At 73.8% G+C, this 56,497-nt stretch carries 50 protein-coding genes, 1 tRNA gene, 1 other RNA gene and 2 riboswitches (2 of these 54 only partly in view); of the genes, 33 read left to right on the forward strand and 19 right to left on the reverse strand.

Annotated elements, in window-relative coordinates:
• The 10 genes from NR072_RS04255 to ssrA form a co-directional block, all read left to right on the forward strand.
• Positions 1–388, forward strand: partial view of a hypothetical protein gene (locus NR072_RS04255; protein WP_036313982.1) — the 3' portion only. Its footprint begins 41 nt before the window's first position; 388 of the gene's 429 nt are visible here — the last part of the coding sequence; its start codon lies off the left edge, out of view; the stop codon is at positions 386–388.
• On the forward strand, positions 388–846 hold the full coding sequence (locus tag NR072_RS04260; RefSeq protein WP_036381775.1) for a Tad domain-containing protein: 459 nt from the start codon (positions 388–390) through the stop codon (positions 844–846). The genes NR072_RS04255 and NR072_RS04260 overlap by 1 nt, the downstream gene beginning before the upstream one ends.
• Positions 843–1,577, forward strand: coding sequence for an alpha/beta fold hydrolase (locus tag NR072_RS04265; RefSeq protein WP_095353822.1), 735 nt, complete (start codon positions 843–845; stop codon positions 1,575–1,577). Before NR072_RS04260 ends, NR072_RS04265 begins: the two co-directional genes overlap by 4 nt.
• Before the next feature lie 12 nt (positions 1,578–1,589).
• Positions 1,590–2,711 (forward strand): peptide chain release factor 2, encoded by a 1,122-nt coding sequence (gene prfB / locus NR072_RS04270; RefSeq protein WP_256836281.1) that lies wholly within the window; start codon positions 1,590–1,592, stop codon positions 2,709–2,711.
• A 217-nt stretch (positions 2,712–2,928) separates the two neighbouring features.
• A complete protein-coding gene (locus tag NR072_RS04275; RefSeq protein ID WP_041104337.1) occupies positions 2,929–3,996 on the forward strand; it encodes a 2,3-butanediol dehydrogenase in 1,068 nt (355 codons plus the stop codon).
• A 190-nt stretch (positions 3,997–4,186) separates the two neighbouring features.
• Positions 4,187–5,395 (forward strand): acetyl-CoA C-acetyltransferase, encoded by a 1,209-nt coding sequence (locus tag NR072_RS04280; RefSeq protein WP_041104293.1) that lies wholly within the window; start codon positions 4,187–4,189, stop codon positions 5,393–5,395.
• Between the two features lie 31 nt (positions 5,396–5,426).
• On the forward strand, positions 5,427–6,236 hold the full coding sequence (locus NR072_RS04285; RefSeq protein WP_041104295.1) for a CoA transferase subunit A: 810 nt from the start codon (positions 5,427–5,429) through the stop codon (positions 6,234–6,236).
• Complete coding sequence (locus tag NR072_RS04290; RefSeq protein WP_044659239.1) at positions 6,233–6,898, forward strand: CoA transferase subunit B; 666 nt, start codon at positions 6,233–6,235, stop codon at positions 6,896–6,898. The genes NR072_RS04285 and NR072_RS04290 overlap by 4 nt, the downstream gene beginning before the upstream one ends.
• A gap of 129 nt (positions 6,899–7,027) precedes the next feature.
• Positions 7,028–7,543 (forward strand): SsrA-binding protein SmpB, encoded by a 516-nt coding sequence (gene smpB, locus NR072_RS04295; RefSeq protein ID WP_044659238.1) that lies wholly within the window; start codon positions 7,028–7,030, stop codon positions 7,541–7,543.
• Positions 7,544–7,678: 135 nt separating this feature from the next.
• Positions 7,679–8,050: a transfer-messenger RNA gene (gene ssrA, locus NR072_RS04300) on the forward strand.
• A 79-nt stretch (positions 8,051–8,129) separates the two neighbouring features.
• On the opposite strand, the gene NR072_RS04305 is transcribed toward ssrA, so the two are convergent.
• The 5 genes from NR072_RS04305 to aroA all read right to left on the reverse strand — a co-directional run bounded on the left by NR072_RS04305 (position 8,130) and on the right by aroA (position 12,535).
• Complete coding sequence (locus NR072_RS04305) at positions 8,130–8,576, reverse strand: CrcB family protein (RefSeq protein WP_041104299.1); 447 nt, start codon at positions 8,574–8,576, stop codon at positions 8,130–8,132.
• Positions 8,573–9,058, reverse strand: coding sequence for a CrcB family protein (locus tag NR072_RS04310; RefSeq protein WP_041104301.1), 486 nt, complete (start codon positions 9,056–9,058; stop codon positions 8,573–8,575). Before NR072_RS04310 ends, NR072_RS04305 begins: the two co-directional genes overlap by 4 nt.
• Before the next feature lie 77 nt (positions 9,059–9,135).
• A complete protein-coding gene (hisN, locus tag NR072_RS04315) occupies positions 9,136–9,975 on the reverse strand; it encodes a histidinol-phosphatase (protein ID WP_101967150.1) in 840 nt (279 codons plus the stop codon).
• Positions 9,976–10,004: 29 nt separating this feature from the next.
• Positions 10,005–11,105: a ribosome small subunit-dependent GTPase A gene (gene rsgA, locus NR072_RS04320; protein WP_044659234.1), complete on the reverse strand. Its 1,101-nt coding sequence runs from the start codon at positions 11,103–11,105 to the stop codon at positions 10,005–10,007.
• Entirely contained in the window at positions 11,105–12,535 is a 1,431-nt protein-coding gene (aroA, locus tag NR072_RS04325; protein ID WP_095353824.1) for a 3-phosphoshikimate 1-carboxyvinyltransferase, read from the reverse strand. The genes rsgA and aroA overlap by 1 nt, the downstream gene beginning before the upstream one ends.
• Positions 12,536–12,735: 200 nt before the next feature.
• On the opposite strand from aroA, the gene NR072_RS04330 reads away from it, so the two are divergent.
• Both NR072_RS04330 and rsrA read left to right on the forward strand, forming a co-directional pair.
• Complete coding sequence (locus NR072_RS04330; protein ID WP_036314006.1) at positions 12,736–13,452, forward strand: sigma-70 family RNA polymerase sigma factor; 717 nt, start codon at positions 12,736–12,738, stop codon at positions 13,450–13,452.
• A complete protein-coding gene (gene rsrA, locus NR072_RS04335; protein WP_073115764.1) occupies positions 13,449–13,727 on the forward strand; it encodes a mycothiol system anti-sigma-R factor in 279 nt (92 codons plus the stop codon). Before NR072_RS04330 ends, rsrA begins: the two co-directional genes overlap by 4 nt.
• A gap of 136 nt (positions 13,728–13,863) precedes the next feature.
• On the opposite strand, the gene NR072_RS11540 is transcribed toward rsrA, so the two are convergent.
• From NR072_RS11540 to NR072_RS04345, 3 genes are all read right to left on the reverse strand, one after another.
• Complete coding sequence (locus NR072_RS11540; protein WP_095346645.1) at positions 13,864–13,938, reverse strand: 50S ribosomal protein bL37; 75 nt, start codon at positions 13,936–13,938, stop codon at positions 13,864–13,866.
• Between the two features lie 44 nt (positions 13,939–13,982).
• The gene (locus tag NR072_RS04340) at positions 13,983–14,588 is read right to left on the reverse strand and encodes a GDSL-type esterase/lipase family protein (protein WP_041104309.1); all 606 of its coding nucleotides are present in this window, start codon (positions 14,586–14,588) and stop codon (positions 13,983–13,985) included.
• 76 nt (positions 14,589–14,664) lie between these two features.
• Positions 14,665–18,396 (reverse strand): multifunctional oxoglutarate decarboxylase/oxoglutarate dehydrogenase thiamine pyrophosphate-binding subunit/dihydrolipoyllysine-residue succinyltransferase subunit, encoded by a 3,732-nt coding sequence (locus tag NR072_RS04345; protein WP_256836298.1) that lies wholly within the window; start codon positions 18,394–18,396, stop codon positions 14,665–14,667.
• 201 nt (positions 18,397–18,597) lie between these two features.
• On the opposite strand from NR072_RS04345, the gene NR072_RS04350 reads away from it, so the two are divergent.
• The 6 genes from NR072_RS04350 (at position 18,598) to NR072_RS04375 (ending at position 25,435) form a co-directional block, all read left to right on the forward strand.
• The gene (locus NR072_RS04350; protein ID WP_256836299.1) at positions 18,598–20,079 is read left to right on the forward strand and encodes a GuaB1 family IMP dehydrogenase-related protein; all 1,482 of its coding nucleotides are present in this window, start codon (positions 18,598–18,600) and stop codon (positions 20,077–20,079) included.
• A 184-nt stretch (positions 20,080–20,263) separates the two neighbouring features.
• Complete coding sequence (locus NR072_RS04355) at positions 20,264–21,580, forward strand: hemolysin family protein (protein WP_041104315.1); 1,317 nt, start codon at positions 20,264–20,266, stop codon at positions 21,578–21,580.
• Positions 21,577–22,635: a hemolysin family protein gene (locus tag NR072_RS04360; protein ID WP_041104317.1), complete on the forward strand. Its 1,059-nt coding sequence runs from the start codon at positions 21,577–21,579 to the stop codon at positions 22,633–22,635. Before NR072_RS04355 ends, NR072_RS04360 begins: the two co-directional genes overlap by 4 nt.
• 75 nt (positions 22,636–22,710) lie before the next feature.
• Positions 22,711–23,718, forward strand: coding sequence for a metal ABC transporter substrate-binding protein (locus tag NR072_RS04365; RefSeq protein ID WP_041104319.1), 1,008 nt, complete (start codon positions 22,711–22,713; stop codon positions 23,716–23,718).
• A gap of 2 nt (positions 23,719–23,720) precedes the next feature.
• Positions 23,721–24,620, forward strand: coding sequence for a metal ABC transporter permease (locus NR072_RS04370; protein WP_041104321.1), 900 nt, complete (start codon positions 23,721–23,723; stop codon positions 24,618–24,620).
• Positions 24,617–25,435, forward strand: coding sequence for a metal ABC transporter ATP-binding protein (locus NR072_RS04375; RefSeq protein ID WP_217564673.1), 819 nt, complete (start codon positions 24,617–24,619; stop codon positions 25,433–25,435). The genes NR072_RS04370 and NR072_RS04375 overlap by 4 nt, the downstream gene beginning before the upstream one ends.
• Positions 25,436–25,459: 24 nt before the next feature.
• On the opposite strand, the gene NR072_RS04380 is transcribed toward NR072_RS04375, so the two are convergent.
• Complete coding sequence (locus tag NR072_RS04380; RefSeq protein WP_041104325.1) at positions 25,460–25,906, reverse strand: Fur family transcriptional regulator; 447 nt, start codon at positions 25,904–25,906, stop codon at positions 25,460–25,462.
• A 111-nt stretch (positions 25,907–26,017) separates the two neighbouring features.
• On the opposite strand from NR072_RS04380, the gene NR072_RS04385 reads away from it, so the two are divergent.
• Positions 26,018–27,145 (forward strand): sulfurtransferase, encoded by a 1,128-nt coding sequence (locus tag NR072_RS04385; protein ID WP_256836301.1) that lies wholly within the window; start codon positions 26,018–26,020, stop codon positions 27,143–27,145.
• 44 nt (positions 27,146–27,189) lie between these two features.
• Complete coding sequence (locus NR072_RS04390; protein WP_256836303.1) at positions 27,190–27,618, forward strand: HIT family protein; 429 nt, start codon at positions 27,190–27,192, stop codon at positions 27,616–27,618.
• Positions 27,619–27,642: 24 nt separating this feature from the next.
• Here NR072_RS04390 and hrpA read toward each other — a convergent pair whose 3' ends face one another.
• A complete protein-coding gene (gene hrpA, locus NR072_RS04395; RefSeq protein ID WP_256836305.1) occupies positions 27,643–31,746 on the reverse strand; it encodes an ATP-dependent RNA helicase HrpA in 4,104 nt (1,367 codons plus the stop codon).
• A gap of 108 nt (positions 31,747–31,854) precedes the next feature.
• Here hrpA and putP point away from each other — a divergent pair, with 108 nt between their 5' ends.
• Both putP and NR072_RS04405 read left to right on the forward strand, forming a co-directional pair.
• Complete coding sequence (gene putP, locus NR072_RS04400; RefSeq protein WP_020625160.1) at positions 31,855–33,489, forward strand: sodium/proline symporter PutP; 1,635 nt, start codon at positions 31,855–31,857, stop codon at positions 33,487–33,489.
• A gap of 32 nt (positions 33,490–33,521) precedes the next feature.
• Positions 33,522–34,079 carry a 2'-5' RNA ligase family protein gene (locus NR072_RS04405; protein WP_233490693.1) on the forward strand — a complete coding sequence of 186 codons (558 nt, stop codon included), beginning with the start codon at positions 33,522–33,524 and terminating at the stop codon, positions 34,077–34,079.
• Positions 34,080–34,133: 54 nt separating this feature from the next.
• Here the strand turns inward: NR072_RS04405 and NR072_RS04410 are convergent, their stop codons facing one another.
• The 7 genes from NR072_RS04410 to NR072_RS04440 form a co-directional block, all read right to left on the reverse strand.
• Complete coding sequence (locus NR072_RS04410) at positions 34,134–35,549, reverse strand: NAD-dependent succinate-semialdehyde dehydrogenase (protein ID WP_101965575.1); 1,416 nt, start codon at positions 35,547–35,549, stop codon at positions 34,134–34,136.
• Positions 35,550–35,612: 63 nt separating this feature from the next.
• Positions 35,613–36,362 carry a DNA-3-methyladenine glycosylase I gene (locus NR072_RS04415; RefSeq protein WP_020624982.1) on the reverse strand — a complete coding sequence of 250 codons (750 nt, stop codon included), beginning with the start codon at positions 36,360–36,362 and terminating at the stop codon, positions 35,613–35,615.
• Positions 36,363–36,467: 105 nt separating this feature from the next.
• On the reverse strand, positions 36,468–37,139 hold the full coding sequence (locus NR072_RS04420) for an ABC transporter ATP-binding protein (RefSeq protein WP_101965573.1): 672 nt from the start codon (positions 37,137–37,139) through the stop codon (positions 36,468–36,470).
• Positions 37,139–38,275 carry a hypothetical protein gene (locus tag NR072_RS04425; RefSeq protein WP_233490692.1) on the reverse strand — a complete coding sequence of 379 codons (1,137 nt, stop codon included), beginning with the start codon at positions 38,273–38,275 and terminating at the stop codon, positions 37,139–37,141. The genes NR072_RS04420 and NR072_RS04425 overlap by 1 nt, the downstream gene beginning before the upstream one ends.
• Positions 38,272–39,192 (reverse strand): hypothetical protein, encoded by a 921-nt coding sequence (locus tag NR072_RS04430; protein ID WP_049147226.1) that lies wholly within the window; start codon positions 39,190–39,192, stop codon positions 38,272–38,274. The genes NR072_RS04425 and NR072_RS04430 overlap by 4 nt, the downstream gene beginning before the upstream one ends.
• A 370-nt stretch (positions 39,193–39,562) precedes the next feature.
• A complete protein-coding gene (gene thiC / locus NR072_RS04435) occupies positions 39,563–41,368 on the reverse strand; it encodes a phosphomethylpyrimidine synthase ThiC (RefSeq protein ID WP_036341386.1) in 1,806 nt (601 codons plus the stop codon).
• Positions 41,365–41,479, reverse strand: a riboswitch (TPP riboswitch). (Overlaps the previous gene by 4 nt.)
• A gap of 61 nt (positions 41,480–41,540) precedes the next feature.
• Positions 41,541–42,698: a hypothetical protein gene (locus NR072_RS04440; protein WP_119217416.1), complete on the reverse strand. Its 1,158-nt coding sequence runs from the start codon at positions 42,696–42,698 to the stop codon at positions 41,541–41,543.
• A 73-nt stretch (positions 42,699–42,771) separates the two neighbouring features.
• On the opposite strand from NR072_RS04440, the gene thiD reads away from it, so the two are divergent.
• Positions 42,772–43,626: a bifunctional hydroxymethylpyrimidine kinase/phosphomethylpyrimidine kinase gene (gene thiD, locus NR072_RS04445; RefSeq protein WP_256836310.1), complete on the forward strand. Its 855-nt coding sequence runs from the start codon at positions 42,772–42,774 to the stop codon at positions 43,624–43,626.
• A 196-nt stretch (positions 43,627–43,822) separates the two neighbouring features.
• Here the strand turns inward: thiD and NR072_RS04450 are convergent.
• Positions 43,823–43,895, reverse strand: a tRNA-Arg gene (locus NR072_RS04450).
• An 86-nt stretch (positions 43,896–43,981) separates the two neighbouring features.
• Entirely contained in the window at positions 43,982–44,725 is a 744-nt protein-coding gene (gene thiE / locus NR072_RS04455; protein WP_036316591.1) for a thiamine phosphate synthase, read from the reverse strand.
• Positions 44,726–44,746: 21 nt separating this feature from the next.
• A riboswitch (TPP riboswitch) is annotated at positions 44,747–44,877 on the forward strand.
• On the opposite strand from thiE, the gene NR072_RS04460 reads away from it, so the two are divergent.
• The 10 genes from NR072_RS04460 to rho all read left to right on the forward strand — a co-directional run.
• Entirely contained in the window at positions 44,871–46,040 is a 1,170-nt protein-coding gene (locus NR072_RS04460; protein WP_036316589.1) for an FAD-dependent oxidoreductase, read from the forward strand. (Overlaps the previous riboswitch by 7 nt.)
• Positions 46,037–46,279 (forward strand): sulfur carrier protein ThiS, encoded by a 243-nt coding sequence (thiS, locus tag NR072_RS04465; RefSeq protein WP_041105270.1) that lies wholly within the window; start codon positions 46,037–46,039, stop codon positions 46,277–46,279. Before NR072_RS04460 ends, thiS begins: the two co-directional genes overlap by 4 nt.
• A 3-nt stretch (positions 46,280–46,282) precedes the next feature.
• On the forward strand, positions 46,283–47,101 hold the full coding sequence (locus NR072_RS04470) for a thiazole synthase (RefSeq protein WP_036316581.1): 819 nt from the start codon (positions 46,283–46,285) through the stop codon (positions 47,099–47,101).
• Positions 47,098–48,279, forward strand: a complete 1,182-nt coding sequence (gene moeB / locus NR072_RS04475; protein WP_134416582.1) for a molybdopterin-synthase adenylyltransferase MoeB — start codon at positions 47,098–47,100, stop codon at positions 48,277–48,279. The genes NR072_RS04470 and moeB overlap by 4 nt, the downstream gene beginning before the upstream one ends.
• Positions 48,280–48,393: 114 nt before the next feature.
• On the forward strand, positions 48,394–50,064 hold the full coding sequence (argS, locus tag NR072_RS04480) for an arginine--tRNA ligase (protein ID WP_134416585.1): 1,671 nt from the start codon (positions 48,394–48,396) through the stop codon (positions 50,062–50,064).
• Between the two features lie 8 nt (positions 50,065–50,072).
• On the forward strand, positions 50,073–51,545 hold the full coding sequence (lysA, locus tag NR072_RS04485) for a diaminopimelate decarboxylase (RefSeq protein ID WP_134416587.1): 1,473 nt from the start codon (positions 50,073–50,075) through the stop codon (positions 51,543–51,545).
• A 170-nt stretch (positions 51,546–51,715) separates the two neighbouring features.
• Complete coding sequence (locus NR072_RS04490) at positions 51,716–53,038, forward strand: homoserine dehydrogenase (protein WP_049147165.1); 1,323 nt, start codon at positions 51,716–51,718, stop codon at positions 53,036–53,038.
• Positions 53,039–53,041: 3 nt separating this feature from the next.
• On the forward strand, positions 53,042–54,154 hold the full coding sequence (gene thrC, locus NR072_RS04495) for a threonine synthase (RefSeq protein ID WP_036313078.1): 1,113 nt from the start codon (positions 53,042–53,044) through the stop codon (positions 54,152–54,154).
• A gap of 3 nt (positions 54,155–54,157) precedes the next feature.
• Entirely contained in the window at positions 54,158–55,111 is a 954-nt protein-coding gene (thrB, locus tag NR072_RS04500; protein ID WP_041103240.1) for a homoserine kinase, read from the forward strand.
• A gap of 320 nt (positions 55,112–55,431) precedes the next feature.
• A protein-coding gene (gene rho, locus NR072_RS04505) for a transcription termination factor Rho (protein WP_206481347.1) crosses the window boundary here: on the forward strand, positions 55,432–56,497 show its 5' portion. 1,016 nt of this gene lie beyond the right edge of the window; only the first 1,066 of its 2,082 coding nucleotides appear in the window; it begins with the start codon at positions 55,432–55,434; its stop codon lies beyond the right edge, outside the window.

Below are 56,497 nucleotides of genomic sequence, written 5' to 3' on the forward strand. Positions count from 1 at the left end.
CACGGTCGAATTCCTGGGCCTCACCCTCGTCCTGTTGATCCCCGTGGTGTACCTGATGATCTACGTCTCCCAGGTCCAGGCCGCGGCGTTCGCCTCGGTCGCCGCCGCTGACCAGGCCGTCAAGGCCGTGGTCGCCGAGGCTGATCACCCCAGCGCAGGCGCCGCCCACGCCACCGTCGAGCTCACGCTGGCCGACTACGGCGTGGGCGCCGGCCAGTACGACCTGACCGTCGGCTGCGATCAGGGCGGCTGTGGCACGCTCGAACCGGGCGAGGTCGTCGCCGTGCGGGTGGACGTGGGGGTGCCCGTCCCTCTCACGCCGGCAGCGTGGTCGCTGACCCCCGTGACGGTGGGTTCCGACGCCCGGCAGACTGTGCCGAGGTTCTGATGCGCCGCCGCCTCACCGCTCGCCTGGGTCACGACGACGGGCAGACCACCGTCCTCACCGTCGGCCTGTGCGCCGTGCTCGTGGCCCTCATGCTGGTCATGCTCGCGGTCACCACCGTGCAGTTGCAGCACCGCCGCCTGCAGTCGCTCGCGGACTCGGCCGCCATCGCCGGGGCAGAGGAGCTCGGCTTCCGGCTGGGGGAGGACCCGGGCGTCGTGCTCTCCGACGACGACGTCGCCGCCTCCGCCAGCGCACACCTCGCGGCCGTCGGTGCCCAGGAGGCCGTGCCCGGGCTCGGCGGGATGAACGCCCGCGTGGCCGACGACGGCACCACCGTCGTCGTCACCCTCGACGCCCGGGCCGATCTGTTCGCCATGACCGGCCCGTTCGCGGGGACACTGCCCCTGTCGGTCCCCCTCGAGGCGACGGGCAGCAGTCGCACTAGCCTGGCCCGGTGATCCGCTTCCTCCACGGCATCGGTGGCCGGCCCGCCCACTTCGAGCCCCTTACTGACGCCCTCGGCGCCGTGGCCGACCTCGCCGCCTCGCCCGCCCTGCCCGGCCACCCGGGCACGGACGCCGGCGGTCAGGGCCGCCCCCGGGCCGCACGGCCGGCGATCGAGGCGGACCCCGTCCTCGACGCCGCCCGCACCTGGGCGGCGCAGGCCGGCCCCGTGCCGGGGCTGCTGATCGGCCACAGCACGGGCGGGGTCATCGCGCTGCGCGCCGTCGCCGACGGGCTGGTGCGGCCCCGCGCCCTCGTGGTCATCGACTCGAACGTCCCGGTGACGGACACCGCCCTGGCCGCCCGGGCGGCCAAGGCCCGCCTCGCCGCCCGCCCGGACTGGCGGAGCGTGCTCCGCGCCTCGCTCGCGCGGGACCTCCTCGTCCCGGAGCCGTGGCGCGAGCGGATCCTGACCGACCTGGACGCCACGCCGGACCATCCGATGCGCGAGCTCTGGGCCGCCGTCCTCGCCGCGGACACCCGTGCCCTCTGGGCCGGCATCACCGTCCCGACGCTATACGTGCGCAGCACCCGGGACGTCCACCAACGGGACCTGGACGCGGTCACGCAGCACGCCACCGTCGTCGATGTCAGCACGGGCCACTGGCCGCACGTCACGGAGCCCGAGGCCGTCGCGGCGGCGATCCGCCGCTGGCACACGACCGGCGTCCACCCCACGCGGTAGGCTGGCCGAATCATGGCTGACACTGACTTCTCCGCGGAGATCGACTCCCTGCGCCACACCCTGGCCTCCATCGAGCAGGTCTCGGACCTCGACCGCATCAAGGCGGACATCGCCGAACTGGAGCAGCAGGCCTCCGCACCGGACCTCTGGGACGACCCGGAGGAGGCCCAGAAGGTCACCTCCAAGCTCTCCCACCGTCAGACGGACCTCAAGCGCATCACCTCCCTGGAGAGCCGCATCGAGGACCTGGAGACCATGGTCGAGCTCGCCGCGGAGGAGGACGAGCCCTCCCTCCTCGACGACGCGAACCAGGAGCTGACCTCCATCCGCAAGGCCCTGGAGGAACTCGAGGCCGTCACGCTGCTCAGCGGCGAGTACGACCAGCGCGACGCCGTCGTGACCATCCGCGCGGGCGCCGGCGGCGTGGACGCGGCCGACTTCGCCGAGACCCTCATGCGCATGTACCTGCGCTGGGCCGAGCAGCGCGGCTGGTCCACCAAGGTCATGGACACCTCCTACGCGGAGGAGGCCGGCCTGAAGTCCGTCACCTTCGAGGTCAACGCGCCCTACGCGTTCGGCACCCTCTCCGTGGAGGCCGGCACGCACCGCCTCGTGCGCATCAGCCCCTTCGACAACCAGGGCCGCCGCCAGACGTCCTTCGCGGCGGTCGAGGTGGTGCCGCTGATCGAGTCGGACGACTCCATCGAGATCCCCGAGTCCGAGATCAAGGTGGACGTGTTCCGCTCCTCGGGCCCCGGCGGCCAGTCCGTGAACACCACGGACTCCGCCGTCCGCATGACGCACCTGCCCACCGGCATCGTCGTGTCCATGCAGAACGAGAAGTCGCAGATCCAGAACCGTGCCGCCGCCCTGCGCGTGCTCCAGTCCCGTCTGCTGCTGCTGCGCAAGGCCGAGGAGGACGCGAAGAAGAAGGAGATGGCCGGCGACGTCAAGGCGTCCTGGGGCGACCAGATGCGCTCCTACGTGCTGAACCCGTACCAGATGGTCAAGGACCTGCGCACGGGCCACGAGGAGGGCAACCCCTCCTCCGTGTTCGACGGCCACATCGACGATTTCGTGGACGCCGGGATCCGCTGGCGCGCCGAGCAGGTCAAGGCCGCCCAGGAGGACTGAGCCCCACGGCGCGGCCCCGCCGCCCAGGCCACCACGACGCCGGCCCGCACCTCCGCAGTGAGGCGCCGGCCGGCGTCGCCGTTCAAGCCCCCGCAGGGGCCTCGGGCCTGGCCCGGGAGACCGGCCCGGTGGGATGCTCGAAGCACCGGGCAGGCGCCCCCGCGCGCCGGTCCGGCACCAGACTCCATTCCCACCCAGGAGGTCGACCAGCATGACCATGCGCGCCGCCCGTTGGCACGGCAAGAAGGACATCCGCATCGAGGAGATCGACTCGCCCACGGCCGGCCCGGGGCAGGTCCTCGTGGACGTCGCGTGGTGCGGCATCTGCGGCACGGACCTGCACGAGTACCTCGAGGGCCCGATCTTCATCCCGCCGGCCGGGCACCCGCACCCGATCTCCGGCGACGCCGCCCCCGTCACGCTCGGCCACGAGATGTCCGGCACCGTCGCCGCCCTGGGCGAGGGCGTCACGGACCTCGAGGTCGGCCAGAAGGTCGTCGTGGAGCCGTACATCGTGCGCGAGGAGGACCGGGACCGACCGGACTACAACCTCGCGCCGGACATGAACTTCATCGGCCTGGGCGGCGACGGCGGCGGACTGGCCGAGCAGATCGCGGTGCAGCGCCGCTGGGTCCACCCGGTGGCCGACTCCGTGCCTCTCGACCAGGCCGCGCTCATCGAGCCGCTCTCCGTGGCCCACCACGCGTGGGTGCGGGCCGGCTCTCCGACGTCGGGCGTGGCAGTGATCGGTGGCGCCGGCCCCATCGGCGCGCTCACGGCGGCCGTGCTCAAGGGCAAGGGCCTGACGGTGTACGTCTCCGAGCTCTCGGAGCTGCGCCGCCAGAAGGTGCTCGAGGCCGGCGTGGTAGACGAGGCATTCGACCCCCGCGAGGTGGACGTGCCCGCGAAGATCCGCGAGCTGCACGACGGCCAGGGCGCGGACGTGGGCTTCGAGTGCACCTCGGTGGACGTGGTGCTGGACATGCTGCTGGACGCGGTGCGTCCCGGCGGGGTGATCGTCAACGAGTCCATCTGGGGCCACGAGCCCGCCGTGGCCCTGCACAAGCTGGTGATGAAGGAGATCGACCTGCGCGGCACCATCGCGTACGCGAACGACCACGCGGACACCATCCGCATGGTCGAGGACGGCGCCGTGGACCTCGCGCCGTTCATCACCGGCAAGATCGGCCTCGACGACCTGGTCGACCAGGGCTTCGAGACCCTCATCCACCACAACGAGACGGCCGTGAAGATCCTCGTCTCGCCCACCGGCCAGGGCCTCTGAGGCTCCGGCCCGATCCCCGGACGTCCCGACGACGGCCCGCACCCGCGCGCTGCGGGTGCGGGCCGTCGTGGTCCCTGTGCCGCGGCGCGCCGTCACAGACGCGTCGCTCCCTGGCGCGCCTGTGACCGGGGTCATAGACTGCATTTGAGTGAATCGTGATGAACCGAGTTGAACGTCCCAGGAGGACCGCATGACCGCCGAGCTGCCCCAGCCTCAGCCCACCGATGCCGTGATCGTGGGCGGTGCCCGCACGCCCTTCACCCGGCTGCTCTCGCAGCAGGCCGACCTGCGCGCCGTGGACCTGGGCGCCCACGCGATCACGCACGCGCTCGAGCGCGCCGGCGTGGCCCCCGAGGACGTGGACATGGTCTACATGGGCCAGGTCGTGCAGGCCGGCGCGGGCCAGAACCCGGCCCGCCAGTCCGCGCTCGCCGCGGGCATCCCGTTGAACGTCCCGGCCATGACGATCAACAAGGTGTGCCTGTCCGGCCTCACCGCCGTGATCGACGCCGCCCGTCTCATCCGCCTCGGCGAGGCGGACGTGGTGGTGGCCGGCGGTCAGGAGTCCATGACCAACGCCCCGCACCTGCTGCCCGGCGCGCGCAAGGGCTTCAAGTACGGACCGGCCACCATGCTCGACGCCGTCGCGTGGGACGGCCTCACCGACTCCCTGAGCCACGAGGCCATGGGCGAGCTGACCGAGTCCGGCAACGGCGAGCGGAACATCGCCCGCGCCGAGCAGGACGAGGTCGCCGCGGCCTCGCACCAGCGGGCCGCCCGGGCCCAGTCCGAGGGCGTCTTCGAGGGCGAGATCGCCCCGGTGGAGATCCCGCAGCGCAAGGGCGACCCGCTGGTCGTCTCCCAGGACGAAGGGGTCCGCCCGGACACGACCGCCGAGTCGCTGGGCGCCCTGCGCCCGGCGTTCGCGAAGGACGGCACCATCACGGCCGGCAACTCCTCGCCCCTGTCCGACGGCGCCGCCGCCCTCGTGGTGACCTCGCGGGCCTTCGCCGAGGAGAAGGGCCTGACGATCCTCGCCACGGTGGGCGCACCCGGCCAGACCGCCGGCCCGGACAGCTCGCAGCTGCACTCGCAGCCTTCGGACGCGATCGCCGCGGCGGTGCGGAAGCAGGGCTGGGACGTGGCCGACCTTGACTTCATCGAGATCAACGAGGCGTTCGGCGCGGTGGCCGTGCAGTCCCTGCGCGACCTCGGCTACCCGCACGAGAAGACCAACATCCACGGCGGCGCCATCGCCCTGGGCCACCCGATCGGCGCCTCCGGCGCCCGGCTGGCCCTGCACGCCGCCCTCGAGCTCGACCGGCGCGACGGCGGCCGCGCGGCCGTCTCGCTCTGCGGCGGCGGCGGCCAGGGCGAGGCCCTGATCCTCTTCCGCTGACAGACCGCCCCTGACAGAAAGGACCCCGGACATGGCTCTCGACAAGACCGTGGCCACGCCCGCCGAGGCGGTGGCGGACGTGCCGGACGGCGCGTCCCTGGCCGTCGGCGGCTTCGGGCTCTCCGGCAACCCCGTGCAGCTCATCGAGGCCCTGCTCGAGCAGGGCGCCACGGACCTGTCCGTCGTCTCCAACAACTGCGGCGTGGACGGCTGGGGCCTGGGCATCCTGCTCGGCGCGCGCCGGCTGCGGAAGATGACCTCCTCCTATGTGGGGGAGAACAAGGAGTTCGCCCGCCAGTACCTCAAGGGCGAGCTCGAGGTGGAGCTCGTCCCGCAGGGCACCCTCGCGGAGAAGCTCCGCGCCGGCGGCGCCGGCATCCCGGCGTTCTACACCCGCTCCGGCGTCGGCACCCAGGTGGCCGAAGGCGGCCTGCCCATGCGCTACGACGCGGACGGCACCGTGGTGAAGTCCTCGCAGGCCAAGCCCACGGACACGTTCGTGCTCGGCGAGGGCTACCTCAGCCAGACCCCGGACGAGCCCGAGACCTATGTGCTCGAACGCTCCATCGTCACCGACTTCTCCCTCGTGCACGCGTGGAAGGGCGACCGCCACGGCAACCTCGTGTTCCGCAAGGCCACCCGCCAGTTCGGCCCGCCCGCGGCCATGGCCGGCCGCGTGTGCATCGCGCAGGTGGAGGAGCTCGTCGAGCCCGGCGAGATCGACCCGGATGACGTGCACCTGCCCGGTGTCTTCGTGCACCGGATCGTGGAGGTCGGCACGGACATCGAGAAGCGGATCGAGAAGCGCACCGTGCGCGCGTCGGGGGAGGGGCGGGCATGAGCGAGCAGACCACCGGGCGTCCCCAGGGCCTGAGCCGCGACCAGATGGCGGCCCGCGCCGCGCAGGAGCTGCCGGACGGCGCCTACGTCAACCTCGGCATCGGCATGCCCACGCTGATCCCCAACCACATCCCCGCCGGGCGGTCCGTGGTGCTGCAGTCCGAGAACGGCATCCTCGGCACGGGCCCGTACCCCACGGAGGACGCCGTGGACCCGGACCTGATCAACGCGGGCAAGGAGACCGTCACCGTGAACCCGGGGGCGTCCTTCTTCGACTCCGCGCTGAGCTTCGGCATGATCCGCGGCGGCAAGATCGACGTCGCCGTCCTGGGCGGCATGGAGGTCTCCGCCGCGGGCGACCTGGCCAACTGGATGGTGCCCGGCAAGATGGTCAAGGGCATGGGCGGTGCGATGGACCTCGTCCACGGCGCCGGCCGCGTGATCGTCATGATGGACCACGTGTCCAAGGACGGCACCCCCAAGATCGTCGACCAGTGCACCCTGCCGCTGACCGGCCGCGCCGTCGTCGACCGCATCATCACGGACCTGGCCGTGATCGACGTCGTCGGCACCCCGGAACAGCCCCGCCTGGCGCTCGTGGAGACCGCGCCCGGCATCACCGAGGAGCAGGTCCGCGCGCTCACCGGCGCGCCGCTGGACTGAGCCGACGACGCCGCCCCGCGGCCCCGGCGCACCGCCTCGGCGGGCATCGGGCCGGCACGGGATAGACTGGACGGCCGCGCCCTGATCGGGGCGCGGCCGTCGCCGTGGACGCTGGAAGGACGTGAGGCCATGGGCAAGAACAGCAAGGGCAAGGCCGCCAAGCAGCCGGCCCCCGGCGAGCGCCAGGTGATCGCCAACAACAAGAAGGCGCGCCACGACTACACCATCCTCGACACGTACGAGGCCGGCATGGTGCTCACCGGCACCGAGGTGAAGTCGCTGCGCGAGGGCAAGGCCTCGCTCGTGGACGGCTTCGCGGTCTTCTACCGGGACGAGCTGTGGCTCGAGCAGGTCTACATCCCGGAGTACCTCAACGGCTCGTGGACCAACCACGCCGCCCGCCGCCGCCGCAAGCTGCTGCTGCACCGCGCCGAGCTGACGAAGATCTCCCGCCAGATCCAGGATCCGGGCCTGACCATCGTGCCGCTGTCCCTGTACTTCCTGAACGGGCGCGTGAAGGTGGAGATCGGCGTCGCGCGCGGCAACCGCGAATACGACAAGCGGCACAAGCTGCGCGAGCAGCAGGACAACCGCGAGGCCCAGCGGGCCATGCGGATGCGCAACCGGCGCGCCGGCGTGGCCTGAGCGCGGTGGACCCCTTGGGAATGCCTCGGGGGCGTGCTACGTTGTATCTCTCGCAGGGCCGGTTTCAGGACCGGCGGGCCTCGCGCCCTCCGCCTGCAGTGGTGATTGACAACCTCATAGAGGAGTCGCCCCCATGGGGCCGATCGGTTTCGACGGTGTGTGTCGCGTCGGGAGAAGCGGGCCGAGGATGCAGAGTCATCTCGTCAAACGCTCTCTGCAAACCAATAAGTGCCGAATCCAAGCGCACTGACTTCGCTCTCGCTGCCTGATCAGTGATCGAGTCCGTCACCCCGAGGTCGCTGTCGCCTCGGATCGTGGCGTCAGCTAGATAGCCACTGGGCGTCACCCTCGCCGGGGGTCGTGACGCCGACATCAATCCGGCTGGGTCCGGGTTGGCCGCCCGTCTGCGGGACGGCCAGGACCGAGCAACACCCACAGCAGACTGCGCCCGGAGAAGACCTGGCAACACCTCATCGGACGCGGGTTCAATTCCCGCCGGCTCCACTCACCACCACGGGAAGGCCCCGGAATCACCCCGATTCCGGGGCCTTCGTCGTGTCCATGCCGGTGTGCGGCGGCCCGCCCCTCAGCCGGCCAGGACGGCGTGCAGGCCCAGGCCGGCGCCCCAGCCGACGACGACGGCCACCAGCCCCAGCCCCAGATGCGCGGTCCACAGGCGGGCGGCTGTGCCCCATCGACGGGCGAGCGCGGCGTCAGCCGCCTCAGCGGCCACGGTGGACCACGTCCCCAGGGCGAGGCAGAACCCGGACACCACGGCGGACACCGCCGCGACGAGCACGAGCCCCTGCCCGTCGCCCCAGCTCTCGGAGGCGTACACCAGCTCCGGCACGGCCAGGCCGACGGTGACGCCGAGGAGCAGGGCCGCCGTCGTGTTGGCGGTGAGCAGACCCCGGGGGCCGAGCCGGTCGGTCAGGCGCCGGCGCACCAGGGCGCCGAGCGCCCCGCCCGCCGCGAGGCAGGCCAGGAGGGCCACCTGGAGGAGAGCGAAGACCTCGTATCCCGCGCCGCTCATGCGTCCTCCGCCGAACGATCCGTCCCGACCGCGCGCGACCCCGGGGCGCCACCGGCGCGCAGGCCGAGCACGGCCGCCGCCGTCGAGAGTGCAGCCATCAGCGCGAGCACCAGCAGCACCGCTACCGCCGCGGCGAGGACGCCACCCGCCCCGGACGCCGCGGCGCCCAGCCGCACCGGCCACAGCACCAGGGCGACGGCGCTGGAGATGGTGGTGAACGCACCGAGGAAGCCGGTTCCCAGCCCCGCCACCAGGCGTGGACGCCAGTCCGGCCCGCGGCGTCGCGAGGCCGCCCACAGCAGGCCGAGCAGGAACGAGCCGAGCACGTTCACCACGAACAGCGGCAGGGCCTGGACCAGCACGTCGACCGCCCCGAACGCGGCGCCGAACGTGCCGCGGAAGTTGGGCGCCCCGGCCAGCGCGGTCACCGCGTTCATCACCCCCGCACCGCACAGCACGCCCGCGGCACCGCCGAGGGCCACCGCACCCGCAGTGCCGGGCCGGCGATCTGTCCCGCGCCCGCCCCTCCGGTCGGCCGTCGTCTCCCCCCGCACTGCTATCAGGCGCCGCCCTCGGTCTCGTCACCCGCGCGGAGGCGGGCGAGGACGTCGTCGTGGAGCAGGCCGTTCGTGGCCAGCGCGTGCCCGCCGAACGGGCCGTCCTCGCCGTCCAGCGAGGTGAAGCGGCCGCCGGCCTCGCGCACGATCGGCACCAGAGCGGCCATGTCATGCAGCTCGAGCTCGGGCTCGGCCGCGATGTCCACGGCGCCCTCGGCGACGAGCATGTAGGACCAGAAGTCGCCGAAGCCGCGCACGCGCCACACGTCCGAGGTGAGCTGCAGGAACGCGCGGATCGAGCCGCGTTCGCGCCAGCCCTCGATCGAGGAGAAGGACAGCGACGCGTCCTCGACCCGGTCCACGCCGGACACGGTGATCCGCTGAGCACGCGTGAGCGAGGTGCCCGCGAAGGCGCCCTGGCCGGCCGCGGCCCACCAGCGACGGTGCAGGGCGGGGGCGGAGACGACGCCGACGACGGGCTCGCCGTCGATCAGCAGCGCGATGAGGGTGGCCCACACGGGCACGCCGCGCACGAAGTTCTTGGTGCCGTCGATGGGGTCGACCACCCACTGCCGGCCGGAGCGGCTCAGAGATCCGCCGAACTCCTCACCCACGATGCCGTCGCGCGCCCGGGCACGGGACAGGGTCGAGCGGATGGACTCCTCGGCGACGCGGTCCGCATCCGTGACAGGGGTGAGATCCGGCTTGGTGCTGACCTCGAGGTCCTGGGCCTTGAACCGGGACATCGTGATCGAGTCCACGTTGTCCGCCAGCATGTGGGCCAGCCGCAGGTCCTCCGTGAGGTCGCGGCCGCGGGTCGCAGGGTTCTCAGGTCGCTCCATGCCGCCCACGCTATACCGCGCGGGCCGCCTCAGTCCTCGGACGACGCCGCGTCCTCCGCCCCCGAGGGGGCCAGCCGGTTGCCGAGCAGACGCCGCAGCGAGGCCAGGCGTGCCGCTCCCGAGGGGCCGGCGTGGCCCGCGGCCACCCATGCGTCCAGGCCGCAGCCGGGGGAGTCGGCGGTGTGGGTGCAGCCGCGCGGGCAGTCCGCCAGCCCGCCGGCGAGGTCGTCGAACGCCTCCACCACGCGGTCCGGCTCGACCCAGCCCAGCCCGAAGGACCGGATGCCGGGGGTGTCCACCACCCAGGTGTCCGGCAGGGGGGCGCCGTCGTCGCCCGTCAGCGGCAGTGCGAGCGCGGACGAGGAGGTGTGCCGGCCCCGGCCGGTGACGGCGTTGACGTGGCCGGTGGCCCGTTCCGCGCCGGTGAGCGCGTTCAGCAGCGTGGACTTGCCGACGCCGGAGGGCCCCACGAACGCGCTCGTGTGCCCGATCAGCCGCTCGGCCACCCGGGCCACGAGCGAGGCGTCCAGGGCGGTGTCCCCGGTCTCGGCCTCGAAGGTCGCCGCACCGGAGGTCATCACCTCCAGGTCCAGGGCCTCGTAGTGCGCCACCAGCGCGGCCGGATCACGCAGGTCGGTCTTCGTGATGAGCAGCACCGGGTGGATGCCGGCGTCGTAGCAGGCGACCAGGGCGCGGTCGATGAAGCCGGTCCGGGGCTCCGGATTGGCCGCGGCCACCATGATCACCAGCAGGTCGGCGTTGGCCACCACCACCCGCTCGACCTCGTCCGAGTCGTCCGCCGACCGGCGCAGGACCGTGCTGCGCTCCTCGACACGGACGATGCGTGCGAGCGTGCCCTCGTCCCCGGAGAGGTCCCCGACGACGGCCACCCGGTCGCCCGTGGCGATCGGCGTGCGGCGCAGCTCGCGGGCGCGCATCGCCGTGATCCGCTCGTCCAGGCGATCCGGCAGCACCACGGCGTACCGGCCGCGGTCCACCGTGGTGACCATGCCGACCTGCGCATCCTCGTGCTTGGGCCGCTCCTTGGTGCGCGGGCGGGTGCCGCGTTTGGACGGGCGCACCCGGACATCGGACTCGTCCCACGCGGAGGGATCGAGGCGCCGGGCCATCAGCGGGCCTCCTCGGCCGCATCGCCGGGTGCCACGAGCGCGGTCCACAGTGCGGGGAAGTCCGGCATCGTCTTCGCGGTGGTCGCCACGTCCACGATGCCGGTCCCCGGCACGCGCAGGCCGACGACGGCGGCGAAGGTCGCCATCCGGTGGTCGTGGTAGGTCTCGAGGGCGGCGGGCGACAGCGGCCCCGACGCGTCCGTCCCCGGGAAGCCGAGCGACGTCTCGTCCTCGTCCACGGTGATCCCCAGGCGGGCGGCCTCGGCGGTGAGCGCGGCGAGCCGGTCCGTCTCATGGCCCCGCAGATGGCCGATCCCCGTCAGGCGGGTGGGCCCGGAGGCCAGCAGGGCGAGCGCGGCCGCGGTGGGGGCGAGCTCGGCCGTGTCCGCGATCTCACCGGCGCCGGTGATGCGGGGCGCGCCGTCGTCGTGGACCGCCCCCGTCACCGTGAGCCGGCCGCGGGAGCGGTCCGTGCGGTCGACCGTGAGGGCCACGCTCGCCCCGAACTGCGGCAGGATCCGCCGCCAGCGGTCGCCGATCTGCGTCGTGCGGGTGGGCCAGTCCGGCACCGTCACGGAGCCGCCCGTGGCCACGGCGGCGGCCAGGAAGGGGCCTGCGTTGGACAGGTCCGGCTCGACGGTCGCCTCGTGTACCGGGATGCGCCCCGGGGCCACGGTCCACGCCCCGGGACCCGTCTCGGCGACGTCCACCTCGAGCGCGCGCAGCACCCCGACGGTCATCGCGACGTGCTCCGGACTCGGCACGGTCTGCCCGGTGTGCCGCAGCCGGAGGCCGCGCGGCATCCCCGCGGCCGCCAGCAGCGCGGCGGACAGGAACTGGGAGGAGCCGGAGGCGTCGACCGCGACCTCCGGCACGTCGCCGTCGGGGGCCACCGTGGCCGCGTCCGCGCGGGTCGTCATCGTGAAGGGCAGGCGACCGGGCTCGCCCTCCTCGTTGACGGCCACCCCGAGCTGGCGCAGCGCGTCCAGGACCGGGGCCATCGGGCGCAGGCGCGCGCCGGCGTCGCCGTCGAAGCGGACCCGGCCGGGCCGCAGCGCGGCGACGAACGGGACGAAGCGCATGACCGTCCCCGCCAGTCCGCAGTCCACGGCGACATCCCCGGCCAGCGGCTCGCCGACCGGCATCGGATGCACCCGCAGTCCGCCGTCGGACAGGGGCTCGAACCGGGCCCCGAGCGCTGTGAGCGCCGTGCGCATCAATGCCGTGTCCCGCGACTCGAGGACGCCGTGCAGGACGCACGGACCGTCGGCGAGCGCGGCGAGCACGAGATGCCGGTTCGTCAGCGACTTCGATCCCGGCAGCCGCACCTCTCCGCGCACCGGGCCGCGCGCCACGGGCGCGGGCCAGGTCTCGGCGGCGTCGGGACGGGGGGCGGGGGAGTGCGCGGCGGCACGCGTGGGGCGGGTCACCGGACCAGCCTATCCGGCGGCTGTCGGCCGGGGTCGGCCTGTCGCGGGGGAATACCTGGAACGCTCCTGGCGCTCCACTGGACGACCCCGTACCCGTGTCGGCGCACCGGTCCCGCTCGCCGCGGACCGCAGCCGGAGAGGAGCCCCGCATGAGCGCCGCCCTGCTGACGCATCCCTCCCGGACCGTAGACTGGCCCGCGATGAGCACTGACAACAGCCGGCCGGAATTCGCCCGGCCCGAGGACGCCCCCGAGCACGACCGCGCCGACATCGACGTCGCCGCCGAGTCCGAACAGCAGCGCCGTGCCCGGTTCGAGCGTGACGCCCTCGAGTTCGTGGACCAGTTGTACTCCGCTGCGCTGCGCATGACGCGCAACCCGCAGGACGCCGAGGACCTGGTCCAGGAGGCGTACACGAAGGCCTACTCCTCGTTCCACCAGTACCGGCCCGGCACCAACCTCAAGGCCTGGCTCTACCGGATCCTCACGAACACGTACATCAACCTCTACCGCAAGCGGCAGCGCCAGCCCCTCGAGGCGGACAACCCTGAGGTGGAGGACTGGCAGATGGCCCGGGCCGCCGAGCACACCTCCGGTGGCCTGCGCTCGGCCGAGACGGAGGCCCTCGACCGGCTGCCCGACTCCCAGGTGAAGGACGCCCTGCAGGCGATCCCGGAGGAGTTCCGGCTCGCCGTCTACTTCGCGGACGTGGAGGGCTTCGCCTACAAGGAGATCGCCGAGATCCTCGACGTGCCGATCGGCACCGTCATGTCGCGGCTGCACCGCGGCCGCAAGCAGCTGCGCGAGCGCCTCGCGGACTACGCGGCCGCGCGCGGCATCAAGGCCCAGCCGAAGAAGAAGACCGGGCGCGGCGGCACGAAGCAGACCGAGACGAGCACGAAGGAGGCCACGCGATGACCGCGGACCAGCACGGCCATGAGTGCCGCGACGCCCAGGACGCCTCCCTGGAGCGGCTGTACCAGTACCTGGACGGCGCCCTGACGCCCGAGGACATCGAGCAGGTGCGCGCCCACGTGGCGGAGTGTCCGGACTGCCGGCACCAGAAGGAGCTCGAAGAGCTCATCCGCTCGGCGGTGCGTCGCAGCTGCCAGGAGAAGGCGCCCGCGCAGCTGCGGGCCACCATCATGACCCGCATCACCCAGATCTCGACGACGACCGTCACCTGGGGCTGACACCGCGACATGCGGACCCGTGGGCACCCGATCGGGCGCCCCGACGATGACGAAGGGCCGTCCCCTGAGGGGACGGCCCTTCGTGGTCTGCGGTCGCCGAGTGGCACCCGGCCGGTCCGCGACGCCGATCAGCGGATCAGGCGTTGGGACGCTTGCCGTGGTTGGCGCCGTTCCTGCGGCGGTCGCGACGCTTGCGTGCACGCTTGCTCATGACGTCTCCCTTCAACGAGTCGGTCGGTGGTCCATTCTGTCACATCAGGCCGTGGGCTCAGGCAGACCGAGCCACTGGTACCAGCCCCGGTGCAGCACGAGCCACGCGATGAGCCCGTGGCCCGCCTGGCCCGGCCGGCCCTGGCCGGAGGCGAGGTCCGCGCGCCACTGCTCGTGTCCCACCAGCGGGGTGAACGTGTCCACGTACACGTGGTTGCGCCGGTCGGCCACATCCAGGTAGGCGGCGTTGAGCTCGGCGAGCCGGGCGTTGCGCTGCTCGTCCAGGGTGGGCGTGGGGCCCACCACGAGCACCGGGATGTTCCGCTGCGAGGCGGTGTCCAGGACGTTGGCCAGGTTCAGCCGCGAGCGGGCGGTCGAGGTGGCCTCCAGGTCCAGGTCCGCGTCGGACAGGGCCACGACGAGGCGGTTCTCCGTCTCCTCGGAGAAGCGCCGCGAGGCCTCGCCCCACCAGCGCTCGTTGAGGTCCTCGGTGGTCTCGTGCGGCACGGCCAGCACGTAGTTCTCCAGCTCCACGTCGGGGGCCTGGGTGCGGGCGAGCACGCGGCCCCACCAGCCGATGGCGCGGGCGTCGCCCGCACCGGCCAGCAGCTGGTCGCCGACGGCGGCGATCCGGATCCGGCGGTTGTGCACAGTGTGTCCTTTCGTCGGCCGATCCGGCGCCGCCGCCGCACCGGAGGGTGCGGCGGCGGCGCAGGGTCGGTCCGGGTCAGCGGCCGAAGGCGGCGTCCAGCAGCGTGCTGAGCTCCTGGTCGTGGCGGCCCTTGGTGCCCGCGGAGGTCGCGGCCGAGGCCGGGCGGGACACGAGGGTCACGGGGCCGTCGAGCTGCGGCACGAGGTTCAGTGCCATGAACGGCCACGGGCCCTGGTTCGCGGGCTCGTCCTGCACCCAGGTGACGTCGGCGACCGGGTAGGCGCGGAGCGCCTTGCGGATCTCGTCGAGCGGCAGCGGGTAGAGCTGCTCCACCCGCACGATCGCGGTGGACGTGTCACCGGACTTCTCGCGGCGGGCGAGCAGGTCGTAGTACAGCCGGCCGGAGACCAGCAGCACGCGCGTGACGTCCTTGGCGTCCACCCCGGCGTCCGGGATGACCGGCTGGAAGCGGCCCTCGGTGAAGTCCTCCACCGAGTTCGCGGCGGCCTTGAGGCGCAGCAGCTGCTTCGGGGTGAACACGATGAGGGGCCGACGCGGGCGGGCGTAGGCGTGCTCGCGCAGCAGGTGGAAGTGGTTCGCGCCCGTGGAGGGGTTGACCACGCGCATGTTGTCCTCGGCGCACATCTGCAGGAACCGCTCGATGCGGGCGGAGGAGTGGTCCGGCCCCTGTCCCTCGTAGCCGTGGGGGAGGAGCAGGACCACGGACGAGGTCTGCGACCACTTCTGATCGGCCGAGGAGATGAACTCGTCGATGATCGTCTGCGCGCCGTTCACGAAGTCGCCGAACTGGGCCTCCCACAGCACGAGGGCGTCGGAGCGCTCCACGGAGTAGCCGTACTCGAAGCCGAGGGCGGCGTACTCGGACAGCAGCGAGTTGTAGACCCAGAACTTCGCCTGGTCCTCGGAGAGGTGCTTCAGCGGCGCCCACGTGTCGCCGGTGATCCGGTCGTGGAACACCGAGTGGCGCTGCGTGAAGGTGCCGCGCTGGGAGTCCTGGCCCGCCAGGCGGACCGGCACGCCCTCCATGAGCAGCGAGCCGAAGGCCGCCAGCTCGGCGAAGCCCCAGTCGATGCCGCCGTCGACGGCCATCTTGGCGCGGCGCTCGAGCAGGGCCGCGAGCTTGGGGTGGACCGTGAAGCCCTCGGGCACGTCGATGTGCGCCTGCCCGATGGCCCGCAGCGTCTCGGCCGAGATGGCCGTGGACGCCGGCGCCTCCGGGGCCGCGTCCCGGTCCTCGGCCGGGCGGAGGCCCTCTCCGCCGGAGGCGGGCGCGTCCTCGTGGGTCTCCGCGAAGACCCGCTCCAGCTGCTGCTGGTAGTCCTTCAGGGCGCTGTCCGCCTCCTCCTGCGTGATGTCGCCGCGGCCCACGAGGGACTCGACGTACAGCTTGCGGGTGGAGCGCTTCTGCTCGATGAGGTTGTACATGCGCGGCTGCGTCATCGACGGGTCGTCGCCCTCGTTGTGGCCGCGGCGGCGGTAGCAGACGAGGTCGATGACGACGTCCTTGTTGAACCGCTGGCGGTACTCGAAGGCGAGCTGGGCCACGTGCACCACGGACTCCGGCTCGTCGCCGTTGACGTGGAAGATCGGGGCCTGGATGGTCTTGGCCACGTCGGTGGAGTACACCGCGGAGCGCGCCTGGGTCGGCGGCGTGGTGAAGCCCACCTGGTTGTTCACGACCACGTGGATGGTGCCGCCGGTGCGGTAGCCGGGCAGCTGTGAGAGCTGCAGCACCTCGGCCACGACGCCCTGGCCGGCGAAGGCCGCGTCGCCGTGCACCAGGATCGGCAGCACGGAGAAGGAGTCCGGGCGCTGGCCGCCCAGGTCGAGGCGGTCCTGCTTGGCGCGCACGACGCCCTCGAGGACCGGATCCACGGCCTCCAGGTGCGAGGGGTTGGCGGCGAGGTACACGCGGGTGCTGTTGCCGGCGTCGGACACGAAGGTGCCCTCGGTGCCCATGTGGTACTTCACGTCGCCCGAGCCCGAGGCGCCGCCCGGGGTGGCCCCCTCGAACTCGCGGAAGACCTGGCTGTAGGTCTTGCCGGCGATGTTCGTCAGCACGTTCAGGCGACCGCGGTGCGCCATGCCGATGGCGACCTCGTCCAGACCGGCGTCGGCGGCGTCTCCGAGGATGCCGTCCAGCAGCGGGATGAGGGACTCGCCGCCCTCGAGGGAGAAGCGCTTCTGGCCGATGTACTTGGTCTGCAGGAACGTCTCGAACGCCTCCGCGGCGTTGAGGCGGCCCAGGATGCGCAGCTGCTCCTCGCGGGTGGGCTTGGCGTACGGCTGCTCGAGCTTCTCCTGGAACCAGGCGCGCTCGGCCGGGTCCTGGATGTGCATGTACTCGACGCCGATGGTGCGGCAGTACGCGTCACGCAGCACGCCGAGGATCTTGCGCAGGGTCAGGCTGCTCGCCCCGCCGAAGCCGCCGGTGGGCCACTGACGGTCCAGGTCCCACAGGGTGAGCCCGTGCTCGCGGATGTCGAGGTCCGGGTGGTAGGCCATCGAGTACTCGAGCGGGTCCACGTTGGCCAGCAGGTGGCCGCGGTCCCGGTACGCGTGGATGAGCTGCTGGATGCGGGCGACCTTGCCGATCTGCTCCTCCGGGTTCACCTGCACGTCCTGGGCCCAGCGGACGGGCTCGTAGGGGATGCGCAGGGAGTGGAAGACCTCGTCGTAGAAGCCGTCCTCGCCCAGCAGGAGGCCGTGCACGATCTTCAGGAACTCGCCCGAGCCGGCACCCTGGATCACGCGGTGGTCGTACGTGGAGGTGAGGGTGATCGTCTTGGAGATCGCCAGGTCGTGCAGCGTGGACTCGGCGGCGCCCTGGAAGGCGGCCGGATAGGTCAGCGCGCCGACGCCGATGATGGCGGCCTGGCCCTGGGACAGGCGGGGCACCGAGTGCACGGTGCCGATGCCGCCCGGGTTGGTCAGGGAGACCGTGGTGCCGGCGTAGTCGTCCATCGTCAGCTTGTTCTTGCGGGCGCGCTGGACGAGGTCGTCGTACGCCTTCCAGAAGCCGCGGAAGTCGAGGGTCTCGGCGGCCTTCACGTTCGGGACCACGAGCGCGCGGGTGCCGTCCGGGCGGGGCAGGTCGATGGCCAGGCCGAAGTTCACGTGGGCCGGCTCCACCATGGTGGGCTTGCCGTCGCGCTCCTCGTAGGTCACGTTCATCGAGGGCATGGCCGCGAGCGCGCGGACCACGGCGTAGCCGATGAGGTGGGTGAAGGAGACCTTGCCGCCGCGGGTGCGGGCCAGGTGGCTGTTGATGACCACGCGGTTGTCGATCAGCACCTTGGCCGGCAGGTCGCGCACGGTGGTGGCGGTGGGCATGGACAGGGAGGCGTCCATGTTCGTGGCCACGGCCTTGGCCATGCCCTTGAGGACGGTGGCCTTCTCCTGCTTCTCGTCCGCGGTGGTGGCGGTGGTGTCGGCGGGCTCGGAGGGCACGGCCTGGGCCGCCGGGGTCTTCTTGGGCTTGGGGCCGGTGCTGACCGAGGTCTCCTTGGGCTGCGCACCCCGGGCCGGGGCGGTCGCCGCCTTCGGCTCGGTCACCTTGGCGGAGGCCTTCGGCTCGGCCCGGGCGGCGGTCTTCGGCTCGGTCTTGGCGGCGGCCTTCGGCTCGGCCTCGGCGGCGGGGGCGCTGGCCTCGAGACGGGCGAAGATCTGTGCCCACTGCCGGTCCACGGAACCGGAGTCCTCGCGGTACTTCCGGTAGATCTCGGCCACGAGCCGTTCGTTCCCCGGGAACTCCTGTGCGAGCCGGTCCGACGTGAGTTCTGGCACTGTGTAACGCCTCTTCCTGAGCCTTGGGATGCGATGTGCTGCGCCGGGCCACCCGCGCGGCGCGCGTGGGGCCGGGAACGCCTCGAGACATCATAGTTCTTCGACGCCCCCGGTCGGAATGCCGCGGCCCCGGCTCGACTCCGCTCCCGGCGGACGCGCGGGGGACCTCTCGGCGTCCGCCTCGTCTGGGAGACTGACGCCATGCGCTTCCTCACCGACCCGGCCGTCGACCTGACGTACAACGACGTCTTCCTCGTGCCCTCGCACTCGGACGTCGCCAGTCGCATGGACGTGGACATCGCCCCGGATGACGGCACGGGCGCCACCATCCCCCTGGTCTCCGCCAACATGACCGCCGTCACCGGGCGCCGGATGGTCGAGACCATGGCCCGGCGCGGCGGTCTCGGGATCCTGCCGCAGGACATCCCCGCGGACGTCATCCGGGACGTCGTGCGTCGGGTGAAGGGGGCCCACCCCGTGGCGGACACCGCCCTGACCGTCGGGCCGCAGGACACGGTGCTGGACCTGCTCCATCTCATGGACCGCCGCAACCACGGGGTCGTCTGCGTGGTGGACGCGCGCGGCGGGCTGCTCGGCGTGGTCCGCCCCCAGGACTGCGAGGGCGTGGACCGCTTCGCCTCGGCCGCCTCCGTCATGCACCCTCCGGCGGTGACCCTCACGCTCGCCGAGCTCGGCGGCACGGACGGGGCCCCGAGCAAGGACGGGCTGCGGGCGGCCTTCGAGCGCCTGCACGCCGCGCGCCAGGAGATGGCCCCCGTCGTGGACCCGGCGGTGGGTGCCGCCGCCCCCGTGCTGCGCGGGGTCGTCACCGCGGCGGGCCTGCTGCGCTCGTCCCTGTTCACGCCCGGTCTCGACGACGGCGGACGGCTCCGGGTCGGCGCCGCCGTCGGCATCAACGGGGCGGTGGGGGAGAAGGCCGCCGCCCTGGTCGAGGCCGGCGTCGACGTGCTCGTCGTGGACACCGCGCACGGTCATCAGCGGACCATGCTGGACGCGCTCGCCGCCGTGCGGGCCCTCGACCCCGGCGTGCCCGTGGTGGCCGGCAACGTCGTCTCCGGCGACGGCGTCCGGGACCTGGTCGCGGCCGGCGCGGACATCGTCAAGGTGGGCGTGGGACCGGGCGCGATGTGCACCACGCGCATGCAGACCGCGGTGGGCCGGCCCCAGTTCTCGGCGGTCCTGGAGTGCGCCGCCGCGGCCCGCGAGCTCGGGGCACGCGTGTGGGCGGACGGCGGGGTGAAGCACCCGCGGGACGTGGCGCTCGCGCTGGCCGCCGGAGCCAGCTCGGTGATGATCGGCTCGTGGTTCGCGGGGACGCTCGAGTCTCCGGGCGACCTCGTGCACGGTCCGGACGGTCGGCGGTACAAGGAGAGCTTCGGCATGGCCTCGGCCCGCGCGGTCCAGCACCGCACCCGCCACGAGGACGCCTTCACCAAGGCCCGCAAGGCGATGTTCGAGGAGGGCATCTCCTCCTCGCGCATGTACGTGGACCCGCGCCGCCCCTCGGTGGAGGACCTGCTGGACACCATCACGTCCGGTGTGCGCTCGTCGCTGACCTACGCCGGCGCCCACGACCTGGCGGAGTTCCGTGAGCGCGCCGTCGTCGGCCTGCAGTCCGCGGCGGGCTACGAGGAGGGCCGGCCGGTCGCCTCGTCGTGGTGAGGCGGCCGCATGCCCCTGCTCGTTCCGCCGGGGCCTGACGCCCCTATACTGGGCGGACTATGGATCACCCTGACACCTGTGTGCCAGACCGCTCGTCCGCCCACGCGGACGCGGCCGGATCGGAGCCTTCCAGTCCCGGTGCCCCGCACCGCCGCCCGGCCCGCCGTCGAGGGGGTGAGGTCGGGTGGAGTGGCTCCTGCTGATCCTCGGCCTGGCCCTGATCGTGGGCACCGGGTTCTTCGTGGCCGTCGAGTTCGCCATGATCGCGATCGACGTGCCCACCGTGCAGCGCATGGTGGACGCGGGTGACCGCGGCGCCGAGCCCCTGCTGCGCTGCCTCAAGTCGCTCTCGACCCAGCTCTCCGCGTGCCAGCTGGGCATCACTCTGACCACACTGCTCACCGGCTACGTGATGGACCCGGCGATCAGCCGGCTCATCGACCCGCTGCTGCTCCAGGTGGGGCTGCCGGCCGGCGTGGTGGGCACCGTCTCGCTCGTCGTCGCGATGGTCGTGGCGACCCTGCTCTCGATGCTCCTCGGCGAGCTGATCCCCAAGAACATGTCCATCGCCGAGCCCATGGCGATCGGCCGCGCACTCGCCCGTCCCCAGCTCGTGTTCAGCACCGTGTTCAAGCCGGCGATCCTGGTCCTGAACGGGTTCTCCAACGGCGTGCTGGCCCGCGTGGGCATCGAGGCCAAGGAGGAGATCTCCGGTGCCCGCAGCCCCGAGGAGCTCTCCTCGCTGGTCCGCCGCTCGGCCCAGCTGGGCACGCTCGACGCGCAGACCGCCACGTTCCTGGACCGGACGCTGCGCTTCGCGGACCGCACCGCCGCGGACGTGATGACCCCGCGCATCCGCGTGGAGACGGTGAGGGAGGACCAGGCTCTGCCCGAGGTCCTGGACCTGGCCCGCAGCACCGGCTACTCGCGGTTCCCCGTGATCGGCGACTCCTCGGACGACATCCGCGGCGTGGTGCACGTGAAGAAGGTCGTGGCCGTGCCGCGGGAGCGCCGCGCCGACCTCGAGGCCGGTGCACTGATGACGGAGGTCATCCGCGTGCCGGAGACCGTGCACCTGGACCAGCTGCTGGCCGAGCTGCGCGACGCGAACCTGCAGATGGCCGTCGTCGTGGACGAGTACGGGGGCACCGCAGGGGTGGTCACGCTCGAGGACGTGGTGGAGGAGATCGTCGGCGAGGTCGCGGACGAGCACGACCGCGTCACCCCGGGGGTCCTCCAGACGGCCTCCGGCCGCTGGTACTTCCCGGCGGAGCTGCGGCCCGACGAGGTGCGGACCCAGATCCCGGCCCTCGTGGTGCCGGAGGACGGGGCCTACGAGACCGTCGGCGGGTACATCCTGGCCCGACTGGGGCGCCTGGCGGAGGTCGGGGACGTGGTGGACGTGGACGGCGGCACCCTGACGGTCGAGCGGATGGACGGCCGCCGCATCGAGCGCGTGCGCTTCGACCCGGCCGCTGAGGACGAGGAGACGCGCGCATGAACGGGGACGTCGTCGGACTGCTGTGGCTGGTGGTCCTGTTGGCCGCCAACGCCTTCTTCGTGGCGGGCGAGTTCGCCGTCATGGGCGCCCGCCGGGCGCAGATCGAGCCGCGGGCCGAGGCCGGCTCCCGCCAGGCCCAGGTGGCGCTCTACGCGATGGAGCACGTCTCCCAGATGCTGGCCGTCTGCCAGCTCGGCATCACGGTGTGCTCCCTGCTCATCCTCAACGTGTCCGAGCCGGCGCTGCACCACCTGCTCGTCGTCCCGATGGCCGCCCTCGGGGTCCCGTCCGCGGCGGCGGACGTGACCGCCTTCGTGCTCGCGCTGCTGGTGGTCACCTTCCTGCACGTGACCCTGGGCGAGATGGTGCCCAAGAACGCCGCCGTCTCGTTCGCGGACCGCGCCGTGATGCTGCTGGCCCAGCCGCTCGTGTGGCTCTCGAAGCTGCTGCATCCCGTCGTGGCCGCGCTGAACTGGACGGCCAACCTCGTGCTGCACGCCCTGCGCATCGAGCCGAAGGACGAGGTGGCCTCCTCCTACACGCTCGAGGAGGTGCAGTCGATCGTGGCCGAGTCCACCCGCTCGGGCACCCTGGAGGACGAGTCCGGCGTGCTGCACTCGGCCCTCGAGTTCTCGGACCACCGGGCCGGGGACGTGATGGTGCCGCTCGAGCGGGTCGTCACCGTCCCCGAGGGGATCACGCCGCACGACTTCGAGTGGACCGTGGGCCGCGTGGGCTTCTCCCGGTTCGTGGTCGAGGACCCCGACGGCGGCTACACCGGCTACCTGCACCTGAAGGACGTCCTCACCGTGGGCCCGTCGGGACACGACGAGCCGATCCCGCTCACGCGCGTGCGCTCGCTGGCCAACGTGCGGCTCGAGGACGAGGTCGAGGACGCACTCGCGCTCATGCAGCGCACGGGCTCCCACCTCGCCCGGGTCATCACGCCCGAGGGCGAGACCGCGGGCATCCTCTTCCTCGAGGACGTGCTCGAGGAGCTCGTCGGGGAGATCAACGACGTGACGCAGTCGCCACGTCGGTTCCGGCCCGCGTGAGCGTCGCGCGGGCGGCGCGGTGCTACTGTTGAGAACCGATTTCACACATCCTCCCGACACGAACGAGGTCGCCCCATGCTCCGCCGCCGTCGTCTGCCCGCCCTGACCGGGGCCCTCACCGCGCTCACCCTGAGCCTCGCCGCGTGCGGCGGGACCAGCGGCGACTCCGCGGGCGAGCAGGCCGCGGGCGCCTCTGCTGCCGCCGGGTCCGGCTCGGCCGCGGGCGCGCCCGTGGCCGTCGCCACGACGACGCAGCTCGGCTCCGTGCTCGACCGCGTGGTCGCGTGCGCCGACGCCCGCAGCGTCACGGTGATGGGCCCGGGGGATGATCCGCACGACTTCTCCGCCTCGTCCGCGCAGGTGAAGGACATGGTCTCCTCCGGCCTCGTGTTCTCCAACGGCCTCGGCCTCGAGGGCGGCATGGAGTCCGCCCTCGCCAACGCCGAGGCGGACGGCGCGACCGTCGTCGAGGTGGCGCCCCAGCTGGATCCGCTGCCCTTCGGCGGCCATGACCACGCCGAGGAGGGGGCGGGCCACGAGGGCCATGACCACGGGTCCGAGGACCCGCACGTCTGGATGGACGTCGCCCGCATGGCGAGGGCCGCCGAGCTGATGGGCGACACGCTCGCCCAGGAGCGGGGTGACGAGAGGTTCGCCGAGTGCGGCGCGACCGTGCGCGGGGAGCTCGAGCAGACGGACACGCAGGTCCGGGAGATCCTCGCCGGGGTCCCGGAGGACCGCCGCACGCTGGTCACGGACCACGACGCCTACGGCTACTTCAGCGAGGCCTACGACTTCACCGTGTCCGGCGTCGTCGTCCCGGGCGGCTCCACCGACGGCGAGCCCTCCTCCCAGGAGATCGCCGAGCTCGCCCGGTCCATCCGCGACGGCGGCGCAGACGCCGTGATCACGTCCGTGGGCGCGCGCAACAGCCTCGTGGACACCGTGGCCGAGGAGGCCGGCGACCTGCCGGTCATCGAGGTCTACGAGGGCGGCGTCGGCCCGAAGGACACCCCGGAGGCGGACTACGCCGAGGCCATGCTCCTCAACGCCCGCACCCTCGCCGACGCGCTGGAGGGCTGAGGATGGACTGGCTGCTCGAGCCCTTCCAGATGGGATTCCAGCAGCGCGCCCTCGTCGGCGGACTCATCGCCGTGGTGATGTGCTCGGTCGTGGGCACGTGGCTGGTGCTGCGCGGGATGAGCTTCTTCGGGGACGCGTTCGTGCACGGTGTCCTGCCGGGCATCGCCCTGGCGGTCGTCACCGGTGGCAGCCCCCACCTCGGTGCGGCGGTGGCCGCCGTCGTCATGATGGCGGGCATCTCGCTGGTGCACCGGGCCACCACCCTCAAGGAGGACACCGCCATCGGCCTGCTCTTCGTGGGGATGATGGCCCTGGGCGTGGTGATCATCTCCAAGTCGGACTCCTACACGGGATCGCTCACGTCGATCCTGTTCGGCGATGTGCTGGGGGTCAGCGTGGACGGCATCGTGACCCAGGCGGTCATCGCCGTCGTGGTGATCGCCCTGGCCCTGCTGCTCTACCGGCCCCTGCTGGCACTGAGCTTCTCCGAGGTCAAGGCGCGCTCGCTGGGCATGCGACCGGGGCTGACGCACACGCTGCTGCTGGTGATGATCGGCGCGGCCGTGATCGGTTCGTTCCAGGCGGTGGGCACGGTGCTCGTGTTCGGCCTCCTCGTGGGACCGCCCGCGACGGCGGCGCTGCTGACGCGCAGCGTGCCCCAGATGATGCTCGTCTCCGTCGTGATCGGCGCGGCGTGCGTCGTCACCGGGCTCACCCTCAGCTACCGGCTGGGCACGGCGGGTTCGGCCACCATGGCGCTCATGCCGATCCTGCTGTTCTTCGTGGTGCTCGCCGTCCGCGCCGCCGTGCTGGCGCTCCTGGGCCGGCACGTGCGCTCGCGCGCGCAGCGTGAGCAGGAGGCGCCGGTCGTGGCCCTGCCCGGAGCGGAGGCCCCCCGATGAACGCGTCCTTCCCCGCGGGCGCCGCGGCGACCACGCCTCCCCTCGCGGTCGCCCGGGCGCTCGAACTGCGCCACGGCTCGCACGTGGCCGTCCGACCCTCCGACTTCACCCTGCCGGCCCGGCGGCTGATCGCGGTGATCGGGCCCAACGGCTCCGGCAAGTCCACGCTGCTGACCGCCCTGGCGGGCCTGAGCGACCCGGCCTCCGGTGCGCTGGAGGTGCTCGGTGAGGACCCGCGGCGGCGCTCGCAGCGCACCTCCTTCGTGATGCAGTCCATCGGCGTGCCCCAGGGCGTGCCGGTGACGGTGCGCGACGTCGTCGGGATGGGCCGATACCCCACGCTCGGATGGTTCCGTCGGTTCCGGAGGGAGGACCGGGACATCGTGCGGGCCGCCATGGAGCGCATGCAGGTCGCGGACCTGGCACGGCGGCACCTCGACCAGCTCTCCGGCGGCCAGCGCCAGCGCGCCTACGTGGCCCAGGGCCTCGCCCAGGACCACGACGTGCTGCTGCTGGACGAGCCGATGACGGGCCTCGACATCGTCTCCGCCCGCACGATCGACGACCTCCTCCACGAGGAGCCGACGCGCGGGGTGTCCGTGGTCTACACGACCCACGATCTCGACGAGGCCGCGGAGGCGGACCACGTGGTCCTGATGGGCGGGCGAGTCGTGGCCTCCGGCCCGCCGCGGGACGTGCTCACGGTCGAGAACCTGGACATCGCGTACGGCCGGGGCGCCCTGCACGGGCCCTCCACGGCGGTCGAGGACGCGGCGGACTTCCTGGACGACCCCGCGGGCGGCCGCCGCCACTGACCGGGGCCCGGCCCATGGTCATGGTCAGGCCCCGCGGGTGCGCCCCTCGGTCCGGCAGCGGGCGCAGACACCGGTGATCTCCACCGTGTGGTCCGCGTCCGTGAAGCCGTGCTCCGCGGCGACGGCGGTGGCCCACGCCTCGACGTGGGGGGCGGTGACCTCGACGGTGGTCCAGCAGATCCGGCACACCAGGTGGTGATGGTGGCCCTCGTCCTCGCACCGGCGGTACACGGTCTCGCCGTCGTCGCGGCGGAGCATGTCCACGAGGCCGTCGTCGAGCTGCTGCTGCAGGGTCCGGTACACGGTGGCCAGCGAGACGCGTTCGCCCTGGTCCTGGAGGCGGGCATGGAGCTCCTGCGCGCTCACGAAGTCCGGGATGCGGTCCAGGGCTCGGTCGACGGCGGCCTTCTGCCGGGTCGCCCGGGGACGGGCGGCACGGGGGCTGGGCTCGGGGGCGCTCACGGTGCTCACGACTCCTTCTGCGGCGGCTGCCGCCTCCTCCGCGCGGTCCGGAACAGGTCCGCGCGGGCCATCCTCCAGGTTATCAGCGACGCCGAAGGGGGCGTGGAGTAGGGTGTCCGGGTGCACAGCGAGAGCCCGGACCCATCCCCTGTCCCGGACCGCGACGGTGCCGCCCCCGATCGACCCGACCCGCTGATCGTCGTCGACGAGGGGCAGGGCCGCGTCGTCCCGGCGCCCACGGCGGCCCCGTCCTCGTCCCATGACGCCGGCGGCGACCCGGACGCGGACACCGACGGCGTCGACCCCGAGGCCGCCGAGCCGCCCACCCTGGTGACGGTGGACGTGCTGGCCGGCTGGCTCGGCCTGGCCCCCGTCGAGGACCTGCCGCCGGTGCCCGAGGGCCCGGCCTACGCCCAGCCGGGCCGATGCCGCCCGAACCGGGTGATCCTGCTCGACGTCCGGTTCCGGGCCACGGCGGGCGGGCCCGACCACGCCGCCTATCTCCAGGGCCATCTGCCGGGCGCCGTCTACGTCTCCCTGCCCAGCCAGCTCGCCGGCCACGCCGGTCCGGCGGCGGGGCGTCACCCCCTGCCGGACGCGCGCCAGTTCGCGGAGACCGTGCGGATGTGGGGGATCGACGAGGGCGACACCATCGTGGTCTACGACGACGACCACGGCCTGTCCGCCGCGCGCGCCTGGTGGCTGCTGCGCCACGTGGGGCTGCGGGACTCCATGCTCCTGGACGGCGGCCTCGAGGCGTGGCGCGCCGCGGGCCTGCCCCTGCAGCCCGGCGAGGTCATCCCGGTGCCCGGCACCGCCCGGCCGTCGTGGGGCCGCATGCCCGTCGTGGACACGGCCGGCGCCGAGGCGATGGCCTCCGGCGGTCTGCTCCTCGACGCGCGGGCGGCCGAGCGGTACCGCGGGGAGGTCGAGCCCTTCGACCCCGTGGCCGGGCACATCCCCGGGGCGCGGAACGTGCCCACGGCGGAGAGCATCGCCGAGGACGGCCGCCTGCGGCCCGCCGCGGAGCTGGCGGAGCGGTTCGACGCCGTCGGCGTGGACGACGCCACTCCCGTGGCCGTGTACTGCGGCTCGGGCATCACCGCGGCGCACGCCGTGCTCACCCTGGCCGTCGCGGGGCGACCCGGAGTGGCGCTCTACCCGGGTTCGTGGTCAGCATGGGTCCAGGACCCGTCCAACGCCGTCGCGGTCGGCCCCGAGCCCGACGGCGCGTCCGGCCGGGACTGACGAGCCCCGGGGCCCCGCCCCGCCGACCCCCAGGAGGACCCCCCATGGCCACCGTCTTCAGCAGGATCATCGCCGGCGAGCTGCCCGCCCGCTTCGTGTGGCAGGACCAGACGTGCGTCGCGTTCCTGTCCGCCGCGCCGCTCCAGCCGGGGCACGCGCTCGTGGTGCCCCGTGCGGAGGTGGACGAATGGGTGGAGGTCGACCCGGCGCTGGTCACGCACCTGACGGCGGTCGCCCAGCAGATCGGCAAGGCGCAGGTGGCGGCGTTCTCCGCCCGCCGGGCCGGGCTCATGATCGCCGGCTATGAGATCCCGCACCTGCACGTGCACGTGTGGCCCTCCACCTCGCTGGCCGACTTCGACCTGGCCCGCGTGGACAACGCCCCCGATCCGGCGGACCTGGACGACGCCGCCGCCCGCCTCCGCGCGGCCCTGCGGGACCTGGGCCACGGCGAGGTCGTCCCGCAGGACTGACGGCCCGCGCCGCCCGGGCCCGGCTCAGGCGCGCGTGGCCCGGGCGAGCGCCTGACGCACCCGCTTCTCGGAGACCGAGACCGCCGTGCCCAGCTCCTGGGCGAAGAACGAGACGCGCAGCTCCTCGATGAGCCAGCGCACCCGCTCCAGCTCCGCGGGGACGGGCGTGCCCGCGAACCGGGCGCGATGGGCCGCGACGGCGGCGTCGAACTCGTCCTCGAGCCCCTGCACCACCGCCATGTGCTGCCCGTCGCGCTGCAGGTGGCCCCCGGCGTCCAGCCGGTCCAGGCGCGTCAGCATGCCCTGCAGGTAGCGCGGCAGGTGCTGCAGCCGCTCCCAGCCCGTGGCGGCCACGAAGCCGGGGAACACGAGCTGCTCGAGGTGTGCCTTCACGTCCGACAGCGCCGGTGCGAGGGCGAGCGAGACCGAGTCCTTGAGCCGGCGTCGCACCTGCGCGGCCCGGGAGAGCACCTGCTCCACCAGGGACGTGACGGCGAAGACCGTGTCGATCAGGTCGGCCCGCACCCGGTCGAACAGGGCGCGGAACGCGGCCTCGTCGAACGGCAGCTCGTCCCCGACGAGACGGTCCACGGCGGCCTGGGTGCAGTCCGCGACGAGGGAGTCCACCGAGCCGTGCGGGTTCTGGGTGAAGGTGAGCTTCTCCCTGTTGTCCAGGTGGTCCAGCACGTAGCGCTGTGGGCTGGGCAGGGTGGCCAGCAGCAGCCGGATCACCCCGGCCCGGTGCCAGGCCGCCTGGTCCTCCGCGGACCGGGCCACGGTCAGGCCGGCCGCGGGGCCGCCGTCGGGCGTGGTCTCGGGCACCAGGCTCGGGTAGCCCGTGATGGCGGGGCCGCGCGCCCCGGCCGCGGTGGAGACGGTCTTCGGCACCGTGCCGATGCTCCACGAGGTCAGCCCGTGCCGCTCCTCGAAGGCCGGCGTCGCGCCGGACCGCCCGGGGCCCTCCGGGCGACGGCGTCCCTCGGCCCCGGCCCGCGCGTCGGCCTGGGCACGGCCGCCGCGGCCCTTGCCGCGCGGCCCCGGCCGGGCCGAGGCGGGGTCGTCGGTGCCGGCGAGCCGGGCGGCGATCGCGGAGCGGTTGGCCTGCGCGAGCCGGGCCTGCAGCGCGGGCAGGTCCTGGCCGGCGCCCATCACGGCGCCGCGGGCGTCCACGACGCGGTAGTCCATCCGCAGGTGCAGGGGCACCGCGTCCGGGGCCCACAGTCCGGGCTCCACCACCACGCCGCGCACCCGGCGCACGGCCGCGGACAGCGCGTCCGGCAGCTCGTCCCGCAGCGGGTCGGCGTGGGCCTCGAGGTCCGCGACGAGCTGCTGGGCCACGTCCGGGGCGGGCACGAGGTTCTTGCGCACGGCCTTGGGCAACGCCTTGATGAGGGCGGTGACGAGCTCGACCCGCAGGCCGGGGACCAGCCACGCGAAGGGGCCGGGGGAGACCTGGTTGAGCAGCAGGATCGGCACGGCCACGGTCACGCCGTCGGTGCCGGCCGCGCCGGTCGGGTCGTACGTGTACTCGAGGTCGAGCTCCACGTCGCCGCCGGGCATCGGATACGCGAACGTGGTGGGGAACGCGTCGGTGTCCAGGTCCTCGGCGTCGGCGGTGAGCAGGGCGGCGACGTCGAGGTCCAGCAGGTCCGGCTGATCCTGGCGCGCCTTCTTCCACCACGCGTCGAAGTGCCGCTCGGAGACGACGTTTCCCGGGATCCGCGCGTCGTAGAAGGCGAACAGGTCCTCGTCCCCGATCCGCAGGTCGCGGCGGCGCAGGCGCGTCTCGAGGGCGTCGACCTCCTCGAGCGCAGCCCGGTTGCGGGCGAAGAACCGGTGACGCGTGCGCCAGTCGCCCTCCACGAGGGCGTGCCGGATGAACAGCTCGCGGGAGAGCTCCGGGTCGATCCGGCCGTACCGGACCGAGCGGTCCGGGATCAGGGTGACGCCGAACAGCGTCACCTTCTCGCGCGCGACGACGGAGCCCGCCCGCCGCGACCAGTGCGGCTCGTTGTAGGCCCGCTTGACGAGGTGACCGGCGACCTCCTCGGCCCACTCCGGCTCGATCCGGGCCACCGTGCGGGCCCACAGCCGCGAGGTCTCCACGAGCTCGGCGGCCATGACGAACGGGTGGCGCTTCTTGAACAGGGCGGAGCCGGGGAACACGGCGAAACGGGTGCCGCGGGCGCCCGCGTACTCGCGACGGCGCTCGTCGTAGGCGCCGATCTGCGAGAGCAGGCCCGTGAGCAGGGACTTGTGCACGGCCTCGTGCCGGCCCACCGGGTCCACGGGTCCGGCCTCGACGGTGAGGCCCACGTCCTTGGCGAGCTGGCGCAGCTGGCGCACCAGGTCCTGCCACTCCTGCACGCGCAGCCAGTTGATGTGCTCACGGCGGCACAGCTTGCGGAACTGGGAGCCGGAGAGCTCCTTCTGCCGCTCGTGCAGGTAGGCCCAGAGGTTCAGGATCGCGGAGAAGTCCGAGTTCTCGTCCGCGAACCGGCGGTGCAGCTCGTCCGCGGCCTCGCGCTGCTCCGTGGGGCGCTCGCGGGGGTCCTGGATGGTCAGGGCCGCGGCGATCACCATGACCTCCCGGACGCAGCCGCGTTCACCGGCCTCGAGGATCATGCGGCCCAGCCGCGGGTCAACGGGCAGACGGGCCAGGCGGCGTCCGACCCGGGTGATGGTGCCGGCGCGGGCGCCGCCGGCCTCGAGCGCGCCGAGCTCGGTGAGCGTGGTGGCGCCGTCGGTGACCTGTCGGCCGTCCGGGGGCTGGACGAAGGGGAACTCCTTGACGTCGCCCGGGGTGCGGGCCACACCGAGGGACAGCATCTGCAGGATCACCGAGGCCAGGGAGGTGCGCAGGATCTCCGGGTCCGTGAACTCGGGGCGGGAGAGGTAGTCCTCCTCCGAGTACAGGCGGATCGCGATGCCGTCCGAGGTGCGGCCGGACCGGCCCGCGCGCTGGTTCGCGCTGGCCTGGGAGACACGCTCGATCGGCAGGCGCTGCACCTTGGTGCGGTGCGAGTACCGCGAGATGCGCGCGGTGCCCGTGTCGATCACGTACTTGATGCCCGGCACGGTCAGGGAGGTCTCGGCGACGTTCGTGGCCAGCACGATCCGCCGGCGCACCCCGGCTCCGGCGCGGCCGAACACGCGGTGCTGCTCCGCCATGGACAGGCGGCCGAACAGCGGCAGGATCTCCGTGCCGGCCAGGCGCGTGGTGCCGGCGACGACGCCGGTCAGGTGGTCCGCGGCCTCGCGGATCTCCCGCTCGCCCGGCAGGAACACGAGGATGTCACCCGGCGGCTCGGCGGCCAGCTCGAGGACGGCGTCGCCGATCGCGTCGAGGGGGTCGCGGGTCTCGGCGGCGTCGTCCGCATCGTCCTCGGGGTCGTCGGGGGAGGGCTCGTCGGTCAGCGGCCGGTAGCGGATCTCGACGGGGTAGGTGCGCCCCGAGACCTCGATGATCGGCACCGGGACCACGCGGCCGCCGTCGTCGGCCTCCACCGCGTCCGCATGGTCCTCGCCCGCGGCCAGCGGCCGGCCGAAGTGCCGGGCGAAGCGCTCCGGGTCGATGGTGGCCGAGGTGATGATCACCTTCAGGTCCGGGCGCTGGGGCAGCAGGTTGCGCAGGTAGCCCAGGAGGAAGTCGATGTTGAGGCTGCGCTCGTGGGCCTCGTCCACGATGATCACGGAGTAGCGGCGCAGCTGCGGGTCGTGGGGGATCTCGGCCAGCAGGATGCCGTCCGTCATGACCTTGACCCGGGTGGCCTTCGAGGTCTGCGCCGTGAAGCGGACCTGGTAGCCGACCGTCTGCCCGATCTCCTCGCCCAGCTCCTGCGCGATGCGTTCGGCCACGGAGCGGGCGGCGATGCGCCGGGGCTGGGTGTGGCCGATCGAGCCGGCCTCCCCGAGCCCGAGGGCCAGGCACATCTTCGGCAGCTGCGTGGTCTTGCCCGAGCCGGTCTCGCCCGCGACGATCACCACCTGGTGGTCGCGGATCGCGGCCATGATCTCCTCACGGCGCTCCGCCACCGGCAGGTGTTCGGGGAACGTGATCGCGACGGCGTCGTGGGGCGTCGCGGACGGCTGCGCGGCGGGCGTGGAGGGCGGGGGAGTCTGCGTCATGACGGCCTCCATCCTAGGCGCGCGGGGGCCCGGGCCGACCCGGACGGGGCGAATCTGGGACGGACCTGGGACTGGGGCTGAGAGTCCGGATGTGATTCTCTGGAGCCCATGGACACGAACACCGTCTTCCTGTTGGCGGCGATCGGCCTCTATTTCCTCGCGATGATCGCGATCGGCCTGTACGCCTCCCGCAAGAACACCGACCTCGACGACTACATGCTCGCAGGACGCGACATGAAGCCGTCCGTCGCGGCGCTCTCCGCGGGTGCGTCCGACATGTCCGGCTGGCTCCTGATGGGCCTGCCCGGCGCGATCTACGCCGCGGGCCTGGTCGAGGGCTGGATGGCGGTCGGCCTGACCGTGGGCGCGTGGGTGAACTGGCGCGTGGTCGCCCCCCGCCTGCGCTCCTACACCGAGGTGGCCGGGAACTCGATCACGATCCCGTCCTTCCTCGAGAACCGATTCAAGGACCGCACGCACATCCTGCGGATCGTGGCCGGCCTGATCATCCTCGTGTTCTTCACCTTCTACGTGTCCTCGGGCATGGTGGCCGGCGGCAAGTTCGTCGAGTCCACCTTCGGCCCCGACTCCTTCTACGCCCAGGGCATCAGCATCAACTACCTCACCGGCATGCTCGTGGTCGCGGGCATCACGGTGCTCTACACCCTGTTCGGCGGCTTCCTCGGCGCCTCGCTGACGGACGTGGCCCAGGGCATCCTCATGTTCCTCTCCCTGCTGGCCGTCCCCATCGTCGTGATCCTGACCATGGGCGGCTGGGACGCCGTCGTCGAGGGCATCCGCGCCGCCGACGCCGCCGGCGGCGGAGTGAACCACTTCTCGATGTTCGAGAACGCAACGCTGATCGGCGTCCTGTCCTCCCTCGCCTGGGGCCTGGGCTACTTCGGCCAGCCGCACATCATCGTCCGCTTCATGGCCCTGCGCACCCCGCACGACGCGGCCGTCGCCCGGCGCGTCGGCATCGGCTGGATGGCGCTGTCGGTGTTCGGCGCCGTGATGGTGGCCCTCGTGGGCATCGCCTACTTCCAGGCCAACCCCGGCACCACGCTCGAGGACCCGGAGACCGTGTTCCTGGTGCTTGCCTCGATCATGTTCCACCCGTTCGTGGCCGGCCTGGTGCTGGCCGCCGTCCTCGCCGCGATCATGTCCACGCTCTCCTCGCAGCTGATCGTGTGCTCCTCCGCCCTGGTGGAGGACCTCTACATGCTGCGCGGGCGCACCGGGTCCTCGACGTTCACCCTGTGGCTCGGCCGCATCGGCGTGCTGGTGGTGGCGCTCGTGGCGGGTCTGCTCGCCCTCAACCCGGACTCCTCCGTGCTCGAGCTCGTCTCCTTCGCGTGGGCCGGCTTCGGCGCCGCCTTCGGCCCCGTGATCCTGCTCGCCCTGTACTGGCCGCGGTTCACCTCGTGGGGGGCGATGGCCGCCATGGTCACCGGCGCCGCCGTCGCCTGGGCGTGGTCGGAGGCCAGTGCCGAGACGTGGGAGTGGTTCGGCCTGTACGAGCTGCTGCCGGGCTTCGTCGCCGCCCTCGTGGTGGGTGTGGTGGTGTCCCTCGTGACCCAGCGCTCGCGCCGTGTGCAGCGGCGGATCGACGCCGAGTTCACCGGCGCGATCGACATCGTGGCCGGCCGTGAGCCGCACCCGGACGTGGCCCCGGCCGCCATGACGCGGGACGCCGCCGGGGGCTCGACCGCAGCCGCCGCGGATCCGCGCGCGCAGGCGTGAGGCTCTTCCTCGCGATCCGTCCGCCGAGGGCCGTGCTCGACCACCTCGAGCCGGCCTTCGACGGCGTCCGGGACCGGGCCGGACGCGCGCTGTGCTGGACCGAGCCGGAGCAGCGGCACCTGACGCTGGCGTTCCACCCGGAGGTGCCCGCCGGCGCCGTGGACGACGTCGTCGCCGTCGCCGGCCGCATCGCGGCGGGACATGGCCCGCTGGACCTGCACCTGGCCGGAGCGGGGGAGTTCTCGCACCGCACGCTCTGGGTGGGGGTGGGTGGGCAGGTCCGGGAGCTCGGCGCGCTCCTGGCGGAGCCCTGGCTCGCCGACGACGACGGCCGGGACCGCCGGCGCGCCCACCTCACCGTGGCGCCGGTCTCGGGGGCCGCGCTCCGACCTCGGGGTCGGAGGCGGGGCGAGCCCCGTCCGCCGGCGCCGGCCACCGTCCTGCTGGCCGAGGCCGTGCGCGCGCTCGCCGTGTACCGCGGGCCGGAGTGGACCGCCGACGAGGTCGAGGTCGTGGCGTCCCGGCTCGGCGAGGGCCGGTCCGGCGGGCCGCTGCACGAGGTGCTGGCGACCGTCCCGCTGCGCGGCTGAGGGGCCGACGGGGCGGCCGGAGCGGGAGACCCGCCCGGCCGACCCGGCCCCGGGTCAGCCCTCCAGGGGGCCCTGCACCGCGTACAGGCGCTTGTTGGCGAACTCGTCCACGGCCATGGGGCCGAGCTCGCGGCCGAAGCCCGAGCGCTTCACGCCGCCGAAGGGCAGGTTCGCGCCGGCGGCGGAGGCGAGGTTCACGTTCGCCATCCCCACCTCGAGCTGGTCGGCCACGCGCTTGGCCTCGTCCAGGTCCGTGGAGAACACGGCGCCGCCGAGACCGTACTGGGAGTCGTTGGCCAGCGCCACGGCCTCCTCGGCCGAGGACACCTTGTAGACCACGGCGGCCATGCCGAACAGCTCCTGCGTGTAGGCGGGGTTCTCCTGGTCCACGTCCGTGATCACGGCCGGGGAGACGTAGAAGCCCTCGCCCTCCGGGCCGGAGACGCGCTCGCCGCCCACGTGGACGGTGGCGCCGGCCTCCTTGGCCGCGGCGATCTGCTCGGTGAGCCCGTCGGCCGCGGACTCGGAGGACAGCGGGCCGTAGACGTCGGCGTCGCGCGAGGTCGGGTCGCCGGGCTTCATCGCCGAGGAGCGCTGGACCAGCTCATCCACGAAGTCGTCGTAGAGGTCCTCCATGACGATCATGCGCTTGTTCGAGTTGCAGGCCTGGCCCCAGTTGCCCATCCGGGTGGCCAGTGCGTCGCGGGCGGCCGCGCGGGCGTCCGGCGCGGAGAGCACGATGTACGGATCGGAGCCGCCGAGCTCGAGGACGACCTTCTTGAGGTGCCGGCCGGCCTGCTCGGCGACGGCGGCGCCGGCCCGCTCCGAACCGGTGAGGGACACGCCCTGCACGCGCGGATCGGCGATGATCGTGGAGATCTGGTCGTGGGTGGCGAACAGGTTCTGGTACACGCCCTCCGGCAGGCCGGCCTCGGTGAAGAGCTCTTCCAGCAGCTGCGCCACCTGCGGGTTGATCTCGGCGTGCTTGAGCAGGATGGTGTTGCCGAGCACGAGGTTCGGCGCCACGAAACGGGCCACCTGGTACACCGGGAAGTTCCACGGCATGATCCCCAGCAGCGGGCCGATCGGCAGCCGCTGGACGAACGCCTCCTGCCCGGAGAACTGCTTGATCGGCTGGTCCGCGAGCAGCTCCTCGGCCTCGTCCGCGTAGTACCCGAAGATCTGGGCGCTGTAGCGCACCTCGCCGACCGCCGCGCCGAGGGACTTGCCCATCTCCGTGGTGATCAGCGCGGCGATGTCCTTGGAGCGCTCGGCCAGCAGCTCGGAGATCCGCTTCACGACGGCGGCGCGCTCGGCCACCGACTTCCGGGACCACTGCTCGTACGCGGCCTGCGAGGCGTCGAGGGCGTCGGCGATCTGCTGATCCGTGGCGTTGTCGAAGGACTTCAGCAGCTCCCCGGTGGCCGGGTTGATCGTGCGGTAGCCCTGAGAGGCGGAGGTGGTGGTCATCAGTCGTCACCCTTTCGTGTGGACGTCCTGCGTTGAGCTCCCCATCCTGCCGGAGGCCCCCGCTCACTCCCAGATCCCGGACGCCCCTCTTCGCCACGAGCCGAGAAGGTGGGTGTCCACGACCCCGGCGGCCTCCATCAGGGCGAAGCACGTGGTCGGCCCCACGAATCGGCAGCCGTGCGCCTTCAGCGCCCTCGCGAGCGCGCGCGACTCCTCCGAGGCCGAGGGGACCTGCGCCACCGTCTCCGGCCGTGGGGTCGCGGCAGGCTGGTGCGCCCAGACCAGCCCCGCCAGACCGCGGGCCGGCCGGTCGCCGTCGCCGTGCCAGGCGGGGCCCGCGCCGGGGGAGCCCGGGTGCAGCGGGGTGAACCGCTCGCCGCGCATCCCGACGACGGCCTGCGCGTTCGCGATCGCCGCCTCGATCTTGCGCCGGTTCCGGATGATGCCGGGGTCCGCCAGCAGCGCCTCGACCTCCGCGTCCCCGAACGCCGCGACGGCGTCCGCGTCGAAGCCCGCGAACACCTCCCGGAACCGGGGCCGCTTGGCCAGGACGGTCCGCCAGCTCAGGCCCGACTGGAACGCCTCGAGGACGAGGCGCTCGAACAGGCCCCGCTCGTCCGTGACGGGCAGGCCCCACTCCGTGTCGTAGTACTCCCGCAGCAGCGGATCCCGTGCCGCCCACGGCGGGCGGGCCCGCCCGTCCTCACCCACGACGACGCCACTCGGCGGCGCCTGTCGCCCGTCGGCCGGTGGATCCTCGGCGAGGGTGGAGACGGGGGCGGGGAGGCCGTCGTCGGCGTGGTGCGCGCTCATGCATCCGAGCCTAGGAGCGGCCCCGGACATCCGGAACCGGAACGCGACGCCCGGGGACGCCACGCCGTCTGCGGACACCTGTGCAGGAGGCACGGCCGGACCTCGTCACTCGAGCCGCCCGGCCCGCAGCCGCCACGTGTGGTCGCACCGGGCCGCCACGGCGGGGTCGTGCGTGACGACCACGATCGCCCGCTCCGGCTGGGACATGGAGCGGAAGAGCCCCATCACCTCGTCGGTGCGCTCCTCGTCCAGGGCGCCCGTCGGCTCGTCGGCGAGCAGCAGGGAGGGCCCCATGATCACGGCCCGGGCGATGGCCACGCGCTGGCGCTCGCCGCCGGAGAGCCGGCCGACGGGGTGGTGGAGACGGTCTCCGAGCCCGAGGCGCGTCAGAAGCTCGGCGGCCATGGTGCGGCGCTCCCGCTTCGAGGTGCGCGGCCGCGCGTAGAGCAGCGGCAGGGCCGCGTTGTCCACGGCGGTCGCCCGATCGATGAGCAGATGGTCCTGGAGCACGATGCCGCACGTCCGGTTCCGGTAGGCGTCGCCGTCGGACGACCACGGTGCCGGCAGGCTCCGCCCGGCCACACGGATGCTCCCGGCGTCCGGTGTGTCAAGGCAGGCGAGGAGCCGCAGCAGGGTCGACTTGCCGGACCCGGAGGGTCCCATGATCGCGTGGACGCCGCCCCCGGGGACCTGGAGCGAGACGCCGCGGAGCACGGGGACATCCCCGGCGGGGCCGCGGTAGGAGCGGTGTACGTCGTGCACGGTGAGCAGGGACATCACACGGTCCTTTCGACGAGTGCCGCCGTGCGGACGGCCCGGTGCAGCTGGCGGAGGGGATGACGGGTGCACGCAGCGGCGATCGCCAAGACGACCGCCAGCCCGACCACGACGACGGCAGGCGCCGGACGCAGTCCGCCCGCTTCCGAGGCGATGCCGAGGCCGAGCAACGATCCGAGCACGGCCGGAATGCCCCATACCGCGGCCACGGATGTGGCGATCCGGAGCCGGATCAGTCGTCTGGGCGCCCCGACCGTCAGGTGCGCCAGCCACGTGGGCGTGAGTCGACGGGTCATGGTCGTCAGGAGGCTCACCACCGTCACGACGGCGCTGGCAAGCCCGGCGGTGTAGGCGGTGACCATGAGCGCGGCACCGCGGGCTTCTCGGGCGATCGGAGACCTGGCCGAGGCGATCGGGGCCAACTCGGCGACCACGCCCGTCTCGTCCTCGAGGACGTCGAGTACCGCTCTCACCTCGGAGGCCGCGTCCTGGCATGCCACGACGGAACCGTAGACCGCCGCGAGCTGGGCCGGTTCGATCAGGCCGGCCATGGTCGTCGTGCTGGTGACGATGACGGGCGACTCACCCAGGGGCCAGAGGGATCCGTCGGCCCGCGGCGCGGCCGCGTCCCCGGGGAGTGGGCCGGCATAGCTGTGGGGTGTGGACCCCACGTACACGGTGCCGCCCGGTGCCCCGGAGGTGATCGCGGCGGGAGCGAAGTACACACCCTCGGCGGGACTGACGGCAGCAGCGGCGCCGAACTCCCGGGCCAGACCAGGCGTGGCGATGACCGCCCCCTGCAGCCGGGGGTCCTCGATTCCGATGGCGTCCGTCACGAGGAAGGCACGGGGGTCGACTCCGTCGACATGGGCGGCGAACGCCCGGGAGACGGTGTCGACGGCGCGGGGGTGGAGGTCGGTCGTGACGGCGGGGTCCAGGATCCTGGTTGCCACCAGGCCCGACGACTCGGCGTCCTCGAGCACCTCGAGCGCCGTGGTCACTCCGCCGGCGACGCCCAGGGCCAGTCCGAACACGACCGACGCCACGGTCGTGTGCAGCAGGGACAGGAACAGCAGTCCGGGCGTGTCGAACAGGTCGCGGAGGCCGTCCGCAACGGCCCGCATGGCTGCCGTCATGCGTGTGCCCTTCGGACCCAGAGGGTGGACAGGGTCGTGCCGAGGATGAGGATGGCGTCCACGACGAGCACGGCGGACCAGAGGAGAGCGGTGTCGCCGGTGAGACCGATCTCCGCGTCCCACCGGGGCCATGCCACGAGCCAGACTCCGCCGGCACTCGCGGCGGCGGTCGTCCAGGCGACCATGGCGGGCCGGACACCGAGCCGGGCCGCTCGCAGTGGGGAGGCACCGACGAGGCGGTGCGAGGTGACGGCAGGGAGCAGTCGACTGCGCAGGGTCGTGCGCCAGACGACCTGTGCGCCCAGCAGGGCGAAGCCGGCGATCACGGCGAGCAGGGGCACATGGACACTGCGTCGCATCGCTGCCTCCCACGGCGGCGGGAGCGGGACGACGTCGACGACGACACCGGCCCGCCGCAGCGATTGGACGAGCTCGTCGACCTGGGCCGGTGAGCCGCCGATCACGCCGGCAAGGGACGAACTGTCGGTGGAGAGGAACGGGACCAGGAGGTCTGCTTCGGTGGCGCGATCCGGCGCGGAGGAGAGGTCTCGGACGACGACCCGATCGACGTCCGGCCAGCTCAGTTCGCCCGCAGCGGCACGTGCGGCAAAGGGGGAGGTGCTGGGGACGACCGCGGTCGGGGCGACGCCATCCGGGAGCACGTCCAGAGCAGGTCGGCCGGCGAGGGCAGTCACGTGGGGGCTCGTGGACGTGGCCGCAGAGCCGGAGTCCGGTCCCGTCAGCGACGTCCGGATCATGGGCCAGGCCTCGCCAGCGGGGAATGCCGAGATCTCGTACACCGTGCCGTCCATGCGCCAGCGTTCCTCCTTCTCCACCCCGACGTAGGACGCGAGGAGCGCTGCTGTTCCGAGCGTGATCAGGAGAAGGAGGAATCTCGAGACGAGCATCCGGGTCATCACGGCTGGCCCGAGGAGAGCTGAGCGGCTGGATGATGCCTCACCTGGGAAGCGCCCCTGGGGTGCGGACCGGCGGGGTCATGTCGACTTTCACGTCATATTCCATCCACTCAATTCCTGTGGGCGAATGGGACACGCATCACAGGGGCCTGACGGAATAGTGAGCCCAGTGTGTGTGTGAGTCAAGAGGCATCACCACTCGATCGACCACCGAGCGCACTGCCCCGTCCGTGGGGCCGCGCCTTCGCCGTCCCGGAGGGCCTTGTCCTGGCGATCGCGTCATGACCTGGTGGCGGCCCTCAGGTCATGACGCGATCGTCAGGTGGCGCAGGGGCGGGCCATCCCGCCCCACCTCACCCCGCGTCCGGCCTCAGGCGTCCGAGGCGGTGCGGATCGTCGGCTCGGGCAGGTACACGGACCCGCCGGCGGCCCGGAACTCCGCGGACTTCGCGGCCATGCCGGCCTCGGCGATCCGCGCCTGCTCGGACGCGCCGCCGAACTCGCTGCGGATGTCCTGGCTGATGCGCATGGAGCAGAACTTCGGCCCGCACATCGAGCAGAAGTGGGCGGTCTTGGCGGGCTCGGCCGGCAGCGTCTCGTCGTGGTACTCCTCGGCGAGCTGCGGATCCAGGCCGAGGCCGAACTGGTCGCGCCAGCGGAACTCGAAGCGCGCCTTGGACAGCGCGTCATCGCGGTCGCGGGCGCCGGGGTGGCCCTTGGCGACGTCGGCGGCGTGCGCGGCGATCTTGTAGGTGATCACGCCCGTCTTCACGTCGTCCCGGTCCGGCAGGCCCAGGTGCTCCTTGGGCGTGACATAGCAGAGCATCGCGGTGCCGTAGCGGGCGATCTCGGTGGCGCCGATGGCCGAGGTGATGTGGTCGTACGCCGGGGCGATGTCCGTGACGAGGGGGCCGAGCGTGTAGAACGGGGCGCCCTTGCACAGCTCCTGCTGGCGCTCCACGTTCTCCCGCACCAGGTGCAGCGGGATGTGGCCGGGGCCCTCCACCATGACCTGGACGTCGTACGCCCACGCCCGCTCCGTCAGCTCGGCGAGCGTGTCGAGCTCGGCGAACTGGGCGGCGTCGTTGGCGTCCGCCACGGAGCCCGGCCGCAGGCCGTCGCCCAGGGAGAACGCGACGTCGTAGCGCGCGAAGATCTCGCAGAGCTCGTCGTAGTTCTCGTAGAGGAAGTTCTCCTTGTGGTGGCCCAGGCACCAGCCGGCCATGATCGAGCCGCCGCGGGAGACGATGCCGGTCACGCGGTCCGCGGACAGCGGCACGTGGCGCAGCAGCACGCCGGCGTGCACGGTCATGTAGTCCACGCCCTGCTCGCACTGCTCGATCACGGTGTCGCGGAAGATCTCCCAGGTCAGGGCCTGGTGGTCGCCGCCGACCTTCTCGAGGGCCTGGTAGATCGGCACGGTGCCGATCGGCACGGGGGAGTTGCGCAGGATCCACTCGCGGGTGGTGTGGATGTCGTCGCCCGTGGACAGGTCCATCACGGTGTCCGCGCCCCAGCGGGTGGCCCACTGCAGCTTCGAGACCTCCTCGGCGATCGACGACGTCACCGCCGAGTTGCCGATGTTCGCGTTGACCTTCACGGCGAACGCCTTGCCGATGATCATCGGCTCCGACTCGGGGTGGTTCACGTTCGCCGGGATGATGGCGCGGCCGGCCGCGACCTCGGAGCGCACCAGCTCCACGTCCACGCCCTCGCGCAGGGCGACGTAGCGCATCTCCGGGGTGATCTCGCCGCGCCGGGCGTAGTGCATCTGGGTGACGCGCGCGCCCTCCTTGGCGCGCAGCGGGGGGCGGCGCTCGCCGGCCCACTCCTGTGAGGCGGCGCCGCGGCGCACGGCCGAGCGGCCGTCGTCGAGCAGGTCGCGCTCGCGGCCCTCGTACTCCTCGACGTCGCCGCGGGCGCGGATCCACTCGGCGCGCTGGGCCGGCAGGCCGCGCTCGGGCACGGAGCCCGGGCCCATGGTGCGGTAGACGGTCAGGGGCGCGTTGGGCGTGCCGTCGGGGGAGTCGTCCTGGTGGACCTCGGTGACGGGCACGCGGATGCCGTGCTCGGCGTCCTCGAGCCATCCCAGACGGTGCGTGGGGTAGTTCTCCTCGGCGACGACCTCGGCCGTCGACTCGGCTGCGGGCAGGGGGGTGCGCTCGGAAACGGACATGGCCGCTGCTCCTTCTTCCTTCGCCGGAATGACCCGGACAGGTTCAGACGGTCTCCGGGCGGCGTCAGCCCGGTCTCAGCCCCGTGCCGTGGGGCTCCCGTGGGATGCGAGCGACCCTAGCACGTCCCCCGCGGCGCCTCACCGTCCGCCGTCCGGCCATGCGGCCGGGCGCTCAGGCGCGCGCCGCGCGGGCCGCCCGGCGGCGTACCGTGGAGCGCTCGACGATCCACGTCACGACCAGCATCACGATGATGACGAGGCCGGCGTAGCCGAGGACGGGGTAGACGGTGCCCACGAGGTCGGAGAAGCCGACGCTCGAGAGCAGGGTGGCGGCCAGGGCCGTGACGACGGCGATGACCCAGCCCGGCACGCGGCGCATCGAGGACAGCAGGGCGATGCGCTCCACCCCGCCGTACAGGCACGAGACCGCCGTCGTGAACTGCGCCAGCAGCAGGACGACCGTGTACAGCAGGGCGGCCCAGCCGCCGATCATCGCGGCCAGCTCGACCATGGGCAGCTCGGCGCGGCCGATCAGCTGGGCGTGGGCGGTCAGCGCGGCCATCACCGCGCCGGCCATCACCACGAGGCCCAGGGCCCCGAGCCCGGCCCCGGCGACGAGGGAGCGGCCCGACGAGGAGCTCTCCTCGCCGATCGGGGCGAGCACCGCGTAGGCCAGCTGGATGTTGAAGGCCACGTACAGCACGCCCGAGAGCCACCACTGGTTGATCAGCGGGGACGAGGTCACGAGCGCGGCGACGTCGTCCACCGCGGCCCCCGGGTTCGCCAACCCCCACACCGCGACGCCGACGGCGACCACGATGATCAGGGGGACCACCACGGCCTGGACGCGCACGAGGCCCGTGATGCCGGCCAGCACCGAGACCACGCAGACGGTGGCCATCACCAGCGAGCCCACGAGCGAGGGCAGCCCGAACGCGGTGTGCACCGCCGCCCCGGCCCCGGCCAGCATGATCACCAGCGTCCCCAGCAGGGACGTGGTGATGGACAGGTCCGCGAACCAGGTGGGCACGCGCGACGTCGTGGGGTTCACGATCCGGTGGATGTCCGTGGTCCGCAGCTTCTGCGCCAGCCGCAGCACGATCACCGCGAGCAGGAAGAACAGCGCGCCGGCGATCACGAGCGCCCCCGTGCCGCCCCAGAGGCCGAAGCTCACGAAGTACTGCAGGATCTCGTTGCCCGAGGCGTACCCGGCGCCGATGGTGGTGCCGATGAACGTGGCGGCGATCCCGAGCGGGGAGGTCGGCCGCAGCGGCGCCGACTCCTCGGCTCGGCCGGGGTGCGCGGGAGAGCTCTCTGTGACGTGGGACATGCGACTACATTCTCATGGGCGGGATCGGCCCGGCCCGGGCGGCCGATCCGCCCCGACCCGAAGGAGCCCCCGCATGACCTCCGCCGTCCCCCGTGTGCTCAGCATCGCCGGCTCCGACTCCGGCGGCGGCGCCGGTGTCCAGGCCGACCTGAAGACCATCGCCGCGTGGGGCGGCTACGGGATGACCGCGATCACCGCGATCACCGCCCAGAACACGCAGGGCGTGCAGGCCGTCCACCCGCTGCCGGTGGACGTGGTGCGCGCCCAGCTCGACTCGGTCGCCGCCGACATCGCCGTGGACGTCGTGAAGATCGGCATGCTCGGCACGGTGGAGCTCATGCGGGCCGTCGCCGGCTGGCTCGAGGAGACCCGGCCCGCCGTCGTCGTGCTGGACCCGGTCATGGTGGCCTCGAGCGGGGACGCCCTCACCGCGGTGGGCGACGACGACGGGCGCGCCGCGTGGGCCCGGCTGCTGCGGGTGGCGCACCTGGTGACACCCAACCTGCCCGAGCTGGCCCGGCTGACCGGGCGGGACGCGACGGACTGGGACGCCGCCCTCGACGCGGCGCGGGGCCTGGCCGCCGAGCACGGGGTGACGGTGCTGCTCAAGGGCGGGCACCTGGACGAGACCGAGGCGCCCGAGGCCGCAGCGGCGGAGGTGCCGGACGCCGTCGTGCGCGTGGGCGGGGCCGTGCACGAGGTGCGCGGCCCGCGCGTGACGACCCGCGCCTCGCACGGCACCGGCTGCACCCTCTCCTCGGCCCTGGCCACGCTGGCCGGGGCGGGCCTGAGCTGGGAGGACGCACTCGAGCGGGCCAAGCCGTGGCTGGCCGACGCGATGCGGGCGGGGGAGGCGCTCGCGGTCGGGGACGCCTCGCGGCCGACGTGGCACGGGCCCGTCGACCACGGTCATGCGCAGCGGGGCTGAGGGCGGGACCTCCGGGCTTCGACACGTTCGAGGCGGGAAATCCGGCGAATACGCACCTCGGGACGTCCCATGAGGTCGATTTCCCGCCTCGAATGCCGGTGACCCGGACCTCCCGCTCCGCTCGAGCGTCCGGGTCCGCAGAACCCAGAAGAGCCGGACCACCGTGTCGCCACGGGGGTCCGGCTCTGTTCGCTCGTGCCCCCGGCAGGATTCGAACCTGCGGCCTTCTGCTCCGGAGGCAGACGCTCTATCCCCTGAGCTACGGAGGCGGGGGTCGCGACGCGTCGAGCGCGTTGCGGACTCGTCGACTCTACACCATCAGGACGGCCCGTCCGTGACCTCCCCGCGGGGCGCGTCAGCCGGGCAGGCCCGCGCGCAGGGTCCGGGCCGCGGCCTCGGGGTCCTCGGCCTGCGTCACGGCGCGGACCACCACGATCCGTTCCGCCCCGGCCGCGCGGACCTCGGGCAGCCGGTCCGCGTCGACGCCGCCGATGGCGAACCACGGCCGCGCCCCCGCCGGGTCCTCCGCGTCCAGGCGTGCGGCGAGGGTCGGCAGTTCCAGTCCGACGGCGGCCCGGCCCGGCTTCGTGGGCGTCGCCCACACCGGCCCCGTGCAGAAGTAGTCCAGGCCGTCCTCCGCGCGGGCGCCGCGCACCTGCGCCTCGGTGTGGCACGAGCGGCCGAGCACCACGTCCGGGCCCAGCAGGGCGCGGCACTGCGCGGTGGTCAGGTCGGTCTGGCCCGTGTGGAACACGTCCACCCCGGCCAGGGCGGCGACGTCGGCGCGGTCGTTGGCGGCCGAGAGCGCCCCGTGCTCCCGGGCCAGCGGGACGAGCGTGGCGAACGCGGCCAGCTCGACCGCCACGTCCACGGCCTTGTCCCGCACCTGGATCACGTCTACTCCGCCGCGGAACGCCGCCGCGCAGAAGTCGGCGAACGCGGCCGTGTCGAGCGTGCCGTCCGGGCGCAGGAACCGCTGCAGGTCGGTGCAGACGTACAGCCGGGAGGCGGCGAGGCGGGCGCGGCGGCGCGCGCCGGGGCCGGTGCCGCCGTCGTCGCGGCCGGCCGCGGTCATCAGGAGCGGATCGGGGGAGTGCATGCGCCCACTGTGGCAGACTGGCCGCTGTTCCATGGGAGCCCGGGCCGCACACGCCGGGCTGAGAGGGCCGCAGGGGCGCACCGCGCCGGCGCGGCCGACCATCACCACTCGATGCGGGTCATGCCGCCGTGAGGAGGACCGGTCCGTGCACGTGGCCGTCGTCGGGGCCGGGATCATCGGCCTCACCGCCGCCGTGCGTCTGCGTGCCGCAGGCCACGCCGTCACCCTGATCGCCCCCGAGCTGGACGCCGCCGGGCGCCCGCACGCCGTGGCCGGGGCCACCCACGCCGCGGCGGGGATGCTCGCGCCGCTCGCCGAGACCCAGTTCAGCCAGGACGACCTCGCCCCGCTGCTGCAGGCCGGCTGGGAGGCCTACCCGGCCCTCGTGGACCTGCTCGCCGCCTTCACCGATGTGGAGACGGGCTTCCTCGCACAGGGCGCCTGGATCGTGGCCGCGGACCCCTCGGACGCCCGCGCCTGGGACCACGTGCTCGAGCACGCCTCGATCCTCGGTCGCCGGGTCGAGCCCGTCTCCGTCCGCGCGCTGCGCCGCGCCGAGCCCGCCCTGGCCCCGGGCCTGGCCGCCGGCTTCGACGCCCCGGACGACCATCAGGTGGACCCGCGACGGCTCGCCGCCGCCTGCGTCGCCGCCCTGCGCGCCGAGACCGGACCCGACGGCGGCCCGCTCCCGGTCGGCGCCGGACCCGCCGCCCGGTTCGTGGCCGGACGCGTCACCGCCGCCGGCCCGGAGGGCGAGGGGGTGCGCCTCACGCTGGCCGACGGGGGCGTCCTCACCGCCGACGGCGCGGTCCTCGCCGCGGGCCTGGGCCACCGCGGGATCGGCGGCGCGGCCACCGCCGTCGAGGTCCCGCTGCGCCCCGTCCACGGCGACGTGCTGCGTCTGCGGGTGCGCCCCGAGCAGCTGCTGCCGGGGGAGTCGCACCTGATCACCCGCACCGTCCGCGGCCTCGTCCACGGGCGCCAGGTCTACCTCGTGCCCCGCGCGGACGGCACCCTCGTGGTCGGCGCCTCGGCCCGCGAGGACGGCCTGGCCGGCACCTCCGCCGGGGCCGTGCTGGACCTGCTCGCCGACGCCGCCGCGATCCTGCCCGCCGTCCGCGAGTGCGAGCTGGTCGAGATCACCACCGCCGCCCGCCCCGGCACCCCCGACGACGCCCCGCGCGTGCTCGCCGTGCCCGAGGCTCCGGGCGCCGTCGTCGCCACCGGCTTCCACCGTCACGGGATCCTGCTCGCCCCCTGGGCGGCCGGGCGGATCCTCGAGCTGCTGCACGCCCGCCTGAAGGAGATCGCATGAGCACCCTCCCCCTGACCCTCAACGGAGAGCCCGCCGAGCTGGCCGTGGCCACCGTCCGCGACGTCGTCGCGCACGTCACCGGGCGCGCGATCGGCGAGGACGGCGCCGCCGCGGACGGGCGGCGGCTCGGCGTGGCCGTGGCGGTCGGCGGCGAGGTCGTGCCCCGGTCGGCCTGGGCCACCCGGGAGCTGGCCGCCGGGGACGAGGTCGACGTCGTCACCGCGGTGCAGGGGGGCTGAGCGATGGCCGAGCACCGCACCCCGCCCGCCGCCCCCGCGATCCCGCCGCTGCGGATCGGCGGCTACGACCTGGCCTCCCGGCTCATCATGGGCACGGGCGGCATCACCGACCTGACCGCCCTCGAGGGCGCCCTCGTCGCCTCCGGCACCACGCTCACCACCGTGGCGCTGCGCCGCTGGTCCGCGGACACCCGTGACGGCCTGGTCGCGCTGCTGGACCGCCTCGGCATCGACGTGCTGCCCAACACCGCCGGCTGCTACACCGCCCGGGACGCCGTGCTCACCGCCCGGCTCGGCCGGGAGGCGCTCGAGACCGACCTCGTGAAGGTCGAGGTCATCGCCGATGAGCGCACCCTGCTGCCCGACGTCGTCGAGACCCTCGAGGCCACCGAGCGGCTCGCCGCCGACGGCTTCACCGTCCTGGCCTACACCTCGGACGACCCCGCCATGGCGCTGCGCCTCGAGCAGGCCGGCGCCGCCGCCGTCATGCCGCTGGGCTCGCCGATCGGCTCGGGGCTGGGCATCCTCAACCGCGCACACCTGGAGCTGATCGTCTCCCGCGCCTCCGTGCCGATCGTGCTCGACGCCGGCGTGGGCACCGCCTCGGACGTCGCCCTGGCGATGGAGGCCGGCTGCGACGCCGTGCTCGCCGCCTCGGCGATCACGCGCGCCGCCGAGCCCGCCCGCATGGCCCACGCGTGCCGGCTCGCGCTCGAGGCGGGCTTCCACGCCCGCCGTGCCGGGCGCATCCCGCGCCGCGAGCACGCCCTGGCCTCCTCGCCGATGGCCGGGCGGGTCACGGCCGAGGAGGACGAGCGGTGACCGCCGCCCGCGAGCCCCGCGACCTCACCGCGCTGTCCGACACCCAGCTGGAGCGCTTCGCCCGCCACCTGAGCCTGGACGGCTTCGGCCCCGAGGCCCAGCTGGCGCTGCTGCGCTCCCGCGTCCTCGTGGTCGGCGCCGGCGGCCTCGGGGCGCCCGTGCTGACCTACCTCGCCGCCGCGGGCGTGGGGGAGGTCCACGTGATCGACGACGACATGGTGGACCGCTCCAACCTGCACCGCCAGGTGATCCACGCCGAGGCGGACCTCGGCCGCCCCAAGACCGCCTCCGCCGCCGCGACGATGCGCGGCCTGCACCCCGAGGTGCGCGTGGTCGAGCACCGCGAACGCCTGACCGCGGCCAACGCGCTCGAACGGGTCGGCGCCGTGGACCTCGTGCTCGACGGCACGGACAACTACGCGACCCGCTACCTCGTGGCCGACGCGTGCGAGATCGCGGGCGTGCCCGTGGTGTGGGGCGCGATCCTGCGGTTCGCGGGGCAGGTGAGCGTGTTCGCCCCGGGCGGGCCGCTGTACCGGGACGTGTTCCCGGAGCGGCCCGAACCCGGCGAGGCGCCCTCGTGCGCGCAGGCCGGAGTGCTCGGGGTGCTGCCCGGGATCATCGGCTCCCTCATGGCGGCCGAGGCGATCAAGCTGCTCTCCGGGGTGGGTGAGCCCCTGGTCGGGCGGCTGCTCTCCGTGGACGCCCTGACGATGCGCTTCCGTGAGCTGCGGCTCGTGCCCGACCCCGAGCGGACCCCCGTGACGGACCTGTCCGCCCACGCGGACCAGGCCCCCCGCCCGGACGACGCCGGCGCCCCCGGCTCGGCGGAGGCGTGCGGCGCCGCGGGCGGGGAGATCGCCCCCGCCGCGCTGGCCGCCCTGCTCGCCGACCCCGCCCGGGCCGCGTCCCTCACCCTGCTCGACGTCCGCGAGGACTGGGAGCGCCGCCTGCGCCGGGTCGAGGCCCCCGCGACGGTGGCCGATCGGCACGTCCCGCTCGAGGCCGTCCTCGCGGAGCCGGCGGCCCTCGCGCCCGGGCAGGACCGCGTCCTGGTGGTCTACTGCGCCGCCGGAGCCCGCTCGGCCCGGGCGCGGGACGCCGTCGTCGGGGCCGACCCGAGCGCCGGCGGGCGCGTCCTGTCCCTCGCCGGCGGCCTCGCCGCCTGGCCCGCCTGACCCCCATCCCGACGAACCCTGCGAGATGGCCCCCACCGCGGGCCGGAGGGGGCCATCTCGCAGGGTTCGTTCGCACGCGCACGGGCGCGGCGGCCCTTCCGTAGACTTGCGCGGGTGAAGCCCGAAGACCTCTCCGCCCTGCTGTCCGCTGTCCTCACCGACGCCGTCGATGCCGGTGACCTCCCCGCCGCGCTGCGGGAGGAGATCACCCCCGCGCGCGTGAAGGTGGAGCGACCCCGCAGCCGCGAGCACGGCGACTGGGCCACCAACGTCGCCCTCCAGCTGGGCAAGAAGGCCGGGATGGCCCCGCGCGACCTCGCCGGGCTCGTGGCCGAGCGCCTGACCGGGAAGCCGGGCATCGCCGCCGTCGACGTCGCCGGCCCCGGCTTCCTCAACGTCACCCTGGACGCGGCCTCGGCCGGTGCCCTGGCCCGCGAGATCGTCGAGGCCGGCCCGGAGTACGGCCGCAACGACGCCCTGGCCGGGCACACCGTGAACATGGAGTTCGTCTCCGCCAACCCCACCGGCCCGCTGCACATCGGCCACACCCGCTGGGCCGCGCTGGGCGACGCGATCGCCCGCCTGCTGCGCGCCTCGGGCGCGGACGTCACCGCCGAGTACTACGTCAACGACGCCGGCAACCAGATGAACGTGTTCGCCGACTCGGTCCTCGCCCGCCTGCACGGCCGCGACGTCCCCGCGGGCGGCTACCCGGGCGCGTACGTGCAGGAGCTGGCCGACGCCGTCGCCCTCGAGCACCCGGACGTGCGTGAGCTGACGGACGAGGCCGCCCGCCCGGTGGTCCGCGAGGCCGCGTACCGGCTCCAGATGCAGGACATCAAGGACACGCTCGCCGCCTTCGACGTGCACTTCGACGTGTTCACCTCGGAGCAGACGCTCCACGACTCCGGCGCGATCGACCAGGCCGTGCAGCGGCTGCGCGAGCAGGGCCACATCGAGGACCGCGAGGGCGCCGTGTGGCTCAAGACCACCGACTTCGGCGACGACAAGGACCGCGTGCTCATCCGCGCCAACGGCGAGCCCACCTACTTCGCCGCCGACGCCGCCTACTACCTCCACAAGCGCGACCGCGGCTTCGAGGAGAAGGTGTACCTGCTCGGCGCCGACCACCACGGCTACGTGAACCGCCTCAAGGCGATCGCCGCCGCCGCCGGCGACGACCCCGCGACGAACATCGAGATCCTCATCGGCCAGCTCATCTCGGTCAACGGCGCGAAGCTCTCCAAGCGCGCCGGCAACATCATCGAGCTCAAGGACCTCGTGGAGTGGCTCGGCCGCGACGCCCTGCGCTACGACCTGGCCCGCTACCCCGCGGACTCGCCCCTGACGATCGACCCCGAGCTGCTGCGCTCCGCCACGAACGACAACCCCGTCTACTACGTGCAGTACGCCCACGCCCGCGCCTCGGGCGCGGCGCGCACCGCGCAGGCCCACGGCGTGGACCGCTCCGAGTTCGACGCCGCCCTGCTCACCCACGCCACCGAGTCGGAGCTGCTGGCCCAGCTGGCGGAGTTCCCGGCCGTCGTCGGCGCGGCGGCGCGCCTGCGCGAGCCCCACCGCGTGGCCCGACACCTCGAGGTGATCGCCGGGGCCTACCACTCGTGGTACGCAGCCTGCCGCATCGTGCCCCTGCCCACCGACGACGGGACGCCGCGTCCCGTCGAGACCCTCAACCGCACCCGCCTGTGGCTCAACGACGCCACCGCCCAGGTGCTGGCCAACGGCCTCGGCCTGCTCGGCGTGACCGCCCCGGAGAAGATGTGAGCGCCCGGATGACGACGCCGCAGCCCGCCCCCGCCTCCCCGCTCGCCCCCGCCTGGCTCCCCGCGCCGGGGGACCCGGACGCGCTCGTGCCCGGCCTGTGGGCCGCCGGCGTGGACCGCGCCGCCGACGGCGAGCTCACCGTCCAGGGCCTGCGCGCGAGCGCGCTCGCCGCGGAGTTCGGCACGCCGCTGCTCGTGGTGGACGAGGACGACTTCCGCGCCCGCGCCCGCGCGTTCCGCGAGGGCTTCGACACCGCGTTCGCCGACCTGTGCGGGGGAGCGGACGTCTACTACGCCGGCAAGTCCATGCTCACCCTCTCCACCGCCCGCTGGGCGGCCGAGGAGGGCCTGCGCGTGGACACCGCCTCCGGCGGCGAGCTGGCGATCGCGCTGGCCGCCGGCGTCGACCCGGCCCACATCGGCCTGCACGGCAACAACAAGTCGGACGCCGAGCTGCGCACCGCCCTCGAGGCGGGCGTGGGCCGGATCATCGTGGACTCGCTCGACGAGCTCACCCACCTGGCCGCGCTCGCGGCCGAGGCCGGCCGCCGCGCCCCCGTGATGCTCCGGCTGACCCCGGGCGTGCACGCGCACACCCACGACTTCATCGCCACCGCGCACGAGGACCAGAAGTTCGGGCTCTCCCTGGCCCCGGCGTCCACCGACCGGGACGGCAACGTGGCCGGCCGCTCGCCGGCCGCCGTCGCCGTGGCCGCGGCCCTGGCGGCCGAGTCGATCGACCTGCTGGGCGTGCACTGCCACATCGGGTCCCAGATCTTCGAGGCCGAGGGCTTCGGGCTGGCGGCCGGACGCGTGCTCGAGTTCCTCGCCGAGATCAAGGCCGAGCACGGGGTGGAGCTGGCCGAGCTCGACCTCGGCGGCGGCCACGGCATCGCCTACACGGCCGTGGACGAGCCGCGCCCGGCCGCGGAGATCGCCGACGCCCTCGCCGACGACGTCCAGAAGACCGTCGAGCGCCTCGGCCTGAGGTGCCCGCGGGTCTCGCTCGAGCCGGGGCGGGCCATCTCGGGCCCCGCGGGGCTGACCCTCTACACGGTCGGGGTGACCAAGACCGTGGACGCGGACGCCCCCGACGGCGGCACCGCGGCCCGCCGCTACGTCGCCGTGGACGGCGGCATGTCCGACAACCCGCGTCCCGTGCTCTACGACGCCGACTACACCGCCGTCTCCGCGCGCCGCACCTCGGAGGCCGAGCCGGCGCTCTCCCGTGTGGTGGGCAAGCACTGTGAGTCCGGCGACATCCTGGTCCGCGACGTGTACCTGCCGGCCGACCTGGGCCGCGGCGACCTGCTGGCCGTGCCGGCCACGGGCGCGTACACGCACGTGATGTCCTCGAACTACAACGCGCTGGCCCGCCCGGCCGTCGTCGCGGTCTCCGGCGGGCAGGCGCGGGTGATCATCCGCCGCGAGACGCAGGAGGACCTGTTCGCCCGCGAGGCCGATCCGCGCCTCGCCCGCTGAGGACGCGGGCGAGGCGCACCCGGCCGTCGGCCTCGGGCCCGGGTGGGTCCGTCCCGCTCTGCGGACACCGAGTGTCGCGCGGTGGGACGGGCCGGGGCGCCGCGCTAGATTCGAGGCCAGCCGGGCCGCGCGGTCGCGCGGGCCCGACCCACCCTGGATCACGGAGGACCATGCCCCAGCACACCGACGCCCCCACCGCACTCAAGGTCGCCCTGCTGGGCGGCGGGACCGTGGGGTCCCAGACCGCCCGGATCCTCACCGAGGACGCCGACATCCTGCGGGACCGCGTGGGCGCCGACCTCGAGCTCACGGGCATCGCGGTGCGGGACACGGGCGCGACGCGCGACTGGCAGGCGGACCCGGCGCTCTACACGACCGACGCCGAGGCGCTCGTGGACGGCGCGGACGTCGTCATCGAGCTGATGGGCGGCATCGAGCCGGCCCGCACCCTGATCCTGCGCGCCCTGGCCGCCGGCACGTCCGTGGTGACCGGCAACAAGGCACTGCTGGCCCAGCACGGCGAGGAGCTGTACGCCGCGGCCGCCGCCACCGGCGCGCAGCTCAGCTTCGAGGCCGCCGTCGCCGGCGCCATCCCGATCCTGCGCCCGCTGCGCGACTCCCTGGGCGGCGACCGCGTCACCCGCGTGATGGGCATCGCCAACGGCACCACCAACTTCATCCTCGACCGGATGGACTCCGAGGGGGCGGACTTCGACGACGCCCTCGCCGAGGCCCAGCGGCTCGGCTACGCCGAGGCCGACCCGACCGCCGACGTCGAGGGCCACGACGCCGCCGCGAAGGCCGCGATCCTGGCGACCATCGCGTTCGGGGCGCCGTACACACTGGACCAGGTGGCCGTCGCGGGCATCACCGCGATCACGGCCGAGGACAACGCCGCCGCCGCGGAGGCGGGCTACGTCATCAAGCTGCTGGCGATCGCCGAGCGCGGCCGCGCCGCCGACGGCGCCGAGGGCGCGGTCCTGCGCGTGCACCCCACCCTGCTGCCGCGGGAGCACCCGCTGGCCTCCGTGCGCGGGGCGTTCAACGCCGTCTTCGTGGAGGCCGACAACGCCGGCGAGCTCATGTTCTACGGTCCCGGCGCCGGCGGCGCCCCCACCGCCTCCGCGGTGATGGGCGACGTCGTCTCGATCGCCCAGCGCATCGTGCGCGGCGGCCCGGCGCGCCTGCGCACCCCCGTCACCGCCCTGCCCGCCCTGGACCCGGCCGAGGCCCACACCTCCTTCATGGTCGTGCTGCGCGCGGCGGACCAGCCCGGTGTGCTGCGCCGCGTCGCCGGGGTGTTCGAGGAGCACGGCGTCTCCATCGAGACGTTGCGTCAGGTCCCATCTGAGCGCGAGGACGCCCCCGGCGCGTCCCTGCGGCTGATCACCCACCGTGCGCGGCAGCGCGACCTCGACGCCACCGTCGGGGCGCTCGCCGCCCTGGACGTCGTCCACGAGGTGGCGTCCGTCCTCCGAGTCGAAGGGAACTGACCCATGGCCCACCAGTGGCGCGGCGTCGTCCGCGAGTACGCCGACCGCCTGCCCGTCACCGAGGACACGCGCGTGATCACCCTCGGCGAGGGCGGCACCCCGCTCATCCACGCCCCCCACCTCTCCGAGCTGGTGCAGGGCACCGTGCACGTGAAGTTCGAGGGCATGAACCCGACCGGCTCCTTCAAGGACCGCGGCATGACCATGGCGATCACCGCCGCCGTCGCTGACGGCGCGAAGGCCGTCGTCTGCGCGTCCACCGGCAACACGTCCGCCTCGGCGGCGGCCTACGCCGCGCAGGCCGGGATCACGTGCGCCGTGCTCGTGCCCGAGGGGAAGATCTCGATGGGCAAGATGTCCCAGGCCGTGGCCCACGGCGCGGAGATCCTCCAGGTGCAGGGCAACTTCGACGACTGCCTCGAGGTGGCCCGCAAGCTGGCCGAGAACTACCCCGTGTTCCTCGTGAACTCCGTCAACCCGGCCCGCATCGAGGGGCAGAAGACCGGCGCGTTCGAGGTCGTGGACACCCTCGGCGACGCCCCGGACTACCACCTGCTGCCCGTGGGCAACGCGGGCAACATCACCGCGTACTGGAAGGGCTACCGCGAGTACGCCGCCCCCTACGTGAACCCGCACGAGGGCGCCTCGGACGCCGAGCTGCCCGCGGTGGCCACGAAGACCCCCGTGATGTGGGGCTTCCAGGCCGCGGGCGCCGCCCCGATCGTCCAGGGCCACCCCGTGACCGACCCGGACACGATCGCCACCGCCATCCGGATCGGCAACCCGGCCTCGTGGGAGCAGGCCGAGGCCGCCCGCGACGAGTCCGGCGGGATGATCGACTCCGTCACGGACGAGGAGATCCTCGAGGCCCATCGCTGGCTCTCCGCGAAGGAGGGCGTGTTCGTCGAGCCCGCCTCCGCCGCCGGCGTCGCCGGGCTGCTCAAGCACCACGCCGCCGGGAACGTGCCGGCCGGCAAGAGCTGGGTCATCACCGTCACCGGCCACGGCCTCAAGGACCCGCAGTGGGCCCTGCGCGGCGCCGACGGCGCCGACGTGACCCCGCGCTCGGTGCCGTTCGACGTGGTCACCGTCGCCCAGGCCCTCGGCCTGAGCTGAGCCATGGCCGCACCGCAGCCGCTGGCGCCCGGGACCGCCGCGTCCGTCTCCGTCCCCGCCACCTCCGCCAACCTCGGCCCCGGCTTCGACTCGATGGGCCTGGCCCTGGAGCTGCGCGACGAGGTGACGCTCACGGTCGTGGCGGGCCCCGACGTCGCGGAGGTCGAGGGGGAGGGCGCGGCCACCCTGCCGCGGGACGGCGCGCACCTGATCCTGCGCCTGGCGCACGAGCACCTGCGGGACCGCGGGTTCACCGCGCCGGGGCTGCACCTGCGCGCCGTGAACCGGATCCCGCACGCCCGCGGACTCGGCTCGTCCGCGGCCGCCGTCGTCGCGGCCTACGCCGCGGCCGAGGCCCTGCTGCCGGCCGCGCTGCGCCGGGCGCCCGCGGACCTGCTCGAGGCGGCCACCCGCTTCGAGGGGCACCCGGACAACGTCGCCCCCGCGCTCGTGGGCGGGGCCACCGTCTCCTGGACCCGTGACGACGTCCCCGGCCCGGCCACGGCGCGGCTGCGGCTGCACGAGCGCGTGGTGCCGGTGGTCGCGATCCCGGACACCGAGCTGTCCACCCACGTCGCCCGGGGCGTGCTGCCCGCCGAGGTGCCCCACGCCGTGGCGGCGGCCCAGGCCGGCCGTGCCGCGCTGCTCGTCCACGCGCTGGCGGAGGACCCCGCGCTGCTGCCGGCCGCCACGCGCGACTGGCTGCACCAGGAGCCGCGCGCCGTGACCATGCCGGCCAGCGCCGCACTGGTCGCGGGGCTGCGCGAGCGCGGCCACGCCGCCGTCGTCTCCGGCGCGGGTCCCACGGTGCTCGCGCTGTGCGACGGCGTCCAGGCGGCCGAGCACGCCACGGAGGCGGCGCGTGCTCTGACGGCGGACGGGGCGGCCGCCTGGCGCGTGCTGGTGCCGTGCGTGGCCGTGGACGGTGTTAGGGTGGAATCACTCCACCACGGCTGACCCCACCGCCTCGCGCGGCCCGGGTCTCCGGTGCCCGGGCCTGTGACGGCCGGACGCACCGTGCGCCGTCGGCCGGAACCCCGCCGCGATCCATCCCGTGCTGCGCACGGCCGGCGTGCGGGATCCGCTCCGGCTCGGTCGAGTCCGGACGCCTCCGCCCCGTCACGCAGCGACTGCGCACGATCAGGGGAGGCGCCACTGCTGAGTTCACACCATGAAACCCGGTTTTCTGGGGCGCCGCTGCGCGGCCCGACCGGATGCACACCGCAGCCCGACGCGCCACGCGCCGCCGGGCCGCATTCGAGGGAGAAGGAACCTTCGTGACCGAATCCACGGAACAGACCACGCCGACGAACGGCGGTGGCCTGGCCTCGCTCAAGCTCGCCCAGCTCCAGGCCCTGGCCTCCCAGCTCGGCATCGCCGGCGGCTCGCGCATGCGCAAGGCCGACCTGGTGACCGCGATCTCCGACCACCAGCGCGGCGGCTCCGTGGCGGACCGCGACGCCGCCGAGCGCGCGGCCCAGGCCCCCGCGGCCCCCGCCGCCGAGGCCGTCCCGGCGGCCGCGTCCTCTCAGGACGCCGCCCCGGCCGCCGAGCGCCCGGCCCGCCGCCGCTCGCGCCGCGCCGACGCCGACACCTCCGCTCCGGCCGCCGTCGCCCAGGACGGGCAGCCCCAGGCCGAGGCCCGCGAGGCCCAGACCGAGCAGGGCCCCCGGGAGACCGCCTCGGACCAGGATCGGTCCGGGGGGTCCGAGACCCGCGACGAGGGCGAGGACCGCCCGCAGTCCGAGCGCCGTTCCCGCGGCCGCCGCCGCGCCGGCGACGACGACGCCCAGCAGGGTCAGGACCGTCGCTCCGACGGCGCCCAGGGCGAGGACGGCGCCGACGCGGACCGCCGCGGCGACCGGGAGGACCGTGATGACAACGGGCGCGAGAACGGCCGCGGCCGCAACGGCCGCAACGGGCGGGACCGCGACAACGGCCGCGACCGCGAGAACGGCCGCGAGAACAATCGGGACCGTGAGAACGGCCGCGACGGCTCCCGCGAGCAGCGCGGCGACAAGTCCGAGGACGGCGGCCGGGGCGACGGCGGACGCGGGGACCGCAGCCGCCGCGACGACCGCGACGACGAGGGCGGCCGCAACCGTCGCAACCGCCGCAACCGCAACGAGCGCGGCCGCAACCGCCGTGGCCGCGGCGGCCCCGAGGTCGACGAGACCGAGCTGACTGAGGACGACGTCCTGCAGCCCGTGGCCGGCATCCTCGACGTGCTGGACAACTACGCGTTTGTCCGCACCTCCGGCTACCTGCCGGGCCCGAACGACGTCTACGTCTCCCTGGCCATGGTGAAGAAGTACGGTCTGCGCAAGGGCGACGCCGTCGTCG

Origin of the sequence: Micrococcus sp. Mcc89 (assembly GCF_024519795.1) — a bacterium.
Classification (GTDB): domain Bacteria; phylum Actinomycetota; class Actinomycetes; order Actinomycetales; family Micrococcaceae; genus Micrococcus; species Micrococcus luteus.

Excerpts from the sequence above, each read along its gene's own strand:
- thiD (WP_256836310.1), top strand. The coding sequence starts at position 42,772 with ATGACCTCCGCCGTCCCCCGTGTGCTCAGCATCGCCGGCTCCGACTCC.
- putP (WP_020625160.1), top strand. The coding sequence starts at position 31,855 with ATGGACACGAACACCGTCTTCCTGTTGGCGGCGATCGGCCTCTATTTC.
- thiS (WP_041105270.1), top strand. The coding sequence starts at position 46,037 with ATGAGCACCCTCCCCCTGACCCTCAACGGAGAGCCCGCCGAGCTGGCC.
- NR072_RS04375 (WP_217564673.1), top strand. The coding sequence starts at position 24,617 with ATGAACGCGTCCTTCCCCGCGGGCGCCGCGGCGACCACGCCTCCCCTC.
- NR072_RS04365 (WP_041104319.1), top strand. The coding sequence starts at position 22,711 with ATGCTCCGCCGCCGTCGTCTGCCCGCCCTGACCGGGGCCCTCACCGCG.
- hisN (WP_101967150.1), bottom strand. The coding sequence starts at position 9,975 with ATGGAGCGACCTGAGAACCCTGCGACCCGCGGCCGCGACCTCACGGAG.
- NR072_RS04280 (WP_041104293.1), top strand. The coding sequence starts at position 4,187 with ATGACCGCCGAGCTGCCCCAGCCTCAGCCCACCGATGCCGTGATCGTG.
- NR072_RS04305 (WP_041104299.1), bottom strand. The coding sequence starts at position 8,576 with ATGAGCGGCGCGGGATACGAGGTCTTCGCTCTCCTCCAGGTGGCCCTC.
- NR072_RS04490 (WP_049147165.1), top strand. The coding sequence starts at position 51,716 with ATGCCCCAGCACACCGACGCCCCCACCGCACTCAAGGTCGCCCTGCTG.
- thiE (WP_036316591.1), bottom strand. The coding sequence starts at position 44,725 with ATGCACTCCCCCGATCCGCTCCTGATGACCGCGGCCGGCCGCGACGAC.
- NR072_RS04360 (WP_041104317.1), top strand. The coding sequence starts at position 21,577 with ATGAACGGGGACGTCGTCGGACTGCTGTGGCTGGTGGTCCTGTTGGCC.
- NR072_RS04440 (WP_119217416.1), bottom strand. The coding sequence starts at position 42,698 with ATGTCCCACGTCACAGAGAGCTCTCCCGCGCACCCCGGCCGAGCCGAG.
- prfB (WP_256836281.1), top strand. The coding sequence starts at position 1,590 with ATGGCTGACACTGACTTCTCCGCGGAGATCGACTCCCTGCGCCACACC.
- NR072_RS04430 (WP_049147226.1), bottom strand. The coding sequence starts at position 39,192 with ATGACCCGGATGCTCGTCTCGAGATTCCTCCTTCTCCTGATCACGCTC.
- rsgA (WP_044659234.1), bottom strand. The coding sequence starts at position 11,105 with ATGGCCCGGCGCCTCGATCCCTCCGCGTGGGACGAGTCCGATGTCCGG.
- NR072_RS04260 (WP_036381775.1), top strand. The coding sequence starts at position 388 with ATGCGCCGCCGCCTCACCGCTCGCCTGGGTCACGACGACGGGCAGACC.
- NR072_RS04470 (WP_036316581.1), top strand. The coding sequence starts at position 46,283 with ATGGCCGAGCACCGCACCCCGCCCGCCGCCCCCGCGATCCCGCCGCTG.
- hrpA (WP_256836305.1), bottom strand. The coding sequence starts at position 31,746 with ATGACGCAGACTCCCCCGCCCTCCACGCCCGCCGCGCAGCCGTCCGCG.
- NR072_RS04370 (WP_041104321.1), top strand. The coding sequence starts at position 23,721 with ATGGACTGGCTGCTCGAGCCCTTCCAGATGGGATTCCAGCAGCGCGCC.
- NR072_RS04415 (WP_020624982.1), bottom strand. The coding sequence starts at position 36,362 with ATGAGCGCGCACCACGCCGACGACGGCCTCCCCGCCCCCGTCTCCACC.
- rsrA (WP_073115764.1), top strand. The coding sequence starts at position 13,449 with ATGACCGCGGACCAGCACGGCCATGAGTGCCGCGACGCCCAGGACGCC.
- NR072_RS04330 (WP_036314006.1), top strand. The coding sequence starts at position 12,736 with ATGAGCACTGACAACAGCCGGCCGGAATTCGCCCGGCCCGAGGACGCC.
- NR072_RS04425 (WP_233490692.1), bottom strand. The coding sequence starts at position 38,275 with ATGACGGCAGCCATGCGGGCCGTTGCGGACGGCCTCCGCGACCTGTTC.
- smpB (WP_044659238.1), top strand. The coding sequence starts at position 7,028 with ATGGGCAAGAACAGCAAGGGCAAGGCCGCCAAGCAGCCGGCCCCCGGC.
- NR072_RS04275 (WP_041104337.1), top strand. The coding sequence starts at position 2,929 with ATGCGCGCCGCCCGTTGGCACGGCAAGAAGGACATCCGCATCGAGGAG.
- NR072_RS04410 (WP_101965575.1), bottom strand. The coding sequence starts at position 35,549 with ATGACCACCACCTCCGCCTCTCAGGGCTACCGCACGATCAACCCGGCC.
- NR072_RS04285 (WP_041104295.1), top strand. The coding sequence starts at position 5,427 with ATGGCTCTCGACAAGACCGTGGCCACGCCCGCCGAGGCGGTGGCGGAC.
- thiC (WP_036341386.1), bottom strand. The coding sequence starts at position 41,368 with ATGTCCGTTTCCGAGCGCACCCCCCTGCCCGCAGCCGAGTCGACGGCC.
- NR072_RS04390 (WP_256836303.1), top strand. The coding sequence starts at position 27,190 with ATGGCCACCGTCTTCAGCAGGATCATCGCCGGCGAGCTGCCCGCCCGC.
- NR072_RS04350 (WP_256836299.1), top strand. The coding sequence starts at position 18,598 with ATGCGCTTCCTCACCGACCCGGCCGTCGACCTGACGTACAACGACGTC.
- thrC (WP_036313078.1), top strand. The coding sequence starts at position 53,042 with ATGGCCCACCAGTGGCGCGGCGTCGTCCGCGAGTACGCCGACCGCCTG.
- NR072_RS04420 (WP_101965573.1), bottom strand. The coding sequence starts at position 37,139 with ATGTCCCTGCTCACCGTGCACGACGTACACCGCTCCTACCGCGGCCCC.
- thrB (WP_041103240.1), top strand. The coding sequence starts at position 54,158 with ATGGCCGCACCGCAGCCGCTGGCGCCCGGGACCGCCGCGTCCGTCTCC.
- NR072_RS04290 (WP_044659239.1), top strand. The coding sequence starts at position 6,233 with ATGAGCGAGCAGACCACCGGGCGTCCCCAGGGCCTGAGCCGCGACCAG.
- lysA (WP_134416587.1), top strand. The coding sequence starts at position 50,073 with ATGACGACGCCGCAGCCCGCCCCCGCCTCCCCGCTCGCCCCCGCCTGG.